The organism is Mesorhizobium sp. M00.F.Ca.ET.216.01.1.1 (assembly GCF_004010325.2).
In the GTDB taxonomy this organism is placed as follows: domain Bacteria; phylum Pseudomonadota; class Alphaproteobacteria; order Rhizobiales; family Rhizobiaceae; genus Mesorhizobium.
This window is the reverse complement of record NZ_SADR02000014.1, coordinates 57,672-115,342: the sequence shown is the minus strand read 5'-3', so window position 1 is coordinate 115,342 and position 57,671 is coordinate 57,672. Positions and strand designations below refer to the sequence as shown.

Genomic DNA, 57,671 nt, shown 5'->3' with positions numbered 1-57,671 from the left:
GAGCGTTACGACTGCTCCTTCTTGGCTGTTTGTTGCATCGACGACCGAGTGGCCGCACAACAGCCGGGCGCGATCCTGCAAGCGGACGATTTTGAACAGCGCCTCGCGGATCCGGCAATTTGGAACCAAAACCCCCAGCGGTTCTCCAGAGTTGCTGGGAGGATCGAAACGAAGAGCGAATGCGCTCGAGCCGTTGAGCACGCGCGCGCCTTGAATTGCTGATTTGTCCGAAGCCGGGATGACATCCCAGGCGCCGAGCTCGCGAAGGGTTCTGATCGAAGCGTTGGTCAGCGCGATTTCGCGACCATCGAAAGCCGGATTCGCCAGACTATCGAATGTGTTCTGTTCAACAACTGCCACCTTGAGTTCGCTTTGGGCAAGCGACGCAGCGAACGAAAGGCCGACCGGCCCGGCTCCAACGACAACGATGTCAAAATTGTCGTCAGAGCCCATCAGCGTGCCGCCATCCCGTCGGCTATCCTCGTGTAACGGTGGAACTGAGCCGACTGACATCCGCTGAGCTCCGTGCCCGCCGCCAACGCGTATGATGCTCCGCAGCACATTGACATCACGAGGATCTTCGGCGCTGGATCCGAGCCTTGGAACATTTCTACGAAGTCAGCCCAAAGAAGGCTACCTCGCCCACTGGACGAAGCGATCCCGTCTCCATTGCCGTGCCCAGCGATGTGAAGCACGTCGCACTTCGCCTTGTTCGCTTGGACTACAGCCTCACGAAAATGCTTTCGGTCCAAAGCAATGTGGAGCTCCGCGCGGATGTTGACAGTCTTTAGCATCTTCTGTGTGATCGGTCCGTCCGCCCTGTCGGCGAAGTAGTCATTCGCGTTGTGGCAGTCGATGATGTGAACGGCGCTCATGGGATTCTGCCTATTATTATCGTCGTGACGAGTGGATACCACGTGCGGAACACCGTGATCTGCGCTGAGTTTCGGTGACCGCATTGCTGCAAGGCGCAGGGCCGGAAATTGGCATGGATCGGCAATGAAGCATGCAACCCCATCAGAGGTGGACGCGTCTGGCCGCGATACATAAGTCATGCATTCTCCTTCGAAGACTGGCCTATAAAGCACCACTGATGCGAATATGACCCTGATCTGGATCAGCCAGGGCACGATCAACCGGCACTGGTAGTTCACGCTCGGGTGATCGATCGCGACGCTCTGTTACCCGTGCGCACAGTGCGAAGCTCGTCCGGCCGCGCGAGGTACTCTCGCGGCATCAGCCGCCTCATACTGGGTGCATGGGAAGGCAGTCCTTCGCACGACAGTGGATTTTCACAAATCAATGTAGTGCCCAGCTTAGGTCAAGCTGGTCATGGAGGATGGACAGCTTGTTCCCGACCGAGCCGGCTCGACTGACGAGCGGGATCCGCGCATCTTATGCACAGCGGATTGAAATCAGCGTCCCGGTTTGTCGTCCCGATCAATTAGTATCCGCTCGGCGGCTCCGTCGAGATCTTCGTATTGACCGCTTCGCAATGCCCAGACGAAGCCGGACAGGCCCAGTGCACCCAGAAAAAGGGCCACTGGTATGAGATAGAGCAAGGTCGTCACGAGGATTGTGCCGAATAGCCGACTGCGGAGCGTCTGACTTTTTGAATAACTTGCACCGTCGCATTCGCCATGAAGCCGTGCAAGCGCAATGCGTTTCCAATAACAAGCAGCGATGAGGCAGACATGGCAATCGCCGCTATCAAAGGCGTGACGTGCCCGAGGATGGCGATTGGTACTGCCACCGCATTGTAGACGATTGCGATTGCGATGTTCTGCCGGATCAGGTTTCCTGCCTTGCGCGAGACGCCCAGGGCGAGCGGCACCGCCAGGAGGCTTTCGCGCAGGAAGACGAAGTCTGCCGCGTTGCGGCCAATGTCGACGGCGGTGGCCGGTGCGATCGAGACATGCGCCGCGCTCAGGGCCGGCGTATCGTTGAGGCCGTCGCCAACCATCAGAACCTTGTGCCCAACTTTCGCGAGGGTTTCGATGCGTTCGAGCTTGCCCGATGGCAGCAGGCACGGAACGAAGTCGTCGATATCCAGCAGCTTTGCCACTTCGGCGCAGGCTGCGGCGGTATCGCCCGACAGCATTTGCATCGACACCCCGGCATCGTTCAATCGCTTGATCGCCGCCGCCGCGTCGGCGCGCAGCGCATTCTCGAAATCGAAGGTCGCGACAATGAACCCGTCTTTTGTCAGGGCCGTTCCACCATAGCCATGTTTGCCTTCACCTCCGGTCCGGGCCTTCCATCCAGCCCATCCGCGTCGACCCAGCCGCCAGGTGCTTCCGGCGACAGTGGCTTCGATCCCGAACCCCGGATGCTCTGTGACGGCATCGAATTTGTGTTGCCCGCCAGGAGCGGCAAAGCCGGTCATGGCCTTTGAAAACGGGTGACGCGAATGCGCGGCCATGTCGGCGGCGATTGCCAGCATGCCCGGATCAATCGAGTCCGCATTGACCAGCCGGGGCTGGCCGAGCGTGAGCGTGCCGGTCTTGTCGAACACGGCAGTATCGATCGCCGCGAGGCGCTCCATGGCCGAACCGTCCTTGACCATGATACCGCTCTCGAAAAGCCGCCGCGCCGCGACCACTTGGACGATCGGCACGGCGAGGCCGAGCGCGCAGGGGCATGTGATGATGAGAACAGCGATGGCGATCGTCATCGCCCGGTGCCAGTCGCCGGTCGCCGCCATCCAGCCCAGGAATGTCACGAAGGCGGTGAGATGAACCAGGGGCGCGTAGAGTGCCGACACGCGATCAGCGATGCGGCGATAGTGCGCGCGACCGCCCTCGGCGGATTCCATCAGCCGAACCATCTCCGCCAGGAACGAATCCTTTGCGGCGGCTGTCGCCTGGATCGTCAGCGGGCCGGTAAGATTGAGCACGCCGGCCTGTACTGCTTCGCCCGGCGCCACGTTTTTCGGCGTGCTTTCGCCTGAGGCCAGCGAGCAGTCGAGATCCGACGTTCCCTGGATGATCTTGCCGTCGACGGGGATCCTCTCACCGGCCGCGATCAACAACCGCATGCCTGGTTCGATCTCGCCGACCGGCAGATAGTCGCGCGCGCCGTCGCCGCGCATCACCATTGCGCCACGCGCGGCCATCTGAGACAGGCCCTTCACGGCAGTCCGGGCACGCTCCCGCATCACATGATCCAGCGTGCGCCCGATCAAAAGGAAGAACAGCAGCGATACCGACGCGTCGAAATAGGCGTGGTCGCCATGATTGATCGTCTCATAGAGGCTCATGGCATAGGCGAGCGAAACACCGACCGCGATGGGCACGTCCATATTCATGCGACCATGGCGCAAAGCATTCCAGGCCGAACGGAAGAAGATTCCGCCGGCGAAGGCGAGGGCAGGAATGGCGATCAGCGCCGAGACCCAGTGAAACAGGTCGCGGGTAGCACCTTCGGCGCCGGACCAGACAGAGACCGAAAGCAGCATGATGTTCCCCGCCGCAAAGCCGGCAACAGCGACAGCGCGGATCAGTTCGGCAAGCGTCTTGTCCTTGTCATCGACCTCGGGTGTGAACAGATGCGCCTCGTAGCCCAGCCTGCCAAGCGCGGCGACGAAGGGTGGCACCTCGTCTCCTCGCCACCGGACCGCGACCCGCTTCGTCGACAGGTTGACGCGCGCGCTTTCGACGTGATCGAGCTTTCCAAGTGCCGCCTCGATCGTCTGGATACAGGCGGCGCAATGAACCGTCGGCACTGAAAGATCGGTCTGCCGAAGATCATCGCCAAGCGATCGGCTCGCCAACCTGATCTCCTGGCTGGATGGCAGGACCGACGTGGCGCCGTTCAGATCCAGCGCCATTTCAGCGCCCGGTGCACAACAGCTCATTGCAGCGCTCCATGAGAAATCATAATCCTGCGGACGTCGCGATAGGGTCGTGTCAGGCCGGCATCGGTGTCGACTTCGACGATCCAGACGCCGTCCTTCGGCATATGCTGGGCGGCGAACTCCTGGCCGGAGGCGAGGGCGAGCGTGACGGACTTGTCCTCTTTCTCGTAGGCGGGATGACGAAACAGCACCTTGACGCCGTGCAGAGGAACCGGCTTGCCTGCAGCGTCGGAGAGGCTGTAGCGGACTTCGCCCCATGCGATGGTCAGCTTGCCGGTCCAACCGAGCGCTGCTTGAGCGCGGCCGGCCTCGGCCTCCTTGTTGAATTGCTGGCTGGCCACATAGGTGTTCTCGACGACGAGGCCGGTCCAACTCGTATTGGCGAGCGTGGCCATGGTCAGGTTGACCGCGATGACCACCCCGAAGAAGGTGAGAATGATGGCCAGCATGTGCCTGCCGGTGAATTCGCGAGGCTTTTGGGCATTGGCGGTCATTTGGCGGCCTCTGGCGCGTTGAATGTGGCGGCGTACTCGTTCGACTCGAAGCTCGCCTTATCCTCGACACGGAACTTGAAGGTCTGTGCCGGGGCGTGGATCTGGTCCGCCGGTTGGCGAACGAAGACCTTCAACGTTTTCAGGCGGTCGGGTTCGACCGGGATGGCGAAAGACCGGCCGGCCGGGATGTCGTCGCCGACGACGACCATGTCGGCACCCTCCAGACCCTGCATGGTGACGACGATTGTCCTTGGCTCAGGGATCATGTTGAGCAGCTTGACGCTATAGCCATTGCGGATGGAGCCATCGGATAGTGTGACGAATTGCGGATTGCGGTCATGCAGCACGTTCAGTTCGAGCCGATCGCGCGTCAGCAGCGAATAGAGCAGGCCCAGCCCGATCAGCGACCACAAGCCCATGTAGACGTAGGTGCGCGGCCGGAAGATCTTGCGAATGTGAAAATGCGCCACCTGATCGGAGAAGGTGCCGACAGCAGTCCTGACCAGCGACGGATTGATTGAACTGGAGCCGCCTGCGGTCGCCAGCATCATGTTGGCGTTGTAGTCGGAGAGCGTCGCGTAGGAGATCAGCCCGCGCTCCTTGCCGAGCTTGTCCATGACGCCGTCGCAGGCGTCGATACACAGCGCGCAGGTAATGCATTCGAGCTGCTGGCCGTCGCGAATGTCGATTCCCATTGGGCAGACCGCGACGCAGGCATTGCAGTCGACGCAGTCGCCGACGGACTGCCCCGAGGCTTGCACCTTCTTGGCGTGGCGCGATCGCGGCTCGCCGCGCCAGTCATTGTAGGTGACGGTGAGCGAATTCTCATCGAGCATGGCTGCCTGGATGCGCGGCCATGGGCACATATAGGTGCAGACCTGTTCGCGCATCAGGCCGCCGAAGGTGTAGGTCGTCGCCGTCAGCACGGCGATGGTGATGTAGGCGACAGGTGCGGCGGTACCGGTGAAAAGCTCGCCCACAAGTGTTGGTGCATCAGCGAAATAGAAAATCCAGGCGCCACCGGTCGCCGCCCCTATGACAAGCCAGATGGCGTGTTTCGAGACCCGCAGCATCAGCTTGCGGGCGGTCCAGGGGCCGGCATCGAGTTTCATGCGGGCGTTGCGGTCCCCCTCAATCGCACGCTCGACGACAAGGAACAGATCGACCCACACGGTCTGCGGACATGCATAGCCGCACCAGGCACGGCCGACAGCAGAGGTAATCAGGAAAAGTCCAACACCGGCCATGACCAGGAGGCCGGCCACATAGAAGAATTCCTGCGGCCAGATCTCGATGAAGAAAAAGTAGAAGCGCCGATTGGTGAGATCGAGCAGCACGGCCTGGTCCGGGGCAAATGGGCCACGATCCCAATGCAGCCACGCAGTCAGGTAATAGATGCCAAGTGTGATCGTCATCACCAGCCATTTGAAGCGGCGAAAGTTGCCCGAGGCGCGCTTCGGAAAGATCTTTTGACGCGCGGCATAAAGGGGCTTGCGGGTTTTGGCGGCATTGACAGTTTCTGTTTCGAGCCGTGTCAACTGCGTCTTGTCACGCACGTGCAACTCCACTTTCCCAGCCAATGTCAGGGGCACCTGTCGAAAAGCCTCGCGGTAGGACAGCCTTGCCGGGTTGTGCAGATCGCATTAGGAATGGTGTCGAGGCCCGGCTCGCGCCGGGCCTCGTCCGCTTGGCAGGGGTGACCGAAGAATAGGGCTTCCATTCCTATTCTCCGCCGCCAAGCGAATGGACATAAACTGCAAGTTCCTTGACCTTGATCTCGCCGAGACGGCCAACCCAGGCCGGCATGACGCCCTGCTTTGGCGCACGAACCTGGGCGGCGATGGCCGTCTCGCCGGACCCGTAAAGCCAGATCGCGTCAGTCAGGTCGGGGGCGCCGAATTCCCTGTTGCCTTTTGCATTGTCGCCGTGACAAGCGACGCAGTTCTCGGCAAAGACCTTGGCGCCGGGTTGGATCAGACTTGCATCGCGGACCTTGCCGGAAAGGCTGGCCACGTAGGCGCTGACTTGTGCGATCTGGTCGGCGGTGATGATGTCGCCGAAGGCCGGCATTTCTGACAGTCGCGTGTCCGGATCGGAAGCAAAGCGGAGGCCGTGCGTGATCGTCTGCTTGATCTGGTCGGGGCTGCCGCCCCAGAGCCAGTCATCGTCATTCAGGTTGGGAAAGCCCTTCGACCCCTGAGCGCCGGAGCCGTGGCATTGCGTACAGTTGACCTTGAACGCGGCAGCCCCGGCAGCGACCGCGAATTCGCGCAAGGCATCGTCGGTCAAGATCTCCGAGACGCTCTTTGCCTGGATGGCTGCAACATACTTGCCCTTGGCGGCCTCGGCCGCGGCAAGGTCGTTCTTGACGTCCTTACGGCTTGAATAGCCGAGCATGCCCTTGGTTGCCGAGGTCAGCATCGGCCATGCCGGGTATGCGGTCGTATAGACGAGCGCCCACGCTATGGTGACGTAGAAGGTAATCACCCACCATCGCGGCAGAGGATTGTTGAGCTCCCTGATGCCGTCCCATTCATGGCCGGTGGTTGAGACGCCGGAGACCTCATCGATGTGCTCGTCGCTCATGATCACTCGTCCTCGAGCGGAATGCGGGCAGCTTCGTCGGCCAGCCTTCGGCTGCCGGGGCGTAGGGCAAAGGCGATGCACCCGACGAAGAACAGCGCCATCGCAACCAGGCCCCAGCTGTCGGCAAACGCCCGCATCAAATTGTAGGTCATCAGCGTTCTCCTCAGCGGTAGCCGGCGGCTTCGTCGTAATTTTTGAAGTCGACCAGTGTGCCAAGCATCTGCAGGTAGGCGAGCAGGGCATCCATTTCGGTGACCTGTTGCGGGTTGCCGTCGAAGTCGCCGATCTTGACTTTGGGGTAACGCGCCTCAAGGCCTGATGTGTCGGCATTGGGATCGGCCTGCGCCGCCAGATCCGCATTGGCGTGCGCGATCATGTCATCGGTGTAAGGGACGGCTACACGCCTGTTGGCGACCAGATGCGTCGAGAAATCCTTCACGTCGATCGGCGTGTCTTTCAGGAACCCATAGCTCGGCATGATCGATTCCGGCACCACCGAGCGCGGGTCGGTAAGATGCGCGACATGCCATGCATTCGAGTAGCGGTCGCCAACTCTGGCGAGATCCGGCCCGGTGCGCTTCGATCCCCACTGGAAGGGGTGATCGTACATGGACTCGGCAGCCAGGCTGTAGTGGCCATAGCGCTCAACTTCGTCGCGGAACGGCCTGATCATCTGGCTATGGCAGAGAAAGCAGCCCTCGCGCATATAGATGTTGCGCCCGACAAGTTCGAGCGGCGAATAGGGGCGCATGCCTTCCACCTTCTCGATCGTATTGTCGAGATAGAAGAGAGGCGCTATCTCGACGATACCGCCGACCGTCACCACGAGCAGCGAGCCAACGAGAAGAAGCGTGGCGTTCTTCTCGATGATTGCGTGTTTGTCCATCAAGCCCATTACCTGGCTCCTGATCGCGCAGGTCGGATGGCGACGGGGCTCGGCATCGGCTCCTCCTCGCGCTGGTGGCCGAGGATGGTCATGGTGATGTTCCAGGCCATGATAAGGGCGCCGGAGAGGTACATGGCCCCACCGATGGCGCGCATGACGTAGTATGGGTGCATGGCAGCGACGGTTTCGGCGAAGGAATAGACCAGGAAGCCCTGCTGGTCGTATTCACGCCACATCAGGCCCTGCATGATGCCTGACACCCACATGACCGAGGCGTAGACGACGATCCCGAGTGTCGCCAGCCAGAAGTGCCAAGTGACGAGCCGCAGCGAGTAGAGCCGGTGACGGTTCCAGAGCTTCGGCACCATGTAGTAGATTGCGCCGAACGAGATCATGCCAACCCAGCCGAGCGCGCCCGAATGGACGTGGCCGATGGTCCAGTCGGTATAATGCGACAGCGAATTGACCGCCCTGATCGCCATGATCGGGCCTTCGAAGGTCGACATGCCATAGAAGGCGACGGCCATCACCATCATGCGGATGATCGGATCGGTGCGCAGCTTGTCCCAGGCGCCGGACAGCGTCATCAGGCCGTTGATCATGCCGCCCCAGGACGGCATCCACAGCATGATCGAGAACGCCATGCCGAGCGTCTGCGCCCAATCTGGCAAGGCGGTGTAGTGCAGGTGATGCGGGCCAGCCCAGATGTAGAGAAAGATGATCGCCCAGAAATGGACGATCGACAGCCGGTACGAATAGACTGGCCGGTTCGCCTGCTTGGGCACGAAATAATACATCATGCCAAGGAAGCCGGCGGTGAGAAAGAAGCCGACCGCGTTGTGGCCGTACCACCATTGGGTCAGCGCGTCCTGGACCCCGGAAAAGGCGGAGTAGCTCTTGGAGCCCAGGAACGAGACTGGCATCGACAGGTTGTTGACCACATGCAGCATCGCGATGGTCACGATGAACGACAGGTAGAACCAGTTGGCGACGTAGATATGCGGTTCCTTGCGCTTCAGGATCGTGCCAAGGAACAGAAAGAGGTAGGCGACCCAGACGATGGTCAGCCAGACATCCACATACCATTCGGGTTCGGCGTACTCGCGGCCCTCGGTGATGCCGAGCAGATAGCCGGTCGCGGCCATGACGATGAACAGCTGGTAGCCCCAGAAGACGAACCAGGCGAGATCACCGCCGAAGAGGCGGGCGCGGCAGGTGCGCTGCACGACATACAGAGACGTGCAAAGCAGCGCGTTGCCACCGAAGGCGAAGACGACACCGGATGTATGCAGCGGCCGCAAACGGCCGAAATTGAACCAGGGCTGGATGTTGAGATCGGGATAGGCGAGCTGAAGCGCGATCACCACGCCGACCAGCATCCCGACGACACCCCAGAACACGGTGGCGATCGCGCCGTAGCGGATCGGACCATCCATGTAAGCGGATGGGTCAATCGGAGCTGCTGGCTTGAACTCCGTGTTGCGCAACAGGATCGCAGTGAAACCAGCCACTGCGAAGAACAACACCCACATATGTCGGCGGAAAGGTTCATCCACGCCGAAGCCGGCGGCCACCAGGGCCGCAAAAGCGAACACGCTTAGAAGGACGATCTCTGTGCCGAATTTCATTGCAGATCCCGATCTCGAATCTGGTGGATGCCAAATCCGCAGCGCACTAATTGCGCAGCCGCCGCCCCCTCGCCCTGATCTATGTCAGGCCGCACGATTTTGTGTCGGCGGCGCAATCAGCAGGTGGCGAATGAACGAGGAACGCAGCGCGGGCTCACCCCCTCATGGAAGGCGTTCCCTGGGTTGGGCGGGCGCAGACGCGATCGATTGAGGCGAAAGCTGAGGCTCTGCGACGCGTTGGATGCTATTGCCGATGCCCTGCCAAACGTTGTTCGGATCCCATTGGAAACGAACGCGATCGTTCGGCCGAGCCGTGGCAGCTTAAGGACCGTGCTTCGCCGGTATGTGCCGAAACACACCTGGCGATTGGTCGTCGTCCCTATCAAAGCCCGAAAGCTGTCTGTCTCGACCGTGACGCCGCTTCTTCGAAGGCGCGGCGACATCGCATTAGAAGGCAAGCACGGCCCGCCCCGGAGCCATGCGACATGGGCCTCGCCGCTTAGGGCCGCTCGCGTCCGCCGCCACAGCGCTTCTCCAGACGGCTTATGCTGTCCACCGTCACATGGCGTGCGTTCTCAATCCGAATCACCCCGTCAGCCCGCAATCGCGTCAGTTGGCGGCTCACGGTTTCGTTGGTAATTCCAAGGAAATCAGAGATTTCGGCACGCGTCAGCGGCAGATCGAAGGACGCTGACCTGGAAGCCGCGTCGAGACTGGAATCGATATTCCGGGCCATCATGAGGAGAAAACTCGCCACCTTTTCCGGAGCTGTCTTGCGCCCCAGCGTCACCATCCACTCGCGCGCCTCATCGAGTTCATTCAGCGTCTGTTTGAGCAGGCGATGCTCGAATTCCCGTGACGCCTTCATCATCCGTTCGACGGCCGCTCGCGGAAACGAGCACAGCGTGACTGCTGTTGCCGCTTCCGCATTGATCGAGCTTTCCACCTTGAAAGGACGTCCCAGAAAATTCGGTGCAAACTGGAGACCGACGATCTGCTGGCGCCCATCCGACAGGCTCTTTGATAGCTTTACCACGCCTGAAAGCACGTTCGAGTAGCTGTCGACGTTCTGTGCCTCGCCGGTCAACTCCATTCCTGACTCGATCCGGCGACGCGAGCAAGTCTTGGCGAGCCCAACCAAATTGTCTGGATCGAGCGCACCGCAGACACCGCGACGCCGTGCCTCGCAAGGGAGGCAAAGAACAGGAATGCCGGAAGTATGAATGTCTTGCCGAAAGGTCATGCGTTCGCTTTACCCGATCCTAACTGCCGGCAGGATACCCATCCAGGGTAGAGAAGTCCTGCGGCGGTTTGTCCATGCGCGCGGCTGATCGAGATCAGGGTCTGCTTCAGCGATGCGTGCAGTGTTCGGCGGGCAACACGGTGAACGCGAGATGCAATCGGAAATAGCTGTCAAACTCAGCGAGAACGTCCCACGCTACACAAGCTATCCGACGGCGCCGCATTTCCATTCCGGGGTCGATGCTGCCATTTACCGTGGCTGGTTGGAGGCGCTGGAAAGTGGCGACGAAATCTCGCTGTATTTGCACATTCCTTACTGCGACAAGCTCTGCTGGTTCTGCGCCTGTCACACCAAGCAGACGCACCAATATGAGCCGGTGGCCGCTTATCTGCGCTCGCTGAATGCCGAAATCGTCACGATTGCCGGTCTGGTGAGCGGCAAGGCACATGTCCGTGCAATCCACTTCGGTGGCGGTTCGCCAACGATGCTGAGGCCCGATGACATGGTTGCTCTTGGAGCGGCCTTGCGGGACAGCTTCGACCTTCTCCCGGATGCTACGGTCAGCATCGAAATCGGAACCAACGACATGGACAAGGCGCGCCTTGATGCGCTTGCTCAAATCGGCGTAACGCGGGCGAGCCTCGGCGTGCAGGATTTCGATCCGCAAGTGCAAAAAGCAATTAATCGTGAGCAAAGTTTTTTGCAGACCAAGGCAGTCGTCGACGGGGTTCGTTCGCGGGGCGTTGAATCGGTCAATCTGGACCTGCTCTACGGGCTCCCGAATCAGACACGCGAGACGATCTGTTCCACGGTGGCGCAGGCACTGACCTTGGAACCAGACCGGATGGCTCTGTTCGGCTACGCACATGTGCCCTGGTTCAAGAAGCATCAGACGATGATCGACGAGGCATGGCTGCCGAGTCCCACCGAGCGTTTCGCCCAATCTCAACTCGCGGCGCGGGCAATTGTCGCCAAGGGATATGAGGCAATAGGACTCGATCATTTCGCGAAGCCCGACGATGCGCTGGCCATAGCGGCCCGCGCAGGGGTTTTGCATCGCAATTTTCAGGGCTACACCGAGGATCGCTGCCCGACACTGATCGGACTTGGCCCTTCGTCCATCGGTCGTTTTCGCCAAGGCTACGTGCAGAACATGGCTTCGACTGCCGGGTACGGGCGCATGGTTGCGGATGGCGGGTTGGCTGCCGTCCGGGGCGTTGCCCTTTCCGACGACGATCGCGTCCGTGGCTGGATAATCGAGCGGCTGATGTGTGATTTTGCCTTCTCGGCAGTCGATCTGGTGGAGCGGTTCGGCAAAGCCGGCGAGAAGCTCCTTCATCGCTCGAGGTCCATCGCCCTCCACGATCCTGCCCGAGCGCTTGAATTCGATGGCGACAGTTTCGTCGTACGGGCTGAAAGTCGCCCCTTCGTTCGAACCATCGCGGCCAAGTTCGATACATATTTCAAAGGGGGAACGGCGAGGCACTCGGTGGCGGTCTGAGCAAAGCACAGTGCGCTCGCCGTTTGGTCGATCGCGAACCAGCTGCGTTTCATTTTGACCGCTCATTAGGCGACTACCGCATCCAATCGAAAATGCAAACTTAGGCTGTTGCGCGGTATTTCCTTCCACATCCTCTCTTACGCATACCTGCATTCCAAGGTGTTTGATCCTATGCTTCGCGAGGAGCAGGTAGGCCGCGACAGCTAGGCAATGTTCCAGCTGCCTCTAGCGGAGGAGTCACGATTTTTCGGCAAGCTCCGTCGGCAGACCTTCTTTTCGGGCCTTGGCAAAGGCTCGGTCGCCTTCCAGAAACGCCGCCAGCATGAAAGGGATGAGTTCTGCCACGGTTTCAGACTGACGATAGGTCTGACGGTAAAGTGCAGCATACTCCTTGAGTGTTTGGCCCAGCTCCGCGCTGACGGTAATGGTGATCTTCGAAGCTGTTCGGTCTGGAAGCTTTCCAAGTTTCAGGTCAGCCATGGTAACTCCTGCTCAACTCGCGTATGGCCGCAGCACGATGTCCTTGTGCACGATGACGCGCAGTGGCCAACCTGGGCGGACGATGATGGTGGGCTGGATATTGAGGTTTTTTTCGGTGATGCGCTGGCCGGCTCGACTGGCGTTCTGCTGGGCTGATTCCCGGATCGCCTTGACCAGATCGCTCTCGTTTTCGCCGAGGCTGAATTCCGTGCCGACACCGAGCAATGTGGCAAGCGCCACCCCCTTGATCAGCTGCCAGGTGTGGAAATCGACTTTGTCTTCCAGCCCTGCGTAGCCGGCGGTGTCGCTCGCGGGCAGATTGTCGATTTCGACCGACGAGCCGTCGGGCAGCAGAATGCGCTGCCAGACCAGCAGCGCTCGCTTTTGCCCGAACGCGACGACGCTGTCGTAGACGCCGATAAGACGTGAGCCCTGCGGAATCAGCAATATGTTGCCCGTGACCGTGTCGTGCACATTCTCGGTGACTTGCGCGACGACAAGGCCCGGCAAATCGGAATTGATGCCGGTGATCAGGCTGGCGGCAATCACGCTGCCAGCCATCAGTTGATACGGCGAGATCGGCGTCTGCAGCGCATGCGGATTGTAGATCCCGCCAGTGCTCCGCTGGCTGAGGAAATCAAGCTTTCGCTGCTGATTGTTCTGGTCGCCTTCCGCCGGCGCCACCGAGGCTGACGCGCGTGCTGCTTCGGATTGGGGAAGTGCCTCAAATGGATGCTGAGCAGTTTGCACGCTCTCACCGACATCTGTCTGTTGAGCTCGATTTTCGACGCGGAAAAGCACCTGCGATTCACGCGCTTCGATCGCCTGCTGCGCTAGACGCTGCTCCTCGGCCGAGATGTCTTGACCCGGCACGATGCCGAGCTGGCGCTGCCGCTCGAGGATGGGGCGACCGAGGTCGCCCGGCAAAGGTGGCCCAAGGACGGGAGGCTTCGGCTTCATGCCGGAATAGTCATGGGGAAGCGTATCGAGTCCCTCGACGGTTGGTTTGCGCTCAGTGCTGTAGGGATCTTCCGCCTGATCCCTGATGCGAAGGGCCGGCCCCTGGAGCGCCATCATGGCAACGCCGAACACAGCGCCGGATCCGAGCGCTGCGATCGCGATGATCACACCGCGCCTGAACCGCACCACGCGGCGGGGAGAGGCCCGAAGCTGCAGTTCCTCGGGATCCAGTTTCGGCGGGATGCCAGAGCGGGAATTTTCGATCATGAGCCCTCACCTCACCGGCTGGAACGCGAAAAGAGCGAGATCCGCCGTAGCGGTTGCCTGTCGTCAATCCTGCTGATGCGGATCACCTGCTGCTGCTTGGTGCCGAGGCGAAGTTCGGCCGCGGCGAAGAGCCGATCGACGATGTAATAGTTGCCGCGCACGCGATAGTTGACGAGCTCGCTGCTCCCATCTGCGCCGACGATGAAGAGTGGTGGCGCCTCGCCCTGATCTATGCGACGAGGGAACTCAATATAGACCTTGCTGCCGTCGTCGAAGGCTCGCGTCGGTCTCCAGGGCGGTGTGTCGCCACTGATCGAGTAGCGAAAGCGAAGGTTTTCGAGCGCGATATTCGACGCGACCGGTGTAACTGCCTCGGCTTGAGCATTGCGCTGGCGAAGCGCGATGATCTGGTCTTGGCTGTAGGTCCAGGAGATTGCCGCCATTGCTGTCTTCTCGGTGCTTTGAAGCTGCAAATGATAGGTCCGCCGGTCCGTCGTAATGACGACATTGGTGGCAAGACCCGGCGCGAAGGGTTTCACCAGAACATGGGTGCGCTGATTGTCACCGGTGCCGCTTGCGGTATCGCCTATGACCCAGCGCACGGTGTCGCCAGCCGACACGGCGGTTAGTTTCTCGCCCGGCTGCAGAGCGATGTCGGTCACGCGCTCCGGCGCGGCATAGAGCTGATAAAGCGCGCCATCGGTGAAGGGGTAGACTTGCACGGCATTAACATACCCGTACTTGGTGGGTTGCTGGGTCGCGGCTTTGTTGGCATCAGCGACGCGTTCTTCAGGGGGGCGCTTGTCCTCGGCCTTGCCGGACTCGGGCTGCAATTGGCCAGGCAGCGGCAGTGGTTTTGGCACCTCGACAATTCTAATCGGCCTCTCCGGCGCCTTCTCGATCGCGGCCGGTTTGAAGTCAGCAGCGTCATAGGAAATCTCAGGCGGCGGCACCTTCTTCGATGCACAAGCGGAAACGACCGCTGCCGACACCGATAGGATCAGCACGGCACGAATCGGTGACATTTTATCTTTCATTGGTGGACTCCGTCGGAGAAAGGGGGGGTGGGACGGCGCTGTCGAGCTCGCGTGACCAGTCAATGGCGTTGATGAAGACGCCGAGCGGATTCTTGCGCAGCTGATCCGTATTGCTTGGCGAGCGGATCACGATCGTGAGGATCGCAGTCCAGCGCATCGTGCTGGCAAGGCTTCCGCGCTCAAACACCTGCTCGGTCCATTTGACCTGGAATGAACTTTCGGAGGCCCTGACCACGCTGGTGACCTGTACCGAGACACTGCGCGTTCCGATCTGACCGAAGGGGTCGTTCGCCTTGGCGTATTCGTTGAGGAAGAGCGCTGCGCGATCGCTAGCAAAGTCGTAAGCTGCGAACCAGTTCTGCCGTACCAAAACCGGATCGGTGGAAACGGAACGGACATTCTGGATGAAGCGGCCGAGATGCCAGGCGATCTGAGCATCCGAGGGCTCATAATTCCGGATTGCCGGCGCGACGGCGCGCGTCTCGCCGAAGCCATCGACCTCGACGACGTAAGGCACGACACGGCTTTGCATCGACTGCCATACGAGTCCGCCGGAAAGTCCGGTCGCCAAGGCCAGGCACCCAAGGGCCATGAGCCGCCAGTTCCTGGCCTGCAGTCGAGATGAGCCGATGCGCTCGTCCCACAGCTGGGCGGCTTTTTGATACGGCGTGACCGGTTCGGGTGTTTTGCCGTAACGGTGCACGGGTCGCTTGAAGAGCATCTAGTCATCCTTGTCGTTGAGAGAGGGGTTGGCGCTGCCTCCCGGCCGGTCTCCGTCTCGGACAGCTTGCATGGCAGCGTGGCGATGTGCACGGGCGGTCTGTTCAGAACGTAGGCGCCTTGCCCACGTCGGCGCCGAAACAGTGGCCGAACCGGCAGAGCGCTCGGTCATTGACGCGGTCGGCGTGCCGCCGGTCGCGGTCCACGCGGCATCGCGCCCGGCATCGGCGTTGCGCCCAACACTTGCAGTGGCGGATCGCGCTACGCGTATAGCGGCGCCGCCAGCGGCACTGGTTACACCATGCATTCCAGCAGCCACACCGGAGAGGCCAACGTCGGGCGAGGTTGCGCGCCCGATCTGCCAGGACGTGGAAGCAGCCGATCCCATTGTTGTGCCGGCGCGGATGGCGGCGAGACCGCCGCTGGTTGCCATACGCGCGCCAGAAAATGCCGTGCCTCCAGCAACGAGTGATACACCCGCTGCCGCCGCGGTCGTGCCGAGGGCGGCGCCCGCGCCAAGCTGCGGTGCGCCTGAGACAAGACCCGACGCGATCCCCGGCCCAAAAATGCCAAGGCCAAGCAGTGCCAGTGCGCCCAGTACCTGGGACATGGCAGCGGCCAGATCCGGCTCCTTGCCTTGCAATGCGGAAGCGAACTCCCCGAAGAGCGTGGAGCCGATGCCGACAATGACGGCGAGCACCATCACCTTGATGCCTGACGAGATAACATGGCCGAGCACGCGTTCGGCCAGGAACGCTGAACGGTTCCAAAGTGCGAATGGAACCAAAACAAAACCTGCCAGCGTGGTGAGCTTGAACTCAAGGATGGTGATGAAAAGCTGGATGGAAAGGATGAAGAAGGCGATGATGACCAGGAACCAGGCCATCAGCAGCACGAAGATGGTCAGTGCGTTGCCGAAGATTTCCGGGAAGCCCAGGAGCTGACTGGCTTGGTCAAGCATTGGCCAAGCACCTTCGAAACCGGTCGCGGCAATGCGGCCCGGGCGCAGGAGATTGTCTGCCGACAGATTGCCGGCCGACGCATTAATCCCGAGACCGGCAAAAGAACGATAAATGATATCGGCGAGGTTCTTGAAATTGTTCAGGATGAAGGCGAAGACGCCAACATAGAGCACCTTGCGGACAAGCCGGCCGAGAACGCTGGTCTCCTCGCCGAGCGCCCACGCCAGGCCGGCAAGTGTGATGTCAATGCCGATCAGAATGGTAGTGAGGAAGGCGACGTCGCCCGAGAGCAGACCGAACCCGCTGTCGATGTAGCGGATGAAGGTCTCCATGAAGCGATCGATGACGCCAAGGTCGTTCATGCCGCTGCCTTCCTCGTCGTGATGAACTCGTGATTAATTGCCGGGATAAGCCGAGCCGGTACCCAAGAATCGCTTCGTCATCTCGCGGGCGGCTTCCTCTGACTGGGCCTTGCGGGCGGCATCCTCGGCCTCAGCTCGAAACTGCGTTGCGAGCAGCGTCTGGATCTGCATCTGCTGCTTTGTCGAAAGCGCTATCAGCTGGTTGGTGGCCTGGCTTGCCTGAAGCGCACCGGCCGCCCCTTGGCTGCGGTTGACGAGATCGGCGAGCAGATCGCCGTCGGCGCGGACGTTCTCGACGATTTGCGACTGGACCCCCATGGTCTGGCGGAACGCCTGCATGGCGCTTTGCCAACGCTCGCGCGCAGCACTCGCCACATCGCTGACCTTGATCGTGGCGTCGTAGCTTTCCGGATATTGGCTGCGCCACTGGTCTTGAAGCTTGCCCAGATCAAAGCTGAGGCCACTCGCCTGGTCCATCAAGCCGTCGATGCGATGGAGCGAACCGGTGAGTTGGCCAACGGAAGAGAAATCCAGACGCTGAAGATTGCGCGCCATGTTCTGCAGCATGGTCGCCTGATTCTGCAGCGACTGGATCTGGTTGTTGATCTGCTCCAGGGCGCGCGCGGCCGTCAGCACGTTCTGCGCATAATTGGACGGATCGAACACGATAAGGGCGTAGGCGGGCTGCACATAGTCGGCCATAGGCTTGGCGATCAGGGAAACGGTGATCAGGCCGGAGAGAAGGCGTCGCCGCATCATGCTAATTGCTCCTTGTCTGGTTGAGGGAATTGCTTGAGAAGTTCGCCGGCCCAATCGAGGCCGCGCGCGATCAGGAACTGCGAGGCAAAGCTGCCTTGCCCGTCTTCGGACAGGATCCTGTCGATCAGAGTCTGCGTGGCCGGATCGGAAGCACCGCAAAGCGCAAGAGCGATGGGGCCAAGCCCGAGCTCGAACAGACGGTTGCCGCGGCGCGATTGCAGATAATACTGACGCTTCGGCGTGGCGCGGGCGATCAATTCGATCTGCCGCTCGCTTAAACCGAAGCGTTCGTAGGCTGTGCGCGCCTGGGGTTCCACGGCACGATCATTGGGAAGGAAAATGCGCTGCGGGCAGCTTTCGATGATTGCCGGCGCTATGGCAGAGCCCGCGATATCAGCCAGCGACTGCGTAGCGAAGACAACCGACACGTTCTTCTTTCGCAGCACCTTCAGCCATTCGCGGATGCGGGCGGCGAACAGCGGATTGTCGAGATAGACCCACGCCTCGTCGAGCATGATCAGCGTGGGCCGTCCGTCGAACCGTTCCTCAAGTCGCTGGAACAGATAGGTAAGCACCGGCAGCAAAGCGCCTTGGCTGTGCATCAGCTCCTCGGTCTCGAAACACTGCACATCCGACAAGGCCAGCCCATCATGATCGGCATCGAGCAGGCGGCCGAAGGGACCGTCGAGCGTGTAGGGCATCAATGCGGACTTCAGCGCATTGGATTGAAGCAGGACCGAAAGGCCGGTCAGTGTGCGTTCCTGCGCCGGCGCGGTGGCAAGGCTGGCCAGCGCTGACCAGATAGCCTCCTTCACCTCCGGCGTGACGGTGACGTTCTCGTGGGCAATAAGGCTGGCGATCCATTCGGCCGCCCAGCTTCGGCTAGCCTGGTCGTTGATGCTGCGCAGTGGCTGAAAGGCAAGGGAACCGTCCGCTCCTAGCGCGTGGTGTTCTCCACCCATGGCAAGTGTTGCAGCACGGGCCGAATTGCCTTTGTCGAAGACATAAACCTGGGCGCCGGCATAGCGCCTGAACTGCAGAGCAATCAGAGCAAGCAGAACCGACTTGCCGGCGCCGGTCGGACCAACAGCCAGCATGTGGCCGACATCTTCGACGTGGGTGGAAAGCCGAAACGGTGTCGACCCGCTGGTCTCGGCAACGAGAAGCGGTGGCGCTTCGGTTTGGGTGACTTTCGCGAGATACTCGTTTGTCGCAGGACCGGCCCAAACCGACGACAGCGGCATGAGATGGGCAAGGTTCAAAGTATGAACGAGCGGTTGGCGAACGTTAGCGTAGACATGGCCAGGCAATGAGCCGAGCCAAGCCTCGACCGCATTGACGCCTTCTCGGATCGTGGTGAAACCGATCCCATTGATGATGCGCTCGACCGCGCGAAGCTTCTCTGCAGCGGCTTGGCGATCCTCGCCCCACACCGTCACGGTCGTGGTGAGATAGCCGAAGCTCACATGATCGCCGCCCAATGCCTGAAGGGCTTCGTCGGCATCGAGCGCCTTGTTGTCGGCATCGCTGTCGACAAGCGGGACCGGCTCGTTGGTAATGACCTCGCGTAGGATTGCCACGATCGATTTGCGCTTGGCAAACCACTGCCGGCGCAACCGCGTCAGCGTCTTCGTGGCTTCCGTTTTCTCGAGCGGAATGAAGCGCGTCATCCAGCGATAGGCGAAATCCTGATGATTGAGGGCATCGAGAATCCCGGGCCGGGTGAGGTTCGGAAAGCCGAGGATGGTCAGTGTGCGAAGATGCTGCTCACCCAGCATCGGCTCCAGGCCACCGGCAAGCGGCGCATCGACCAGGATGGCATCCAGATATATCGGCGTTTCCGGGACCATGATAGGATGGCGTCGAGGCGAAATCGTGCCGTGGAGATAGGTCAACGTCTGAGCATCATCGAGGACGCGTACTTCGGGCATGAAGCCCGAGAAGAGATCGAGCACGCGGTTGGTCTCGTCACGGAACCTCGCCAGATCCTGGCGCCAGTCTCTTTCTCCTTGGGAATAATGAGAGTCGACGAGCGCGCTTTCCGCGCGCGCCTGGGCGTCGGGCGGTGGCATAAACACTAAGGTCACATGATAGCGGCTCTCGTAGTGCGCTACCTTCCCCTCGAAAGCAGCGCGGCGTTCTTCGTCGACCAGCCACGACGCGGCGTCAGGAAAATGCGAGTTCGGATAGCCCAGCGCTTCTATGCGCTCGGCCTCAAAGAACAATGCCCAGCCAGAGCCAAGGCGTCTGAGAGCATTGTTCGCCCGGCCGCAAATGCCGACGAGTTCAGCCTCCGTCGCACTTTCGAGATCCGGGCCGCGGAACCGCAACGTCCGCTGAAAGCTGCCGTCCTTGTTGAGCACGATGCCGGGCGCCACCAAGGCAGCCCAGGGTAGATGGTCGGCAAGCCGGTCGGCTTTGCTTCGATATTCCGAAAGGTTCAGCATGCAAGCCACCCCTTCAGACGAAGGTGGCGCACAAGCACGCTGGCGAAGTCCGGATCGCGTCTTGCGGCAAAGACCGCTAACGAGTGGCCCGCGATCCAAAGCACCAGACCAGCAATCCATTGCTGCAAGCCGAAGCCAAGGGCCGCGGCCACTGTACCGTTGAGGATCGCCACCGCGCGCGGAGCCCCGCCGAGCAGGATCGGCTCGGTCAGCGCCCGGTGGACCGGTACTGCGAAGCCCTCGATATGCTGCTCCCCGGCGGCCATCAGACGAGCGCCCCACCACCGAAGGAGAAGAAGGAGAGGAAGAAGCTCGATGCCGCGAAGGCGATCGACAGACCGAAGACGATCTGAATCAGGCGCCGAAAACCACCGGCGGTGTCGCCGAAGGCAAGCGTCAGGCCGGTGGTGATAATGATGATCACCGCAACGATCTTGGCGACCGGTCCCTGCACCGACTCCAGGATCTGCTGCAGCGGCTGCTCCCACGGCATGCCGGAGCCGGCCGCATAAACGGGGGCCGTGATAAGAAACGCGAGCGCTGTGGACGAAAGAAAGCGAAGCTTCTTGCGCATGAGGAAGGCCTTTCAAAGCTGCTGGAGTTGCGAAAGCGTGAGCGGGGCAACGGCGTAATCGCCGCTGCCGTCGAGACCGGTGACCTCGGCGATTGCGTCGATGTGGCGCGACGAGCCGCGGCCGGCGATGAAGACGAGCAGGTCGACGGCATCGGCGATGAGGCGGCGGGGAACGGTGACGACTGCTTCCTGTGCGAGCTGCTCGATACGGTAGAGTGCGGAGCGCGCCGAATTGGCGTGAACCGTGGCGATGCCGCCGGGGTGCCCGGTGTTCCATGCCTTCAGCATGTCGAGTGCTTCCGCACCTCTTACTTCGCCGACGATGATGCGGTCGGGCCTGAGCCGCAGCGTTGAGCGCACGAGATCGGCAAGGGTGACCGAGCCCCGCCTCGTTCTCAGGGCAACGCAGTCCCTGGCCGCGCACTGCAGTTCGCGCGTGTCCTCGATGAGGATCACCCGCTCGTCGCATTCTGCGACCTCCGCCAGCAGCGCATTGGCAAGGGTTGTCTTGCCCGAAGACGTGCCGCCGGCGACCAGGATGTTGCGCCGCTCGCGGACTGCCCTCTTGAGCACATCGACCTGCAGCGGCAGCATGATCCGGTCCGCGACATAGTCGGCCAGCGTGTAGAGCTTTGCCGCTGGTTTACGGATGGCAAAGCATGGCGCGAGCACGACCGGCGGCAGCAGACCCTCGAAGCGCTCGCCCGACGGCAGTTCGGCACTGACAATCGGATTGTCCGCGTGCGCCTCGACCCGCACATGGGAGGCGACCAGGCGGATGATGCGTTCCGCCTCGGACGGGTGCAGATGCACGCCCGTATTGACTCGGCCCTCGCCCAGCCGGTCGAGCCGCAGCGCACCGTCGGGATTGACCATCACCTCGATGACGGACGGATCGGCAAGGGCTTCGGTGATTGCCGGACCCAGGGCGGTGCGCAGCATGACACGCCGCCGGTGGTCGGCCTCGGGATGAGAGCTCATCCTTCCCCTCCCCCACCATTGTCTTTGCTAAGCGACCTTTTGCCGGAAGCGATCTGGCGGCCGACCTGCTCAACGAATTTGTCAAAACGCTCCTGGGCAATCGCCTGGGTCGCCCTGTCCGGCACAGGCGTGTGGGCATGAAGCGTGATCGAAAAGCGGATGAAGAGCGCCAGACTCTCCAGGATCACCTCGGCATCGCGCCTGACGTGGGCAAGGTCGCGGGAGAGCCGGTCAAGCCTTACGCCGTAGCGCCGATCGAACTCGTTCTCGCCACGCCGCTCGATGAACGCCTCGACCGCCTTCGCCACGATCGCTGATTTGGTCGTTGACGGATCGCGACTGAGGTTGTCCAGTTTCTCGCTGAGCTCCGGCTCAAGCAGAAACTGATGGCGAATGCGGTGGGGCTTCATGCGGCTCGTTCCGACGGCCCGGCGTTGCGCCGGCGACGGGAGAAGGATCGGCCAGACGCTCAAAATTGCTTATGGCCGTTATCTACGCTGAGATGCGCTCTGCAACTCAGCGGACTTCAGAAGCCGGGAATGACATCCTTGTCGTCGCCCCTGCCCTCGTTGATACCGTAGGCGCGGGCCGCAGTGGAAATCCGATCCATGACACGCTTGTCCGCGAGCGCTTCGCTGTCATCGTCTGCGGGCTTCAACAGATCGGCCTGATCGGGCTCTTGAGAGACAACAACGTCTTCTACGGGCAGGCTTGGATGGCGTTGCTGCTGAACGCCTCCCTCGTCTTCAACTGGCGCGTCGGCGCTTTCGTCGTCCGCAGCAAGTCGGCTATCGACGCTGCACACTTGTCCAGTCCAGCCGTCCGGGCGTGATGCAGGGCAGTCCGCATAGGGACCGTCGCGCAGCACCGGCGCAGGCAGCACCCGGTCTGTGAAATTCTGATCCTGATAATAGCGCAGCTTCTTGGCGCGGATCGGCGGCAACCCAGAAACCAGGACCAATTCGTCTGACGGCGGCAATTGCATCACCTCGCCTGGCGTCAGGAGCGGGCGCGCGGTTTCCTGGCGGCTCACCATGACATGCGAAAGCCAGGGCGCAAGCCGATGGCCCGCATAGTTGCGCATCGACCTAAGTTCGGTTGCGGTGCCGAGGGCATCCGAGATGCGCTTGGCCGTGCGTTCGTCATTGGAGGAAAAGGCAATTCGCACGTGGCAATTGTCGAGAATAGCATTGTTCTCGCCATAGGCCTTTGAAACCTGGTTCAAAGATTGTGCGATCAGATAGGAGCGAATGCCATAACCTGCCATGAAGGCGAGCGCCGTCTCGAAGAAGTCGAGGCGACCGAGCGCCGGAAACTCGTCCAGCATCATGAGCAGTTGATGCTTACGGCTCTTCTTCGGGTCCCCCTCCAGGCGCTCCGTCAACCGCCTGCCGATCTGGTTCAAGATCAGTCGCACCAAAGGCTTGGTGCGCGAGATATCCGAAGGCGGCACGACCAGATAGAGCGACAGCGGTCGCTCTCCATCCACTAGGTCAGCGATGCGCCAGTCGCAGGACGAAGTGGCCGTCGCGACCGTTGGATCACGATAAAGCCCGAGAAAGGACATGGCGGTCGAGAGGACGCCTGAGCGCTCGTTCTCCGACTTGTTCAGGAGTTCGCGAGCCGCCGAGGCCACTACGGGATGGACCTGAGGGTTATGCCCCGTCCCGAGATGGTTTGTCGTCATCATCCGCTGTAGCGTTGCGGCAAACGAGCGTTGCGGGTCCGACAGGAAGGTGGCGACGCGGGCCAGCGTCTTTTCCTCTTCAGCGTAGAGCACGTGCAAAATGGCGCCAACTAGGAGTGAATGGCTGGTCTTCTCCCAGTGGTTCCGTCGCTCCAGCGCGCCCTCGGGATCGACGAGGATGTCGGCGATGTTTTGAACGTCTCGGATCTCATCTGGGCCTTTGCGTACCTCCAGCAGCGGGTTGTAGCGTGCCGATCTCGGGTCGGTCGGATTGAACAGAAGGCAGTACGAGAATTTCGACCGCCAGCCGGAGGTCAACTGCCAATTTTCGCCTTTTATATCATGAATGATGGCAGACCCGGTCCAGGAAAGTAGCGTTGGAACAACCAGCCCCACGCCCTTGCCCGAACGCGTCGGCGCAAATGCCATGACGTGCTCCGGGCCGTCATGGCGCAGATAGCGATCGTTCAGCCTACCGAGGAAAACGCCCGCCGGCCGTAACAACCCTGCCGTCTCGACCTCATGAGTCGTGGCCCACCGTGAAGACCCATAGGTCGTAACCGACCCGCGCTGTCGCGCGCGCAAAAGCGAGCCAGCGATTGCGGCGGCACAGCCCAGGAATCCGCTGGCGCCTGCAAGCGTACCGGCTTTGTCGAAGACCTCCGGCGCATAAGCATCGAAGTGGAACCACCATTCAAACAGCTTCCACGGCTTGTAGATTGGCCAGCCGGCGAAGAGAAACCATGGTGCGCCGAGAGGCGTCTGGTAGGTCAGCATTTGAGCGCACCATTGGGTTGCCGTCCATACGCCGATAATGACAATTGCGCACACAACGGCGATCTGCCCGATCAGTAGCTTCGTAGGTGTCATCGGCTTGGCCCGCTGAACAACGCGACCTAGCATCGCGCGGCGCAGCCGGGACAGGAATGTTCCTCACATACGATTTGGGAGCAATGAACGACTTCCTACGTATCAGGTCGGTCAGCACGCGTGTTGCGCCTTCACGCGACACCATCCGCCACTCCATCCTTTCCATTCACCCTGAGGCCCGGCGCCGCCGACAGTTGCGTGACCGCTCCTCCGCAAAGTTATCTTCTGCGTTCAGGGAGCCACGGCGCCTGGGCTGGCTGATGAACACCGTCCGCTCGCGCATGTGGGGTCGAATTGATTTGTGCCCAAGTGGAGGCAGGCTCGTCTTCCAACAGTTGCCGCAGTTCCCCTGGCTCGAACGCCATCATCGGTGGGGAAGCGGGTTCATCCTCCAACAGTTGCCGCAGTTCCCCTGGCTCGAACGCCATCATCGGTGGGGAAGCGGGTTCATCCTCCAACAGCTGCCGCAGTTCCCCTGGCTGGAACGCCATCATTGGTGGGGAGGCAGGCTCGTCCTCCAACAGTTGCCGCAGTTCCCCTGGCTCGAACGCCATCATTGGTGGGGAGGCAGGTTCGTCCTCCAACAGTTGCCGCAGTTCCCCTGGCTCGAACGCCATCATTGGTGGGGAGGCAGGCTCGTCTTCCAACAGTTGCCGCAGTTCCCCTGGCTCGAATGCCATCATCGGTGGGGAGGCGGGTTCATCCTCCAGCAGCTGCCGCGGCTCTTCCTCGTGCGGCAAGCGCCTCCTTAGCCGGTCTTGCAGCGCCTGCCGATCGGCAACGAGGTTGTCGAGGGGCAGCGGCTCGTGGTCTGGCCGCTGCCCTTTCACCAATCGTTCAACCAGCGCCCACGTGCCCTCCAGGACAAATACGCCGCAATCATAATGGTTCGTCTGTCTGGCCATGGGGGCTGGCGCCAAGGTGGCATTCAGCAGTCCTGCGAGCTGTTTTGCAGGCACGTCGTTATATCCCTCTCGCTGGAGGGAGTCGTAGTGATAGGCGAACCGCCTTTCCGGGTCGCGGCGATCAACGAGCAGCAGCGACCAATGGGTGCCGGGGCTAGTAGCCGTGCCATTATTCACTGGCAAGAACAGGAAGTCGGCTGTGGCGTTGTTTTGATTATAGATGGACTGCAATATGCCTCGAGCGTCTTGCGGCGACGTGTGTCGCAGTAGATGGGATACGGAAGGATCCACCAGCCGAGTCCGGGCAGCGAGCGCCGGATTGATCCCCTGCAGTTGCCCCTCCAGCAAATTGTAATCTCTCTGGATATGGGCGTCGCTCAGCCATTCGGCGGCGCCGAGCACCCGCCCCGTTGCAACGTTGGACGGGGCTGTCGGATCGAGCGCCCCGATCTGAGCCCCAGAGGAACTGGTAGTCAGTGTGGTCACATCAACCAGTGGAAGGCCGCGGTAGGTGCCTGGCAGCCTAGCGGTTGCTGGCGAGGCGGGTTGGGGAGCTCTTGCCGGTGCCGCTGGCCCAGCTTCAGCAGCGGCCCCAACGCGCCTGGTGACTGCGTCTGCCGGATGAGCAGAAAGGACAGTTTCGCGCCCGAGCACAATGCGCGGCAGGATATCCCGGAGGTGAGCCAATGCAGAACTGATACTTAGCCTATTACCATAGGAGACAGCCTTGAAGCTCTCAACATCTTTATCCAGCGATTTGTCGTGAATCCGAGCCGCAATCCCAAGCTTGTTATTTTGACGCAGGTACTGACTAAAATGTCTAAGAAAATTTGTATAGCCGCCCACGGTATCTGGATTCCGTCCGGTCGCAGGCGCTGCCAGGTACTCCTTGGTCGAAGCGGCTCTGTAATTTCTAATGAGCTCGGCATCGTCAGGATAGGGGATCACGACAGGGCGAGCCATAATCTGGGCTCCGCCTGTCGACTTCTTGAGGTAACGCAGTGCGCCAGCCACGGTGGAGGAACCACCCGTACTCTCGTACTCCTTGAGATCCTGATCCAGCGACGAATGGTAAAGCCGAGCAGCAAACCCTGGCTTGTTGTTTTGAAGGAGCCACCGACTAAAGCCGAAAAGAGAATTTACATTGTAAGTGACCGTGTTCGCTTTGGCCTTACCCGCGTGGAATGCTGCCCTCAGCCCTTCGATAGCGGTCGCATCGTTGGAATAGACAGGACGCTTGTCGGCACCGTCGGGGACTACAATTGGACGATCCGGCTGCACTGTCGAGGCCATCGACCCACCACCTCCGGGATGCGGTGCTGGGGTGGATTCGTGCTCATCCCTCTGCCTGACGAGCTGCGCCTCACATTCCGGTGTAGCCACCTTATGAGGATCCTGCATCGGTTCGATCCCCTCCATCTCCTGCTGCAACCAAGCCAAAGCTTGGCGAGCGGCCTGCGCGGCTTCATCAACCGCGGAGGATGTCTCCACACCTCTGGCGGACGCCGGCAGAGCCTGCTCCGCCCGCCGTCGAAAGAGCTCTGGCGAGGCGGATTTCTCCGCCCACAATCTGGGCTGCGTAGCGAGTCCCCGTCCAGATTTATGTGGCACCGCCTCGCTTGGCAGCGGGCTGCTCCTGTCCCGTGCAGCTACCAGCTCCTCCGGGGCGCCCTGGTCGCCGTGGCGCCAGTTCAAGTGAGGGACGGCCTCTCCAAAGTCGGGCGCTTGGTGTTGGTGCGCGGTTGGGGCGAGAGACAATGGTAGATCGGTGCCCTCCTTATAACCTACCGGCAGGAGCTCCTCTGGCCAATCGAATCCCTGCTGTGGTGCGGTATGCTGAGCAGCGTCGCCACGGGGACGAGCCTCCATGCTGACCGCGTTTTCCAGATGATTCCCGAGTATAACGCGCGGCGGGTTCTTGCGGAGATAAACCAGCGCAGATTCGATCGGAGCTCCACCATTAGAGGAGGCGGCCTTGTAGCTCTCAACATCTTTATCCAGCGATTTATCGTAAATGCGACCCGCAATTCCGAGCTTGTCATTTTGACGTAGGTAATGACTGAAATGGTTAAGAGCAGTTGCGTAGCCGCTCGCGGATCTGAAATGTCTGGTGAGCGCGGCGTCGTCAGGATGGGGGTTCAGGACAGCGCGACCCACAATCGGGCCGGCTCCGCCCATCGACTTCATCAATTGACGCAGTGCGCCAGCCACGGTGGAGGAACCACCCCTACTCTCGTACTCCTCGAGATCCTGGCTCAGCGACGGATGGTAAAGCCGAGCAGCAAGCCCTGGCTTGTTGTTTTGAAAGAGCCAACGACTAAAGCCGAAAAGAGAATTTGTGCTGCGAGTGACCGTGTCCGGCCTGGCTTTACCCGCAAGGAGTGCTGACTTCAGCCCTTCGATGGCGGTGGCATCGTTGGAATAAACAGGACGCTTGTCGGCACCGTCGGGGACCACAATTGGACGATCCGGCTGCACTGTCGAGGGCATCGACCCGTCGAGATGCGGTGCTGGGGTGTATTCGTGCTCGTCCCCCTGCATCACAAGTTGCGCCTCCCGTTCCGATGTACCCACCTGATGGGTGGGGAGTTGCATCATCACGCGAGCGCCTGAGTTGCCAACCTCACCTGGTTGCCGCTCAGTGACAGCATGCTGCAGATTGCTTTGGATCCTCTGCCTCTTCGTTGGTCTCAACTCACCTTTACCATGCGAGCCATTGACGAGGACCTCCTCGCCTGGCGCACCCATCAACTCGTCCGCCGCCTGCAGTTCGCCCAAGTGCTGCTCAAAACCGGCTTGGCCGGCCTGTCCGCTTGCTCGTGCGGTACGGCGTGCTGCACCTGCAGCCAAGCTGCCACGATGAATGTCTAGTTTGTACGGGTGCACGCTATCCTCACTTCCACAGATCACATGAGCAACCTACTCAGGCAAGCTTTCGAGAGGCTGACGAGGTCCGCCGCCGCGGAAGGCGAAGGCTGGTTTTCTGCTCAGCGGTTGACGGCCTCGCGTGTTGCGGCCGCGCCGGGTATCACGCCAATCAATCTGAATAGTCGATGCGTCAAACGAACCAGGATGGGATTTTCGTAGCGGGGCTGCTCTACTCACTCTTGTCCTGAGGGCAGAATTCAACCATATCGCCGAGCAACTGGATGCCGATTGGATACCCGATCCGGAAAGCTTCAGCTCCTATGTGACGCGATGATGAGGCCTGGTCTCGCAGCGGCATGCGTTCCGAGAGATGCTGCACCAGGTACGAGGCGACCTTATCCAACAAGGCACCACTTGCGCTGTTTTGTGGAGACGAGCGTCGGCATGCATCCATGCGGGTGCTTGAGTGGTGAAGACTCTGAACGACGGTTCCTATGGCGCTGCCGGCGCAATCAGCTGCTTGGGGACGCGTGACGCAGATCAAAGCTCCCCTTGCCGAGCACGGAGCAGGCGAGTGAGAGAGCAGATGAATAGGCGTGTCGCCAATATTTTCGCATTGCTCTAATCGATTATAGTTGTGAGGAGCAATTTGAGACCATTTACTTGCGGCTCAAGTCACCCATAAAAGAAGGCAAGCACCGATTCGGTAGCTTATCCCCTGTCTTTCGCGTACTCGCGGCCGTGGCGCCGGGTGAACGATTGAAGACCGCCGGTCTCACTCGCAGGTGGGTGCCAGGGCGTGGGGCGGTTGGCAAGCCACAGGAGTAGGACAATGTCGAAGGATTCGGGTAAGGGCGATAATCACGGCGGCGGACCGGGCAAGATCGAGATCACGGTGGTGGTGAACGGCCAGCCCACGCAGGTCGAAGCCAATCCCAACCAGCCGCTTCACGTCATTCGTACCAAAGCCCTTGAGAACACGCAGAATGTCGCCCAACCAGCCGAGAATTGGGAATTCAAGGATGAGGCCGGCAACTTGCTCGACGTCGACAAGAAGCTTGGCGATTTCGGTTTCCCGAATACTGTGACCCTGTTCCTCAGCCTGAAGGCGGGCGTCGCAGGTGCCTAAACCCCAAAGTGTGGATCCGGAGGTCTCCCGAGCGAAGTTTGATCGGGAGATCGGCCGGTTCCGGCCATATGCTGATGTCTATCGGGCTCAGGGCTGCTTCTTGATCGAGGCGACTTTTCCGCGCGCTTTCTTCATTTTCGCCAGCCCCAAGTTAAAGCCACGGGTGGTCAGCGCAGCGAGCGAGGTCGACTTCACCGACTACGACTTAAGACCACCGTCCGTGGTCTTCGTCGATCCGTTTACGCGTGATCCGATTGCCCGGAAAGATCTATACCTGAAAATGCTTAGACGTCCGCCGCTGCCCGGAACGCCGCCGGAGATGATAGGAGCTCTCATCCAGCAGAACGCCGTGCCGCTGACGGACTTCATCCAGGCCAACAGTCCCGAGGACGAACCATTCCTGTGCATGGCGGGCGTCCGGGAATACCACGACAATCCAGCCCATTCAGGTGATCCATGGCTACTTCATCGGGGTTCTGGCGAAGGCTGTTTGGCCTTCATCCTGGACAAGATCATCAAGTACGGAATCGTTCCTATAGAGCAGTTGCAGATTCAACTCCAACCGACAATCGTAGGAATGGTGGTATCCCCTCAGGCGATACAAGAATGACTGGTTTGAGAGATGTAACGATCGTGACTCTCCCGCGCGGCTGCATCTCGACCACGCATGGGCATCTGCGCTCAGTTGGTCGCGAGGGCAATGAGGGGATGGCACTTTGGGTCGGCGTTCAGGAAGACCGGCACTTTGCCGTAACAGAGACGGTTATCCCGGCGCAGCGTCACATTCGAACAAACGATGGCGTTTGCGTGATCGTTGCGGCCGAAGAACTGCACCGGCTCAATGTCTGGCTCTACAAAAGCGGCCTGAAACTCTTGGCCCAGATTCACAGCCATCCGGGCCGCGCCTACCATTCGACGACGGACGACGCTTATGCGGTTGCTACCACGGTTGGGTGTCTGTCGCTGGTGGTGCCGAATTTCGCCCGCGAGCCTTTCGATTTTGCTCGGGTCGCCGCCTATCGGCTTGACGAAAAGGCCAAATGGAATGCGCTCCCTCCCGCGGCACTGTCGCGAATGATCATGATATCGAGTTGAACAATGGCATTCGCTAACTTCATCGATCGCGCCGCCACGGCGGCATCTCAGGTCCTGGCCGATTTTCATCTGGGAGACTTCAAAGCAGCTCTTGAAAAGCAGGTCGTGGCAGTCGCCTTCGACCATCAGGCCGCTTCCTGCGCCGAAGGCCAGGCGACATTAGATCTTGCGGTGAGATTGCTCGCTAGGCTCTACCCGGTTCTGGCGATACTCCCGCTGGACAGCGCGGCGAGCTCTCAAGCCCAAGCGCTGGAGCGCTTGGCAAAGTCGATCAATCCAAAAGTCGGCATCCGGCGTTCCGGCAAGTCTGCCACCGTCTGCGTCGTTGCAGGGGTAACGCGCCCATCACTCCGGTGCCCGATCTTTTTCGTGGGATCGGACGGTTGGGCGGCAAAGCTGTCGCGTACGGACCCGGTGGGCTCTGGCCCAAGTCTGCTGCCTTATGGAGCTGGCGCCGCCAGTTGCTTCGGCGCCGCCAACGTCTTTCGAACTATCTTCGCCGCCCAGTTGACCGGCGCCGAGTTGGACGAAACCATCGACCTCTCGCTATGCAGCTACGACAAGACCAAAGCCGGGGAGGCTGGCCCGATCGACTTTCCAGTCGACCTTGGCGAAACCCACCTCGTTGGGCTCGGTGCGATAGGCCATGGCTCGCTTTGGGCGCTAGCGAGACAACCCGATCTCAAGGGTCGTCTGCATGTAATCGATCACGAAGCGATCGAACTCTCAAACCTGCAGCGCTACGCATTGGCCGGCCAGGCGGAGATTGGTATGTCCAAGGCGGTTCTTGCAGCCACCGCCCTTAGATCGACTGCCCTTGAGGTCGAGGCGCACCCTCTGACGTGGGCAGAATATGTTGCGCGCCGGGGCAATTGGGTCTTCGACCAAGTGGGTGTGGCGCTTGACACCGCCGCCGACCGTCTGGCTGTCCAAGGTGCACTGCCGCGATGGATCGCAAACGCTTGGACGCAGGAGCACGATCTCGGTATCTCCCGGCATGGTTTCGATGACGGCCAGGCTTGCCTTTGTTGCATGTACCTGCCATCCGGAAAATCCAAGGACGAGCACCAGCTGATTGCCGAGGAACTCGGAATACCGGAAGCACACGAGCAGGTGAAAACGCTCCTGCAGACCAATGCCGGAGTTCCCAACGACTTTGTAGTTCGCGTGGCTACAGCGATGGCTGTGCCGTTTGAACCGCTAGCCCCGTTTGTCGGCCAGCCCCTGCGCTCCTTTTATCAGCAGGCTATCTGCGGCGGTCTGGTGTTCCAGCTTAGCGAAGGAAGTCGCCGCGTTCGAACTGTCGTTCCGATGGCCTTTCAGTCGGTGCTTGCCGGGATTATGCTTGCCGCGGATTTGGTCAAACATAGTGCGGGGTTTCCCATGAGCCCGACGACGAGCACTCGGGTGAATCTTCTGCGCCCCCTTGGCTCTCACTTGCACGATCCGAAGGCCAAGGACTCCAGCGGCCGCTGCATCTGTAGCGACGACGATTTCATTGCCGCTTACAGGCGCAAATACGGCGAGCCCGTTGATCAGGTAAGCGATGTCTCGGCCGCCTAAGCAGACGCGCACCTCTCCGTGGACGCAGGGGGCGCGGCTTGTGGGCGTGACCATGGGCGCCATTATGACACGCTTGGCCCGCTCCTTTGCCCGCCTATCGTCCTCCGCGCATGATCCCTGACACCTCCTTGCCGACGTGATGATCCAGCACCAGCCGCCATGGCACCAGAGGCTGGTCAAACCTCCGTTGTTGGCCGGTTTGGACAGTGCTGCATCAGGTCTCGACCGACGTCTCGACAGTCAGGGCTGCTTCGACGGGTGTGAAGATGTCAACATCGACCCCAGGCGCCCGAATCGTCACAATCAGGGCGTACCGAGCCAGAGCGTCGACGCGTTCCAGGTAAGGCTTCTCCTTCCACCAGCCCCCGACCGGGAACACGCCGATCGCGTCACGCTCGGCGAGATCGGCGGCGCTGCCCGACCAGAAATCGGCGTGCAACGAGCCGCGATCGCGGAAGGTGCCGAGCAGCCACTCTTCTCCGCCTCCAGCAGGCGCCCCTTCCTCCTCGTCCCGAGCGGCCTGATTGATGCGGGCTCGGAATTCGTCGACTGTCTCGGTCGCTGACTTTACTCTGAACCGAAGACCATGGGACGCGTAACGATGCCGGCGGGTCCATCCGCGTTCACCGGGGTTGGGTTCGATGAAATAGGACAGCGTGACGCGGAGCTCGACCTGGGCAGCGCCGAGCGCCGCGAGCTGCTCCTTCGGCCAAGGCAGGCGATGCAGCTTCATGTCACGCGTTTTGGCAGCCGCGCCGCCCTCGCGCTGGAAAGGCTGAAGCTCATCTTCAACGATAAGCGTGAGGTCGTTCACCGTTGACAGAAGCGCGCGCCCAAGATCTGGCACGCCATAACCATAGCGCCGCACGAGCGCCTGGATCTCGCCCTTCGCTCCGTTGCACGCATCGATGCGTGCGCGCATCGCCGGAGTCCATTCGGCCGAGTGGACGATCAGGGCGCGAACCGTTTCAGGCCACAGCTCGGGGCGCGCTGATAGAATTAGTCCCGCCATCCGTGCGGCATGGGCCGTTGCCGCGCTCGTATCTCCGAGGGTGGTGAAGTGGCGCAGTTCGGGTCGATAGAAAGTGGTCAATATCTGCAGATCGTCGATCGGCTCGCCAGGCAACACACCGTCATGGGCGAGATTGCCGCCTTCGAAGACGACCTCGGGCTTCACCGGCCACTGCCTGTCCCAAACGACCGAAGTGCGACTGCGCGGCGAGAGCTCGCCGACCGGCGCGATCGGAGCGTAGCCCGCAAAGTCGGTGTCAATGATATCGACCTTTTCTGTGAAAGCGCCGACCGTCAGCGCATTCCAGGCCTGAGAAGGATCATCGACTGCTTCCAGATCGTTGCGCGTCAAATGCTCGGCCGGCATGAGGTCATCGCCGATGTTGCCGGCAGAGAGAACGATCAAGCGTCGCTGTTCCTCTTCGAAACAGAGTTGGTCGATAGCGGCAGACCACGATGTGGGCCTTCCACGCGCCGGACTGGCGCTTGTCACAGCCATTGCGATCGCGCGGCGGCGCTCCGGCGCCTGCACCTCGGCGCGGGCGATCGCTTCCGCGGTGATCGCGCCATAGAGTTCTGGATCGTTTGCCTCGTCTTCTGGCGGAAGGATACGAACACTCTCCAGCCGAAAGGGCAATGGAACTGGATCGCCTCCGACCAGGAGCGGGACCAGATCACCGTACAGGCCGACACCTGCCATTCGCGTCCCGTGGCCGCTCCACGCAGGTGTGTCGTCGCTGCCCCATGCCGGTTTGACGGTGTGCCAGTCTTCAACGGCAAGTGCGGGTTCGATCAACGGGTGGGTGCGACGCACGCCGCTGTCGAGAATGCAGACCGCAATATCGGTTGAGGCGGTCTGACGCGCCCGAGAAGCTCGTCGCTCCAGTCCCTTTGCTCCGCGCCGCCAAGGCCCATGAAGAAGGACGGCGTATCCTTCGCGCGCCGCAGCTCGGCGACGACATCGCTGTGCGCAATCATGCGGTCGAGCATTGCCGTGCTGGCGAGTGCCAGCATGACCACCCGCTCCGGAAACCTGACCGCATGCGTGCGCAAAGTGATGTTCAGGGCTTCGGCAATGTGCTCGAAGTTCTCGCGGGACCGTCGCGCAGCCAGACTTCCCACCACACCTGCTCGTCAGCGGCCCGGGGGAAGAGGTCGTCGTGGTCGGTAAACAACGATCGTGCAGTCGCCAGCCTGACTGTCTCCATGCGGGAGACGAGCGGCTCGTTGCGCGGTCTGCCGCGGTCAGTGTCAACGTCTCGATACGCCTCGACTTTCCGCAAATAATAGGCTTGCGCGCTTTGCGGCAGGAACACCGACGCTGTGATGGGAGCACCGGGTTGAGTTGGCTCATGGACGGCGACCAGCTCCATGTGCTGGCGACGATCGGCCAACTGGTCGAGGGCCGCCCGTCCGGACATGGGCAGATCGATCTCGAGATAAAAGCCAGGCGTGCCGACCGACAGCTGGGGGTCACGCGCCGCAATCTGCTGGCGTGCACTTTCGACCGCTTGTTCGATGGATTGCGTCAAGGCCGCAGCATGCGACGCCCGATCACGCGCCGGCAGCGGCGGTGCATGTATAAGTTGGTTGGGCCGCCGATAGGCTTCCCGAATGCCGTTGTTGCGAAGGTGGATATGGGCGCGGTCGCGCGGAAAATCGTCTGCCATTATGATCTGTGCTGTCGCTACTCAGACAGCGAAGCCTGCCGGCGTTCCTTCAGAGCGTCGATGAGCGCTTCCGAGGTGATCCGCCCCCCCGCAATATGATGGTTTTTGCAGCGTCGTCGGCCGCGCGGGTGATCTCGGCCTGCGACAGTCTCTCTGCCTGAGAGATCGCCTCGTTCCAGGCAAGCCCTCTGGTGTCGAAGCGGTCGAGTCGAGCCCGAAGCAGCGCCTCGATAATCGGCCGATCGGGCACGGCGTATTCGATGACATCGTCGAAACGGCGGAACAAAGCTCTGTCGAGCAGCTCGGGATGATTTGTTGCAGCAATAATCAGGCTGTGGCTGTCGTCTTGCTCGAGAAACTGCAGAAACGAATTCAGCACGCGCCGAATCTCGCCAACATCCTGGCGTTCGCCTCGACGCGCGCCGATGGCATCGAATTCGTCAAAGAAGTAGACGCCCCGCGTCGCCTGCATTGCATCAAAAACAAGCCGCAGCTTTCCGGCAGTCTCTCCCATGAACTTGGTGATCAAACCATCGAGGACGATCGTGAAAAGGGGCAGATGAAGCTCCCCGGCCAATGCCGATGCGGTCATCGTCTTGCCTGATCCTGGCGGGCCGACCAGAAGCAGTTTGCGACGGGGAACAAGCCCGTGCTCGCGCAAGCTTGCTTGTTGGCGCTGCCTCTCCCAGCACGCGGTGCAGGCGCGAGCGCAGACTGTCCGGCAAAATCATGTCGGTCAGTCGCAGGTCCGGATAGCGCACATGCAGGAGCCCTGCGAGCTCGCCCTTTGGCTGAAAAAGGGGAACCGGCCGACTGCTCTTGGCAATCCGGGCGTCCCTGCTCTTGGCTGCGTCGACCAGATCCTTGAGCTCCTGAGCAAGCTTGCCATGGCCTTGACGTGCCTCATGCGCAGCAAGCTGCATCGCGATAGAGAGGAAACGATCCTCGTCGCCGGCAATGTGGCTTTTAAGCAGCGTCACGATATGGCGGGCCGTGGTCATGGCTCTCTTCTGGGGTATCCGTTTACTTGGCGAAGCGCATGCAACCTAAACGCTTTCAACGGCGATTTGTATCGCGCAATGGTGTTTTTTCTCTTGTCGATGTTCGCCCGTGGCAACTTCAGCGGTGAACTGTTGCGCCGCGGTCATAGGCCAGCCGGAATAACGCCGGCCAGCAGACAACAGTCCGCATCTTCGAGCGCTCGAAGTCTGGCCACTCACGCAGCGTGTCGGGTCCGAACGCTCCAAAGCCGCCCCGCCTGGCAGGTCCATGCGACCGATTGCGGGCGTGCGGCCATAAGGTCTACGCGGGCTCGCATGGCTGCCCGCGCCGCTGGCTAAAAAAGCTGTACACCATCTCACGAAACACCAGGTCCGCTCCTTTGCCGGCCGACGGTCCATGAAATCCCCTCCCCACTCACGACACCGGAGACCTCCTTGCCCACATGGCGCTCAAGCACCGGCCGCCATGGCACCAGCGTGAACTCGCGCGACTTCTCAACGACGGCATATTTTCCGCTGGCAAGCTCGACGGAGCGGCGGAGCGTACCCTCTACTCGTCCTCCGGATCGCGCTTCGGCATAGGGCAGGCCAAGTTCCTCCGACAGTTGGCCAGCAACACGGTTCAGTTCTCGCTGGCGCAGGATCGAAAGCATGTTGGCTCGATAGACGATCCGATCCTGTTCTTCATGCGCGTGGCCTTGCGCGATCAGCCACTCCCGCCGGCGAGCTTGCGCCTCTCTCACGTCGCAGCCGAAGCCGGATCCGTGCAAAGGCTCGGGTCTATCGGCAACCAGCTCCCGGTCGAGCCAGGTGGCGCCGTTGAAGCTGACCTGTCGCTCCAGCGCCATTGAGGAGAGCTTGTCGACAACGAAAGGCTCGGCCCTGGCCCGCTGGCCCTCATAATTCGCGACGCGATCGAGATGGTCCGGCGCGATGAGCCAGGTGCCGTTCGGCTCTCGCTCAACGCCGCCGGTCGCGCGGCGGATCGCCTCCAGCCGCCGCACATGCGTTCGCGCAAAGCTCTCGGTGGCGGATGGGTCATGCTTCAGGTGGATATCGACGTCGTAACGGCCGCCATTCGCGGCGGCGATTTCGGCGATGGTACGATCGACCCGCCTCGGCTCGGTGTTCCTTGGCGCGACACGCACGATGCAGCCATTAGGCATCGTTTCCATCGCCTCGCCTCTACCGATGTCGATCCAATGGCTCTTACCGTCGACGGCGTCGACGATCATGTAGTAGCGGTCATTGATCTCGTCGGCCAGTCCACGCGCGACAACGCGACCGACGAGAGACTGGACGGGCTCGCCGGCTCGATCGTGGATCACCCAGTCGGCGGCACTGCGTGCAAGCCCCTTGCCGGCCAGTTCGCGGTGGATGGTCTTGATGATGTCGCCGCGTTCGCCGGTGCGGCGCAGCGTGGCTTCGAGCTCATCGTCGAGGCGCCAGGAGCCAGCGCCGACCTCCGCGGCCAGACCCATCCGCTCGAGCTTGCGCAGCCGTCCCTGGTGCAGCGTCTGGCGAATGGCGTCGGGACCGCCCGGCGAGACCAGCCCGTCATCATCACGCATGCTGAGCAGCCGACGGTCGATGCTGGTGAAGCGTTCCTGCTCCATTTCCCGGCGCAGGCGAAGCTCAATCTCGCGGTCGGTTCGCGGACCGAGATCGAGGCTGACCAGCTCGGCCGCCCGCTCGCGGATGCCAGATGAGATATATTCGCGCGCGATGACCAGGTTCTCGCCACGGTCGTCCCTGCCTCGGACGATGATGTGGCTGTGCGGGTGGCCGGTGTTGAAATGATCAACCGCGACCCAGTCGAGCTTCGTGCCGAGGTCTTCCTGCATCTGCGCCATGAGCCGCCGCGTCAGCGCCTTCAGGTCTTCATACTCGATGCCGTCTTCGGCAGCGACGATGAAGCGGAATTGGTGGCGGTCGCCGTCCGCGCGATCGATGAACGCCTTGCCGTCGACGCGGTCGCTGTCGGCGCCGTAGAGCTCGCCAGGCGCACCTTCTCGGGTGACGCCGTCGCGCTGAAGATAGCGTAGATGGGCACGCGCCCCGTCCGCGCCCTTGCCGGCGAGCTTGACGATCCGCGCCTTGACGATCACCCGGCGCTGGCGGAAGGCGGCATACCGGTCGCGCGATTTCAGCAGCGCCGCAGCCGCCCCGCCGCGCCCTGTCCGGCTGCCCGTGAAGCGACCGCCGGGCTGGGGCTGGCCGCCGGCTCGGTTGACGGCTGCCCGGACTTGACCGGCATAGCGTTTGCCTGCCTTCGAGCCGCGCGACCCGATTTTGCCGAGCTTCGGCCTGAACTCGTCATCCTTCATGCGAGCCTCCCAGACATATCAAGCAAAATCAGACACTTACACGTCCAACCCTCTTGGCACCGGCGGCAGCCTCCTGGAAAAACGATGTGCAGACAAAGATTTAACCGCCTCCTGGAGGCGGTACCTTTATCTTGCCTTACGCGCCCAGCCCCGCCAGACGCGCCCCCGTCCGCCCATGGCTAACGCACCGGCTCCTTCGGCTGCGCGCCGTCCTTGCCGAGCGGCACGAAGAGATCGCCGTTTCGCACGCCTGAGTGAACACCGTCATGAATGAAGAACAGCGACCGTCCGAGAGGAGCGATTTGCGCCTTTGGAGCGACAGATTGGCTTTCGAACGCCTCGATGTCGGCCGCCGAAACTCCGGCCGCCTTGAGTTGGTCGAGGTACTCGACGGTCTCTTCTGGCAGCGGTTTGCCACGCTTCAAATGCTCGTCGTAGCGCTCGGGACCGGCATTGTAGGCGCCAAACAGGCCAGGAAATCCGAAGCGGTCATACATGGCGCTGAGATAGGCCGTGCCGGCCAGGATATTGTCGCGCGGATCGTGGGGGTTAGGCCCAAGGCCGTGTTCGACCCGCATCTCCTCATAGGTGCCGGGCATCACCTGCATGAGGCCCATGGCGCCAGCGGGGGAGGTGATGGGGCGGCCGCCGCGCATTGTCTTGCCGCCGCTTTCGGCAGCCATGACGGCATAGATCCAGGCTTGGGGAATATGGAAGCGCCGGCTTGCTTCCGATACCAACGTCTGCCACTTTCGCAGCTGCGGACTTTGGGAGATGGCGACCGGCTCAGCGCCGGTCGAGGCGGAACAGGCGCATGGCGCAATGGCGATCATGCCCAACAAGAGGAGGGTCACTCGGTCCATAGCGGTACGAGCCTCCCGATGACATTTTGAGTGGGAACAGGCCCGAAATAGCGGCTGTCGAAGGAGCGGTTTTTGTCGCTGCCGAGCAGGAAAACCTCGTTATCCCCGAGCGCTCGGCAGCCGTTCCACCATGGCAAAGGTCGGCCTTCGGCGTCGATTTTGAGCCGGCGCGCGACGATGTCGCCGCCGATGATGATGGCGTCATTGAAGGCGCAGACATTATCGTCCGGCAGCGCTGCAAGACGTTTTGCCAGCGGCACATTGCGAGGCAGATAGCTGCGCTCGGCGGCGAGATACGCCGCGTATTCAGGCGGGCGCACGAGCACGAGATCGCCACGCGCCAGCGCTCCCGCAGCGATGCGGTAAAGGCCGATCGGCGCGCTGGCCGAGGCGTTCCAGACCAGCCAAGGGGTGGGCTTTCCCAGCGCCGTGAAGCCCAAAAGACCGAGACCGGCCGCGGCCAAGGCGACCGTCTTACGGGCTCGAACACGCCTCAGGCGGCTGCCGATCAGATGGATGGAAGGGCGCCGCCTCATGAACGGCCTCCCGTGCCGCCCTGGCCGGAACCGGCCTTGCCATCGCCGGCGGTGGAGTGCTGCGGGTGTCCTTTCGACCAATGGTCGAGTTCGTCGATGTGATAGCGGACATAGCGGCCGTGCTTGCGGAATTTCGGGCCGCCGCCCTTGAGCCGCATCTTTTCGAGCGTGCGCTGGGAGAGCCCGATATAGAAGGCGGCTTGGGCTGTGCTGAGAAACGGGCTGCCCTTTTTCGCGCGGGCCGCGCGTTCGTTTTCGTCGTCCATGATGATCCTCGTTTCGCTTCGGACAAGCGAGGGCGAGGATGGGCGAGGGAGATCGTCTCGGGGACGGGCGAAGAGTCGGGGGAGAGTTTTCGCCGCCCTTTAGGGCGGACGGGGTTTGGGTGGAACTCCTGGGAATGAGCCCCGCGCCGGGGCTGCGGCGCGAGGCTCTATCTCGGCCGGTCAGTCGGCCGGGTTCCAGATGATGGCGTAGGTGTCGTGATCGTCCTGGCCGGCGGCGCGGCCGAGATTGGCGTAGAGCTTGCGCGGTCCGAACTCCGGCGCTGCAATCGACAGGCTCACATAATCCTTGCCGGAAGTCTCGCCGGTGCGGATCCAGCCGGCGCCAACTTCGACTCCTTGCGTAAGCACCCGGAAGTCGGGATGGTTGTCGGCGCTCTTGGCCTGGTTGGGGACGATATCGATGTCGGCGCGGACGCTGAGCGTCTTGAGCTGGCCCTTGTAGGCGCCGTTTTCCTGCTTGTTGACGTAACCGATCGCGGTCATTTCGAAGTCTCCTTTTGTGGTTTCGCCGGGGACCATCCCCTGCGATGGCGCACCGTAATGGGCGCGTCAGGACCGCCTGAATCCGACAGGGCCGCAGCGACAGCGAAGGATCCGAGCGGGCAGCTTTTTTGTGAGCGAAGCGGCGCGAGGAAGCCGCCGCAGGCGGCGGGGAAAAAAGCTGATGGCGAGGGTTTCGGGCGGCCGGACCCGCCCATAGGTCGACAAGCCAGCCGCAGGGATGGTCCTTGGAGAGAGCATGGAGACCGCTCGCCAAGTGCGGTCTTTCAGCCAAGCAGGACGCCGGGATGAAACGGCCTGCAAAGATGCTGCGCCCTTATGCCGGATCGAGATCGTGCCAGCGGGTCGGGCGCCAGAGCAGACATCCGGCATGGTGCGATCTATGAAAGCAGGGCTCGCCAGCGGGAATTTGATACGCGAAGGGGCCAAAGCAAGGCTGGATGAGAAGCCGGTGCTACCTGCAGGTCCAGTGTCATGTGGCGGCGCTCGGGAAACCGCTACGCAACGTGACGCGCTCTTATGAGGCGAACAGACCGGCCCCAAAACCGATCGACCGGTGGTCGGCGCGAAACGCGTCATGCCTGTCCGAAAGCTGACAGTGGCAGAAGACGCATGTCGGGTTCCGCACAATTGACCATGCTGGATTTGTGAGGTTTTCAGGGAGAGCCATGCGTTCACTACCCAGTGAGCTTTGGCACGGCATTTGCACTTGAGATGTGGCAACACGGATCGAAGGTTGACTGCATGCACAAGCGCGAGATGAGCAATGCTCTCCTTTCCTGGAGGCTTGGCAGCAGATTCGATTGTGACGTTGCGAGGAGCTTCAGCCGCTCGCGGCGGAAGTGATCTCAAATCTGAAGGCACCGTTGGGGCCGCAGCCATCAAACACATCTTTCTCTTTTTCGCAGCTCGTCATCAACGCGATGCGGACTTCTTCGCGTCGACGGCGGCCGAAGGTGGAGAAGGGCTCGACTTGCAAAAAGGAGTTGTCAATGACGTCTTACGTTCGCACCAACAGCCCGGCGCAGGTGCGCTCACTGTCCACCTTTGGCAAGCATCTGCAAAGGAGCGTGCTGACGGCGACGCTGCTTGCCGCGGCTTCGACGGGAAGTGAAGCGCAGCCCTATGTTCGTGCTGACGGCAGCACGACTGACGACTTGGAAGCGGCGCGCGCAAGTTGGCGTCATGACGCCGAATTCAATGGAAATGTGGGGCTCGCAGCCATCAACGCGGATGCGCGTATGCGTTGGGTTCCACCGGGGAGGGGGCCAGAGCTCCTCGCCTGCCCTCGTCCGTCTTGACGAGTGCCCGCTTACAGCCTACCTCACTATCGCGTTAGCACTCGTCCATCGCGAGTGCTAACAAAAACCCCTCAACATCCGCACCAGGGAAAAATCCGAAAATGGCAAAGTCGAAGTTCCGCCCGCTGCATGACCGCGTGGTCGTTCGCCGGGTCGAATCCGAATCCAAGACCGCTGGCGGGATCATCATCCCGGATACGGCAAAGGAAAAGCCGCAGGAAGGCGAGATCATCGCCGTTGGTTCCGGCGCCCGTGACGAAGCCGGCAAGCTCGTCCCACTGGACGTCAAGGCCGGCGATCGCATCCTGTTCGGCAAGTGGTCGGGCACCGAAGTCAAGCTCAATGGCGAAGACCTTCTGATCATGAAGGAATCCGACATCATGGGCATCATCGGCTCATATCAGGCCCTTTCGTCAACTGAATTCCCGGGCTCGATTGAAGCCCCTGCCAGGAGCTAAAAATGGCTGCCAAAGACGTAAAATTCTCCCGTGATGCCCGCGAGCGCATGCTGCGCGGCGTCAACATCCTCGCCGACGCGGTGAAGGTCACGCTCGGCCCCAAGGGCCGCAACGTCGTCATCGACAAGTCGTTCGGCGCCCCGCGCATCAGCAAGGACGGCGTCACCGTCGCCAAGGAAATCGAGCTTGAGGACAAGTTCGAGAACATGGGCGCGCAGATGGTCCGCGAAGTTGCTTCGAAGACCAACGACATCGCCGGCGACGGCACCACGACCGCGACCGTTCTGGCGCAGTCGATCGTCCAGGAAGGCCACAAGGCGGTTGCCGCCGGCATGAACCCGATGGACCTGAAGCGCGGCATCGACCTCGCGGTAACCGACGTCGTTGCGACGCTGATCAAGAACGCCAAGAAGATCAAGACCTCCGAAGAGGTTGCCCAGGTCGGCACCATCGCCGGCAACGGCGATGCTTCGGTCGGCAAGATGATCGCCGAAGCAATGCAGAAGGTCGGCAACGAAGGCGTCATCACGGTTGAGGAAGCCAAGACCGCCGAGACCGAACTCGAAGTCGTCGAAGGCATGCAGTTCGACCGCGGCTACCTCTCGCCCTACTTCGTCACCAACGCCGACAAGATGGTTGCCGAGCTCGAGGACGTCTACATCCTCCTGCACGAGAAGAAGCTGTCCAACCTCCAGGCCATGCTGCCGGTTCTCGAAGCCGTCGTGCAGACCTCGAAGCCGCTGCTCATCATCTCGGAAGACGTCGAAGGCGAGGCTCTGGCCACGCTGGTCGTCAACAAGCTGCGTGGCGGCCTGAAGATCGCCGCCGTCAAGGCGCCGGGCTTCGGTGATCGCCGCAAGGCCATGCTGGAAGACATCGCCATCCTCACCGGTGGCCAGGTCATCTCGGAAGACCTCGGCATCAAGCTCGAGAATGTCGGCCTCAACATGCTCGGCCGCGCCAAGAAGGTGTCGATCTCCAAGGAGAACACCACCATCGTCGACGGCGCCGGCAAGAAGGCCGAGATCCAGGGCCGCGTTGCCCAGATCAAGCAGCAGATCGAAGAGACCACTTCGGACTACGACAAGGAGAAGCTGCAGGAACGTCTGGCCAAGCTCGCCGGCGGCGTTGCGGTGATCCGCGTCGGCGGTGCGACGGAAGTCGAAGTCAAGGAAAAGAAGGACCGCGTCGATGACGCCCTCAACGCGACCCGCGCGGCCGTCGAAGAAGGCATCGTTGCTGGTGGTGGCGTCGCGCTGCTGCGCGCTTCGGCCAACATCAAGGCCACCGGCGTCAATGCCGACCAGGCCGCCGGCATCAACATCGTTCGTCGTGCGCTGCAGGCTCCGGCCCGCCAGATCGCGGCCAACGCCGGTGCGGAAGCATCGATCGTTGCCGGCAAGATCCTTGAGAACAAGGGCGCGACCTTCGGCTACAACGCCCAGACCGGCGAATATGGCGACATGATCGCCATGGGCATCGTCGATCCGGTCAAGGTTGTCCGCACCGCTCTCCAGGACGCGGCCTCGGTGGCCGGCCTGCTGGTCACCACCGAAGCCATGATCGCGGAGGCTCCGAAGAAGGAGTCGGCTGGCGGCGGCGGCATGCCTGGCGGCATGGGTGGCGGCGGCATGGGCGGCATGGGCGGCATGGGCGGTATGGATTTCTAATCCAGCTCTGGCAGCTTTCGCAACGAGGGGCGGCAGCAATGCCGCCCTTTTTTTGCGAACCTCGATCCGATAAACGATCGGCGCCAACGCCGGCCATGTTAGCGCAACCTCAAAAGAACTGTCGAGTTGGTTGCGCGGCTTTTGCGTCATCAGAGGCGCAAGGCGGCCGCGTGTGATGATTGCGCGCTTCCATAGGCGGTTTCGGCATGTGCCTCGCCTTCGACATCGGCATTGCGGCCAAGCAGGAAATCGGCGGCTTTCGAGGCATGGCTTGCGGCGCGGAAGATGGCGCGGTTGTCCTCGCGCAAAACCGTCAGCCATGAGCCGATGTAGTCGGCATGGCGCACGGTCGGCTCGATGCCGAGACTGCTGCAGATGAAGGCTGATGCGATTTCGGCGACCAGTTCCTCGCGCGCATAGGTGTTGGACCCGAAGGAGCCGGACAGGTCGCGCGCGAGTCGCGTCGGGTGGCCGGTCCAGTGGCCAAGCTCGTGAAAGCAGGTCCGGTAATAGTCGATCTGGTGGAAGAAAGCCGGCTGCGGCGGCACCTGTATGGTGTCGCTGCCGGGCATGTAGAAGGCGCGCTCGCCGCCGATGCGAAAATCAGCGCCGGTTGCATGAATGAGCGCCTCGGCCTGCGGGACCATCTCGCGCTCAGGCAGAGGCTCGCCGGCGGCATAAAGATGTTCGGGCAGATTATCGCACTGCGCGACATTGAAGACGGTAAAGCGCTTCAGGAAGGGCACCGCCTGCGGTTCGTCGCCATCGGTGTCGGCGCGTTGCTTTTCGTTCTTGGGAACAAAGCGGTCAGCGTGAACGATGGTGGTGCCGTGCTCACCCTTCCTGACATTGCCACCTAGGGAAAGCGCCTGCCGGAAGGTGAGCCAGTTCTGGCTGGGGAAACCGCGATCGATGACCCCGCCCCACAGGATCAGGATATTGATGCCGGAATATCGGCGCTGGGTGGCCGCATTCCGCGGCAGGCCGAGGCCTGTCCTTGCCCTGCCCCACGGCTTGACCCATGGCACGGTGCCGCGCTCCAGTTCGGCAATGATGCGGTCGGTGATTTCCTGATAAAGGCTGGCGCCGGTGCGCCCGCCACTCTCTGCGCCAGCCTGTCGGCTGCCGCAACGTTTGTTGTTTGCACGCATCGTGATGTCCTCCGCTCTTCAATCGCGCCCTCCCCGGAAGCGGGGTGGGCGGCGAAAGCGACCGGAAAGGCCCGACGTCGGAGGCGGACTGCATCCGCAGGACCGGAACGGAGTGGAGGACCCGAAGCGAAAGCGAAGGGTTGCGGGACGCCGCGGCGGGCCTAGAAGGGAGTGCTGCCCGCCCTGCGCCACCGGGGAAGGCCACGATAAAAACGACGCCGGCCGACAGGCCGGCGACCGTCAGCAGCCGAAGGCTGCCCCGCGCCAGGGGGCGAAGCCGCAGGGCCAAGACCGCCTGAGCCTGGCGAAGATAAGCGGGCTCGGTTCACGAGCACCCGGCCAGCGCCTTCAGGCGCGGGCGCTCAGGATTGTTGTTGGCGCCCACGGCAGCTGGATGACCGCAACAAGATGCCGAGGAGCAACAGCAAAGCCAGCTGCCACAAACGGCACGCTCCGGCAACAACAGCGTGGCCGATCTACAGATGCTGCCCCGCACGAGAGCCTGCACGCTTTGAGCGCGCATCGGCGAGCAAGCGTTGCAAGCTGGCCATGTCGACCAGGTGGGCGATCACTATATCGCCGACCACCAACGCGGGCGTACGGTCGATGTGCAGACCTTTCGCGAGTGCGCGGACGCGCGCAAGTTCATCTGCGATGGCCGGATCTTGCATTCCCGCTTGAGCTGCTCCACGTCAAGGCCCACACGCGCTGCGATCTTGAGAGTGATCCTTTCAATGATCCAACTGGGGGAAGTCATAAGGGCGCGGTGGAATTCGTCGAACTTTCCCTGTTTTCTCGAGGCGAGTGCGATTGGGAATCCGGTCCCAGGACCGGGAACCGTCTGATCACAAGCTTCAGATTGGGATCATTCTTGAAGGCTTTTTGGTAGTTGAGATCTGCCAGTCTGCAATGCGGACAGTTGTGGTAGTCATTGAATATGACCAGAACGGCATCGCCTTGCGGGTTGCCGGCGATTGGCGAAGGGGGTCGTTGTCGAATGCGCCGCTCCACTTTTGCCTGTCGATCGACCACGCCTGCCGGTGCAGGTTCGCGCTATATTGGCTCGCCAGCACGGCGAGGAGTAAAAGAAGAGCTGCGACAGTGATGGCAGTCGGCTTAGACATGAGTCTCCAATCCATGGACGGCGTGGCAGCAACGGCCCGCCTTTTGGTGTAAAATGCTTTTGATCGAGCCCCGCACTTGCCACAGGGCGCAGTCGCGAGGGCGCACAGCTATAGATGCCGGTGCGCTCTGGCGGTTTCTGGAAAGATGGCCTTGCGCCATCGGGCCCACCCCACCCAGCTGAGCGTCGTTCGCGCGGGCCGGGCAACCGCGACCGCCATTCACCACGCCGGGCGACTGACCGTCCGCCCGGCAGAGCGCTGAAGGGTCCCCGGACCTTCCGGGTTGCCGGCGATTTGGCGAAGCGGGGTCGTTGACGAGTGCGCCGCTCCACTTTTGACTGTCCATTGGCACGACTGCATGGGCGGGGGCGGCCTTTCCCGCGGCGGGTGCGCGCTATTATGGCTCGCCAGCACGGAAAGCAGCACGGCGAGGAGAAAAAGGAGAACCGCGAGAGTGGTGGCCGTTGTCTTAGACATGAGGCTCCAATCCATGGACGGCGTGGCAGCAACGGCCCGCCTTTTCGGTGTAAAATGGGTCGCTTTTGATCGTGCCCCGCAGTTGCTACAGGCGCACAGGTGCGGGTGCGATCTGGCGGTTTCTCAAATACGGCTTTGCGCCATCGGGCCCACCCCAATAGCTGAGCGTCGTTCGCGCGGGGAACTGCGTTCACCACGCCGGGCGACTTGACCGTCCACCGCCAGAGCGCTGAACGGTCCGCTAGTGAGGCGCTCCCCGAATCGTCGTTTATCCCGCTCGCCCCAGACCGGGCGACAGCCAGCGTTGCCGCTACGCTGCGGAGAAATATCGTCAGCGCGTGGCATTCGGACATAAGCTGATCGACGCCAAGAATAAGACCCACGGAGGTGACCGGTGCGGCCGGAACAAGAAAGAGCGTTGCAGCCATTGTGACGAGGCCTGCACCGGTAATGCGGGTTGTTCCGTTCGAAGGGAACAATGCGACGAACAGCATGAGGATCCGGCAGCCGATCGGCAGATCAGTTTTCGTCGTCTGGGCGATGAAGAGGGCGGCGAGCATCATATTCGTGCCGTCCAGATTGAATGGAATGAGACCCACGACCGAATGCGTGGCGCCGGCCTTTTCCATCTTCTCCATGAGCGAGGGCAGCGCGGCCTCCGAGGAGGACGTTGCGAGCAGCAGCTCGTCCTTGATGTATCGGACGAGAGAGAAGATCGAGCGGCCGTTGTAGCGGCAGACCGCGCCGAACAGGACCGAGAAGAACAAGACTTGCAGGATGTCGCCTTCCGCGAAGGCACTGGCAATGGTTGATGGGATGATGTTCATCAGGAAGCTGGTCACGGACTGCTCGTGAGCCGTGGCCACATAGCCCTTAACGGCTTGGACATCGAGCGAGGCCGGATCGATGTTGAGGCCGGCGCCAGGCTGAACGATATTCGCGACAATCAGTCCGACAACGAGTGCAAGTGTCGAGAAGGTGAGGAAATAAACCATCGCCTTGGCGGCAACTCGGCCGACCTTCTGCAGATCGCTCATGCCGGCAATGCCGGTCGCTATTGTCAGGAAGATGACAGGTACGGTGATTATCTTGACGACATCGACGAAGGCATCGCCGAGCGGCTTCAGGCTCTGGCCGGTCTCCAAATGGAAATAGCCGATTGCAGCACCCAGGATTATGGCGGCAAGCATCTGCACGTAGGCCCGGGCAAAATGGCGCTTGCGGGCCGCTGCGTTCGCTATGGGGACTTGTGGAACCAACACCGTTTCTCTCCTTGACCGGATCGGGGTGGGGCTCCTCCTTCTCCCATGCAGTGCTCCGGTCGAACGCTGCGCCCACTTCGGCGCAAGCGATGTGCCAAATAGCAAAGAGGGGAAAACGCGCAGGACCTCTCACGCAGTGCTTGTTCGCTCTCCCGCACTCGCGCTGCGGTTGCCAGTCAACTATGGAAGGGTCCGTTCTTGGGAATTCCAAAGGTCGCTCTTTGCTTCGGCGCAGCTTGGCTGGCTGGAAGGTTCCCTGTTTGCCTTGGGGTCTGGGACCTGCGTCCAGATGGTCAACATTTTCCTGCGCGCCGCACGGGGCTCCAAAGATTCAATCGAGGACGGGCCCTCTTCGAAAACGGCGGCAGCGTTGGTCAAGCCCTTCCACCCTGCTGTCCCACCAAGGGTGTTCAGAAGCTCAGTTCACGATTAAGCGATGGATCAGCGTCATCTGGCGTTTGCGCCATCGCGGCGGCGTTGCAAGGGGTCTGCCAAGGATGAGCAAGCCGCGAGGCAGGGCCCGAGACCTAGACTCCATCCTCATCAACAGCGCTCGGCTCGCGTTAGGAATGTTCGAACCGCAGCACGATCAGGTGGCCACACCGTTGGTCGGAACCGGAACCCGACGAATGATCGTTCGTGACCGACATCTGTGAACAAGCAGTGTGTGTCATTGCAATCACCACCCATTGCGCGCAATTGCCCATATGGCCGTGAATGAACTGGATTTGGTGATTTTCCAGATGGCGGTGGAAAGCGTCCGCTTGCTCTCTTCAAGCTTTGATGAGAAGGCGGCTGAGATAGCCACGAGGAGCCGTGGTAGCCTTCTTTTCGACGTGCGGGTTGACGGTGACCTGGAGGTCCAGCGAGTCGCAGCCATTGGATATCCAGGCGACAAGATCGGTGTGGTGGCATTGGACCGAGAGGGCCTTGTTAGCTGCTGTTGCCTTGTCAATGGCACCTTCTCACCTTTCATTGCACCATTGGAGAACTGGACCAGCATGCCCCTGTCCATGCAGGCCCAGATCGATGTCACAGGCTATGCGAGGCTCCTTCTGGCCGCCCTGCGAAATGCTGGACATATGCTGGGCAGGTAGCATCACCGATGATGTCTGTGATGAGATGGTGCAGACGGCTGGATGAGGCGATCGCTTGCCGGCAGCTTTGGCCGCCAAGCGATCGGTGAGTTCGCAATGCTGGACACGTCCTGTAGACTCTGCCAGTTAAGTTAGCGGACAACCATCTGACGAATGCCCGATCTGACAGTCTGGACGGCGCGGCATGCCCTCCTAGGAATGCAGCCGTGGTTCTACTCCCTCGGCTGTTTTTGCGTCGAAGGCGACGGGCACACCGTGAACGATGGACGTCGCCGCCACCAATTCCTCAACTCGCGATCGGTCGCTTTGCACGCCGGCATAAGCGTTCGAATGGCGCGGATCGCCTGGGCGGTGGAGAGGAACCGGGCCTTGCCTCTGGACAGAACATAGGCTTCGGCGGCTTTTTCACCCGCCTCCCTGAAACTCTGACTGACACGATCTAGGACGGGAGTTCGGCAGCCTTCAAGCCTATGTCCGATACCGGACAATCAGGCAGCGGTGGCCAGGCCGAAATAACGTTGCTCCTCCTCGCCGTAAGCGCCATGCGTGAGTTCCATCAATCCGACGCGGTCGATAATCGTGACCTCGCCGCGCTTGGCACGGACAAGTCCTCGATATTCAAGCATTTGCAGGGCCGTGGTGACCCCGGGACGGCGGGCGCCGAGCATGGTCGCCAGAAATTCATGCGTCAGGTAGATCTTGTCTCCGTCAGAGCGGTCATGGATCATCAGCAACCAGCGGGCCAGCCGTTCCTCGATTTTGGAGTGGCCATTGACCAGTGCCGTCCGGGACGACTGGACAAGGAACGCGTGGGCATAGTCCAGCACTGACGTGCGCAGCGACGGGCTTTCCGCAACCGCAGGACGAATGATTTCAACCGGCAGGCGCCAGCCATTGCCTGCGACCTGGATATAGGTCTCGTTGGAAGAGCTGTCCTGTCCGAGAATGAGAGCAATTCCTGTCATCCCGTCATATCCGATAATGCCGACTTCACATTGCCGTCCGCCGGTCATGGTGGCGACCACCGAGGCGATGCCCCTCTCGGGAAAATATCCATTCCTGATCGGCTGATGCGCGATCTCCAACTGAGCCTTGATGTCCAGTTCGACGCGATGCAGCGATGGTCGCAACAGCGCGAAGTCCTCCGGCGAAAGGGATTTCAGCACCCGGTTGCGAAAAAGGGATTCGGGCAAGGCTCTCTCTCATGCGGGCAAGAGCGCGTACCTCTTACTGTCGGCTGCATCCGAAGTAACTGACGGCCGATGCCAAGCATAGGCTTCGAAACGCGCGATTGCAAAGCCCTGTCGGGGCAGTGCAGCCATGCTAGAAGTCGCGCGGCCTTACGATAGGCGCGGATGACATGATTCCCTTCTGCGGCCACCAAGAACGGCTCGGGCACGCTTTAATCATTCATACACAAGCTCGCAGGAATGTAAGCGGCGGAACAGTCGGGTGATTCGTGCCGCCCTGCCCTTTCAGAAATCAAGTCATTGGACGTCAATTCGGGCTGGAACGCCTCGTCGCGGAACGGCACAGGAAACGCAGCCGGATCAGCAATGGTGGTTCACCTTATGTGCGGTCCGGATGTGCGGTCCGGCGGCTCATCGCCCAATGGCTTGTCGAGGGGAAGTGGAACTCGTCATGTCGCCGCGAACCGTCACCGCGCTAGCGCGGCGCTTTTGAAGACGCCGGTGTTTTCTTTGTGGAACTGAAACTGTGAGGTGATTGATGCATGACTCAAACATTTGCGTATTTCCGCTGCATCGGCGACGCACATTGGTCGAAAGTATCGCCCAGGCCCTCGAGACCAAGAACGGCGAGGCGGCGAGTGCGTTCTGGCGCTGTGCTGCCAAGAAAATGCTCATTCAATTGTCCGATGTAGGAATTGCGCCAGAGTTCGCTGCGCAGGAGGTTGGAAGGCTTCTTCATGCGGTCTTGGACGATATGGCCAACCGAACGGTAATGCACATAGCATAGGCTTGGGCGCTGTTGGATCGCGCGTCAGCTCGGGTCCTTATCGGGGGACTGCTCCGACTGGCCGACGGTCCGGCCAAACCGGCATACCGGCAAAGGTTTGAGGTTGGGATCGCTCACGGCGGCCGGTCCAATATTCCAAGGCGATCTCAGAAGCCACATTGGCTTCTTTCCAAGCGGACGGGCGCCACTTTGGCGTGCTCACGCTGGACTGCGGGTTGCGCCTACGGAAATCCGAAGTCCGGCCGCGCGAGTCGATCGACCGGAACAGTCGAATGCTCGTGGGGCCGGGTCCGCTCAGCTTGACGGCGGGCGGTGGCGGCCGTGAGCAGACTTAACCCAGGTCACGGCTGACCATCCGCAGGCGCTATGCCGATTGGACGAGAACTGGTTGCCACAACACCGGCCCGTTCAGGCGTCCCCTCCAGCGGATGCGCAAGAGACTGGCGTAGGAAATCTCGAGGAAGCCGGCGACTGCCTCGGTGTTGCCGACCTGCTGGGGCTGTCCGATACGTGACAACGGCCAGGTCGCGAGACGAAGGATCCTTTCGATGCGCGTATCTGTCACCGTTACGATCCCGGAGAGATTGTTGGCCAAGCCGAATTCGATGATGCCCGCGAAGAGCTCGTAGGTTGCTTGTGCCAGGCCGCCAGCAGCCTTCGGCGCTGTCGCAGGGAGATCGAGCGCGAAACGACTACTCTCCCAGATATCGGCACTCGCAGGGACCACCATCTCATCCAGCAGCGCCGGAAACGTATCGCGCAACATAGTCGGTCCGGTGGTCGGCAAAAGGCGGACGCAGCCGCAAGTTCGCCAATCGGACCCCTTGAGAAGTAGGTAGACGGGGTTCAGGCTGTCAAACGGGTCCGTTTCCATTTCGCCTTCGGTCTGCACTTCCCAATCGAGCCGCTTCTTGAAAACCCGATACCTAAGCCCGTGCATTTCCCTGAGTTCGCTCGCGAACTCGGCGTAGCAGTCGGGTGTTATCAGCTGCATCATTGTCGTCTCCGTGCGGGATGTGTCCACGCAATCGAAGGGCAAAGCCGTCATGAATGCAGCCTGTAGACCTTTACAGCTAGCCTTGGAGAGGATCAGGATCTCGCCCGAGCAGCCATCCGCACTATGGCCTGGTTGATGGTTCGCACGCCAAGCTTCGCCTTGGCGTTTTCCTGATGGAAGGTCACGGTGCGTTTCGAGACACCGAGAATCTGGCTGATATCCCAGGCCGACTTGCCGCACGCCGCCCATTTCAGGCACTCGAACTCCCGCGGGGTGAGCGTTATGCCATCTACCACGCAATCTTCGGCGAGCCTGCGCCGGGCATGGATATGAACGTTGATCGCAACCAACTGCATTGCTTTTTCGTAGCGCGTCAGCGACCTCAAAAGTGGCGGATGCGCCTCGTTGGAGGCGAAGGTCAGTGCGGCGAACCGGCCGCGATGATCATGCATCGACATGGTCAGTCCGCCGCGAATGCCGAACTCAGCTGCTTTTTCCAGGACTTCCTGCTGCGAGGTCGGCAAATAACGGTGATCGCGGTCCACACCCCAGTCGAAGGTATCCCAGCCTCGCAGTCCCCGCAGGATCACGGGATCCACGCTGTGGTAGCGCAGTTGCAGGTAATGTGATGTCCATGATGATGGATAATTCGAGATCAATCGCGGCGTGTCGCCGGAAGCGGATGGGTAGGTGAAATAAGCGAAGAACGGAAAGTCGAACCCGGCTGCGGCGGACGCCATTGCCTCATGGAGATCGACGGCATCGACGCTTGCAGAGAGTTGCTCGACCAAGGTTTCAAATACGCGATGCATCTGCGCTTTGCGTACCTCGCGGAGGTTGCTGGAAGCCGGGCGGAGACGTGGTTCTAAATAATGGCCTGTCCCTGCAGGGCGCGACGCGCCGCCGTCATCACCGCAATTGCTGTGCTGCTTCCGATTGGAGAGAGCTCCGCGCACCTGACCAACTACCGATGGGTGATATTGCGACGTTATTGATGAGCCGCGTGTCGCCAAGCCAAGCCGCAGCAAGCAAGCGTGCCGATCGGTCAAGGCTTGCTAACGATTGCAGGTCTGTTTCTCCGCGAAGCTCCAGGTATTCGAGCTCGCGATAGCCGGCAGCCAGAATTGTTGCACGCGCTTCATCGAGCGTAGGCAGGATGGGAGAGCCGCGTGCAAGCCGCTCGGCCGTATCGAGCAGGACCGATGCTAGTTTTGGGGCAATGGCGCGTTGGGCTGGGGAGAGCCGCACGTTACGCGACGATAGCGCAAGACCATCGGCTTCGCGGACTGTCGGACAGGGCACAATAGTGATCGGAATGTCGAGGTCCCGGACCAAGCGCCTGACAAGCTGAAGTTGCTGAAAATCCTTTTCGCCAAAAAAGGCGAAGTCAGCGCCGGCCTGCAGGAAGAGCTTGGCCACGACCGTCGCCACGCCATTGAAATGGCCGGGCCGGAATGCGCCGCACAGGCATTCGCTGATGCCGGACACTGAAACGACCGTGGCGAAGCCCGCCGGGTACATTTCCTCTGCGTCCGGCACATAGAGCAGATGCGTGCCCAGCGGCGCGAGCTTGGCAGCATCTTCGCTTTCCGTCCGAGGATAGGCAATCAGGTCGGCGGGGCTGTTGAACTGCTTGGGGTTTACGAACAGCGTCACGATCACCCGCTCGGCCCTTTCAAGCGCCTTCCGCACAAGGCTCAGATGCCCGTCGTGCAAGGCTCCCATGGTCGGCACAATACCGATCGTGGCACCCGAGCGACGCCATTGCGCAACGACGGCGCGCAGCTCGCTCACGGTTCGAGCGATCGGCACGCTCATGTGAAGTCTCCGGCCTTCAAGGCGTTGACATAGAGATGTTCGACCGCCGGAAAGTGCCGGTTCCGCACATCGGTGGCGTAAGCGGCGATTGCCGCCTCAGCCTGCTCACCGAGCTCGGCATAGCGTTTGACGAACTTCGGCCGAAATGAGGTGAAGAGCCCGAGCATATCGTCGCTCACCAGAATCTGGCCGTCGCAAGCTGGCGAGGCACCGATGCCGATGGTGGGTATGTCGATATCGGCGGTTATCTGCCGTGCAAGCTGCTCCGGTATCTTTTCGAGCACCAAGGAGAAGGCGCCCGCCTCGGTTACCGCCCTGGCGTCGCGCCTGATCCGCTCTGCATCGGCTCCCCGGCCCTGCACACGATAGCCTCCGAACGTGTTTACCGCCTGCGGCGTCAGCCCCACATGGGCCATGACAGGTACGCCGCGCGCGGTAAGGAAGCGGATGGTTTCCGCGATGGTCTCGCCGCCCTCGAGCTTCACCGCTGAACAACCGGTCTCACCCATCACGCGCGCAGCGTTGCCGAAAGCGTGCTCTGGGCTTTCCTCGTAGGAACCGAAGGGCAGGTCGACGACCATCAGCGCGTGTTCAAGGCCGCGGCGAACGGCCTGTCCGTGCATGATCATCATGTCGAGCGTGACGCCCAGCGTCGACGACAGGCCGTGCAGCACCATGCCGACGCTGTCGCCGACAAGAACGATGTCGCAGTGGCGATCGAGTAGCCTCGCGACCGGCGTGGTGTAGGCCGTCAAGCATACAAGTGGCGTTTGGCCTTTTCGCAATCGAATATCTGGAGGGTTAATCCCTTTTATCTCACCAGCCGCGCTCAACCGACGCCCCCTTCCCTTACGTTACCAACAGCGGGGTCGCGTTTGGCATATTTTTGTGCGACTGCGAAGAGCTAAAAACAGTGCTTGAGTAGTACGGTGTTGACGTGCTGGCTGCCAAGGGTACATTCAATCGATTAAGGCGCTCCGTTGGGCCAACCCACTTTCGCAAACATGGATCCTCAGACAAGAAGAACCAAGAAAGGCAAAGCCGCCGTCAAAGCTGACGAAGCCAAAGTGGACCTGACTGCCGTCGTGGTCGCCGTTAACGACAGTGAGCCCTGTGTCCTCACCGTCGGTCATGCGGACACCCTCCCTTCTGGACCTTTTGCGCTTGAGCATCGATCGCTGCAGTCGGGTTTGAGGGGGTGGGTGGAGCAGCAGACTGGCCATGCACTGGGATACATCGAGCAACTCTACACCTTCGCCGATCGCGATCGCATCGGCACTGAGCGCCACCAGCGCGTCATCTCAATCAGCTATCTCGCATTGACCAGGAAGGAACAGGCAACGAACTTGACCGCGTGCGGCTGGCAAAGTTGGTACGAATATTTTCCCTGGGAGGACCACCGCTTCGGCACGCCGCCTGTGCTGCTCGATAGATTGCGGCCCCGCCTGATTGAGTGGGCCGGCAGCGCCAGCGAGCCGACCACTCAACGCGAGCGCCGGCAGCGCGCTGCGATAGCCTTCGGCTTCGACGACCGCCATTGGAACGAGGAACTCACGCTCCAACGCTACGAGTTGCTCTATGAAGCTGCTCTGATTGAAGAGGCCGGTGGCGGCAGGGACGCGATTGCGGCCGCGGCTGGCAAACCAATGGTCGCTGACCACCGTCGCATTCTGGCAACCGGGATTGCGCGGCTGCGTTCGAAGATCAAATACCGGCCGGTCGTGTTCGAGCTTATGCGGCCTTCCTTCACGCTGCTGCAACTGCAGCGAACCGTGGAAGCTCTGGCTGGCAGGCTCATCAACAAGCCCAACTTCCGGAGACTGGTCGAGCAGCAGGATCTTGTTGAGGAGACTGGGGAGACCTCCCTCGACACGGGCGGCCGACCGGCGAAGCTTTATCGCTTCCGCCATGCCGTTCTCGACGACAGGGCTATCGCCGGGACAAAATTACCGCTGGCGCGGGCTTGACATACTTATAGTCAAGGTAGACATATTCCCTTATTGTCAAACCGAATATAATCGAGGCGTCAATGGCTGGGGCGTTACCTATGGCTGCGTCCCTGTATGAGCGTGTCCGGCGGGTGATCCCTCCCGTTGAATGGCTCGCGTTCGCCGGCGATATTGAAGCCATCTTAGCGCTGAAGCGTGAGCGCAATGCGGTGGTGCTGGCGCACAATTACCAGACGCCCGAAATTTTTCATTGCGTGGCAGACATCGTCGGCGACAGCCTGGCGTTGGCCCACAAGGCGGTGACGGTCGACGCCGACATCATCGTGGTTGCCGGCGTTCATTTCATGGCCGAGACGGCAAAACTGCTCAATCCGAACAAGACCGTGCTCATCCCGGATCTCAGCGCCGGCTGCTCGCTGGCCGAATCGATCACGGCAGACGACGTGCGGTTAATGCGGCTGCGGTATCCGGGGGTCCCCGTTGTTACTTACGTCAACACATCGGCCGCCGTAAAAGCGGAGTCCGACATCTGCTGCACGTCCGGCAACGCGAAGGCGGTGGTGGAATCGCTTGGCGTGGCGCGTGTGCTGATGCTGCCGGACGAATATCTGGCGAGGAACGTGGCAGCCGATACAGACGTCGAGATCATCGCCTGGAAAGGCCATTGCGAGGTGCATGAGCGCTTCACCGCAGCAGACATTCGGGAACTGCGCGATGCCCATCCAGGCGTCATCGTGCTGGCCCATCCAGAATGCCCACCAGACGTTGTCGCGGAGGCGGAGTTCTCCGGCTCGACCGCAGCGATGTCGGATTATGTCGAGCGGGAGAAACCGACGCGTGTCGTCCTTCTGACCGAATGTTCGATGAGCGACAACGTCGCGGTCGCGCATCCCGACGTCGAGTTCGTTCGCCCATGCAACCTGTGCCCGCACATGAAGCGCATCAACCTGGCCAACATTCGCGCCGCGCTCGAGCAGAACCGGCATGAGGTCCGGATTGATCCGGAAATTGCCGGCCCCGCCCGCCGCGCGGTCGAGCGCATGCTTTCCCTATGAGCCTGGAGGTTCGCGACATCGCCGGGGCGCCGGTCGTCATCGGCGGCGGCATTGCCGGCCTGATGACGGCGCTTCATCTGGCGCCGGAACCGGTCGTGCTTTTGACCAACGCGCCGCTTGGAACCGGAGCCTGCAGTGAGCTTGCCCAGGGCGGTCTTGCGGCAAGTCTCGGCGGCGACGACGGCCCGGATTTTCACCTTTGCGACACGATAGCTGCCGGCGACGGACTCTGCGACGAGGCCACGGTGCGGCGAGTGGTCCGAGCTGCACCCGAAGCGATTAGGACGATCCAAAGGTTCGGCGTCGCCTTCGACCAGCACCCTGACCGCGCGTTGCGACTTGGGCTCGAGGCGGCACACTCGCGACGGCGGATTGTGCATGCAGCCGGCGACGCCACCGGTCGCGAGTTGGTGCGCGTGCTCATCGCCGCGGTTCGGCGTACAGCCTCGATCACCACTATCGAAAATGTGGAGGTCCGCCGGCTGGTCGTGCAGGACGGGTCGGTCATCGCCGTGGTCGCCGCAGGACGAGCCGGCGCGCTCGCTCTGCCCACGCGTCGCGCGGTGCTGGCGACCGGCGGCGTCGGCGGGCTGTTTTGCGATACGACAAACCCCGCTGGCTCATGGGGTCACGGGCTGGCGCTCGCCGCATGGGCGGGGGCGGAACTCGCCGACTTGGAATTCATACAGTTCCATCCAACTGCGCTCGACGGTCCGCGCCGGCCGATGCCGCTGGTGAGCGAAGCCGTGCGTGGCGAAGGCGCGGTGCTCATCGATGAGCGAGGAGAGCGCTTCCTCGCTGACACACCTGGCGGTGAACTTGCGCCTCGCGACGTCGTCGCGCGCGCCATTTGGCACCAGCTTGCCGTTGGACGCCGCGTATTCCTGGATGCACGGCAAAGTCTCGGCCCGAGATTTGGCAAGCGTTTTCCAGGCATCGCCGAATTGTGCCGGAGCGCAGGGGTCGACCCCGCGACCGACCCGATCCCGGTGCGCCCGGCGGCACATTATCACATGGGCGGCGTCGCCGTAGACAGCGCCGGCCGCAGCTCCATCGAGGGATTGTGGGCCTGCGGTGAGGTCGCCTGTACCGGCCTGCACGGCGCCAACCGCCTGGCCAGCAACTCGCTCACCGAAGCGGCGGTCACCGCGAGCTGGGTTGCCGAAAGCGTTGCCGGCACGTCGTATACCCGGCGACCGCGCAGATGCTCCACATTCGTCCCTCCACGACCAGACGCTTCCGCGGTCCGCCCAATTGTCTCCGCCGCCCTGGGTATCAT

Annotated in this window: 49 protein-coding genes and 4 pseudogenes (2 of these 53 cut by a window edge); 13 read left to right on the top strand and 40 right to left on the bottom strand. The window is 61.4% G+C overall.

Annotated elements, in window-relative coordinates:
- The 11 genes from ubiM to EN859_RS19155 form a co-directional block, all read right to left on the bottom strand.
- Positions 1–456, bottom strand: partial view of a 5-demethoxyubiquinol-8 5-hydroxylase UbiM gene (gene ubiM, locus EN859_RS19200; RefSeq protein WP_189350574.1) — the start only. It extends 726 nt beyond the left edge of the window; the window shows 456 of its 1,182 coding nt (coding positions 1–456); its start codon is at positions 454–456; the stop codon falls past the left edge of the window.
- Positions 453–1,055, bottom strand: coding sequence for a hypothetical protein (locus EN859_RS38155; protein WP_189502093.1), 603 nt, complete (start codon positions 1,053–1,055; stop codon positions 453–455). The genes ubiM and EN859_RS38155 overlap by 4 nt, the downstream gene beginning before the upstream one ends.
- 360 nt (positions 1,056–1,415) lie before the next feature.
- On the bottom strand, positions 1,416–1,571 hold the full coding sequence (gene ccoS / locus EN859_RS19195) for a cbb3-type cytochrome oxidase assembly protein CcoS (protein WP_084831491.1): 156 nt from the start codon (positions 1,569–1,571) through the stop codon (positions 1,416–1,418).
- Positions 1,568–3,856, bottom strand: coding sequence for a cation-translocating P-type ATPase (locus EN859_RS19190; RefSeq protein WP_091595777.1), 2,289 nt, complete (start codon positions 3,854–3,856; stop codon positions 1,568–1,570). The genes ccoS and EN859_RS19190 overlap by 4 nt, the downstream gene beginning before the upstream one ends.
- Positions 3,853–4,350 (bottom strand): FixH family protein, encoded by a 498-nt coding sequence (locus EN859_RS19185; RefSeq protein WP_091595779.1) that lies wholly within the window; start codon positions 4,348–4,350, stop codon positions 3,853–3,855. Before EN859_RS19185 ends, EN859_RS19190 begins: the two co-directional genes overlap by 4 nt.
- Positions 4,347–5,906: a cytochrome c oxidase accessory protein CcoG gene (ccoG, locus tag EN859_RS19180; protein WP_029354962.1), complete on the bottom strand. Its 1,560-nt coding sequence runs from the start codon at positions 5,904–5,906 to the stop codon at positions 4,347–4,349. The genes EN859_RS19185 and ccoG overlap by 4 nt, the downstream gene beginning before the upstream one ends.
- 166 nt (positions 5,907–6,072) lie before the next feature.
- Positions 6,073–6,936: a cytochrome-c oxidase, cbb3-type subunit III gene (ccoP, locus tag EN859_RS19175; RefSeq protein ID WP_029354960.1), complete on the bottom strand. Its 864-nt coding sequence runs from the start codon at positions 6,934–6,936 to the stop codon at positions 6,073–6,075.
- Between the two features lie 2 nt (positions 6,937–6,938).
- A complete protein-coding gene (locus EN859_RS19170) occupies positions 6,939–7,088 on the bottom strand; it encodes a cbb3-type cytochrome c oxidase subunit 3 (RefSeq protein WP_024502864.1) in 150 nt (49 codons plus the stop codon).
- Between the two features lie 11 nt (positions 7,089–7,099).
- Positions 7,100–7,831 carry a cytochrome-c oxidase, cbb3-type subunit II gene (gene ccoO / locus EN859_RS19165; RefSeq protein ID WP_091595781.1) on the bottom strand — a complete coding sequence of 244 codons (732 nt, stop codon included), beginning with the start codon at positions 7,829–7,831 and terminating at the stop codon, positions 7,100–7,102.
- Entirely contained in the window at positions 7,831–9,450 is a 1,620-nt protein-coding gene (gene ccoN / locus EN859_RS19160; protein ID WP_126089899.1) for a cytochrome-c oxidase, cbb3-type subunit I, read from the bottom strand. The genes ccoO and ccoN overlap by 1 nt, the downstream gene beginning before the upstream one ends.
- A gap of 499 nt (positions 9,451–9,949) precedes the next feature.
- Positions 9,950–10,693 (bottom strand): Crp/Fnr family transcriptional regulator, encoded by a 744-nt coding sequence (locus EN859_RS19155; RefSeq protein WP_091595785.1) that lies wholly within the window; start codon positions 10,691–10,693, stop codon positions 9,950–9,952.
- Positions 10,694–10,844: 151 nt separating this feature from the next.
- Between EN859_RS19155 and hemN the strand changes: the two genes are divergently transcribed.
- Positions 10,845–12,194 (top strand): oxygen-independent coproporphyrinogen III oxidase, encoded by a 1,350-nt coding sequence (hemN, locus tag EN859_RS19150; RefSeq protein WP_091595897.1) that lies wholly within the window; start codon positions 10,845–10,847, stop codon positions 12,192–12,194.
- A gap of 237 nt (positions 12,195–12,431) precedes the next feature.
- Here the strand turns inward: hemN and EN859_RS19145 are convergent, their stop codons facing one another.
- The 13 genes from EN859_RS19145 to EN859_RS19085 form a co-directional block, all read right to left on the bottom strand.
- Positions 12,432–12,674 (bottom strand): DUF2274 domain-containing protein, encoded by a 243-nt coding sequence (locus EN859_RS19145; protein ID WP_029354949.1) that lies wholly within the window; start codon positions 12,672–12,674, stop codon positions 12,432–12,434.
- 12 nt (positions 12,675–12,686) lie between these two features.
- Positions 12,687–13,901, bottom strand: coding sequence for a TrbI/VirB10 family protein (locus EN859_RS19140; RefSeq protein ID WP_091595787.1), 1,215 nt, complete (start codon positions 13,899–13,901; stop codon positions 12,687–12,689).
- Between the two features lie 11 nt (positions 13,902–13,912).
- On the bottom strand, positions 13,913–14,926 hold the full coding sequence (trbG, locus tag EN859_RS19135) for a P-type conjugative transfer protein TrbG (RefSeq protein ID WP_164746653.1): 1,014 nt from the start codon (positions 14,924–14,926) through the stop codon (positions 13,913–13,915).
- 1 nt (position 14,927) lies between these two features.
- Positions 14,928–15,659 carry a conjugal transfer protein TrbF gene (gene trbF / locus EN859_RS19130; protein WP_095520370.1) on the bottom strand — a complete coding sequence of 244 codons (732 nt, stop codon included), beginning with the start codon at positions 15,657–15,659 and terminating at the stop codon, positions 14,928–14,930.
- On the bottom strand, positions 15,660–16,982 hold the full coding sequence (gene trbL, locus EN859_RS19125) for a P-type conjugative transfer protein TrbL (protein WP_091595791.1): 1,323 nt from the start codon (positions 16,980–16,982) through the stop codon (positions 15,660–15,662).
- 33 nt (positions 16,983–17,015) lie between these two features.
- Positions 17,016–17,741, bottom strand: a complete 726-nt coding sequence (gene trbJ, locus EN859_RS19120; protein ID WP_091595793.1) for a P-type conjugative transfer protein TrbJ — start codon at positions 17,739–17,741, stop codon at positions 17,016–17,018.
- Positions 17,738–20,188, bottom strand: coding sequence for a conjugal transfer protein TrbE (gene trbE, locus EN859_RS19115; RefSeq protein WP_029354937.1), 2,451 nt, complete (start codon positions 20,186–20,188; stop codon positions 17,738–17,740). Before trbE ends, trbJ begins: the two co-directional genes overlap by 4 nt.
- Positions 20,182–20,454: a VirB3 family type IV secretion system protein gene (locus EN859_RS19110; RefSeq protein WP_126089901.1), complete on the bottom strand. Its 273-nt coding sequence runs from the start codon at positions 20,452–20,454 to the stop codon at positions 20,182–20,184. Before EN859_RS19110 ends, trbE begins: the two co-directional genes overlap by 7 nt.
- Complete coding sequence (locus EN859_RS19105; protein ID WP_024502851.1) at positions 20,454–20,762, bottom strand: TrbC/VirB2 family protein; 309 nt, start codon at positions 20,760–20,762, stop codon at positions 20,454–20,456. The genes EN859_RS19110 and EN859_RS19105 overlap by 1 nt, the downstream gene beginning before the upstream one ends.
- 12 nt (positions 20,763–20,774) lie before the next feature.
- Entirely contained in the window at positions 20,775–21,743 is a 969-nt protein-coding gene (gene trbB, locus EN859_RS19100) for a P-type conjugative transfer ATPase TrbB (protein WP_091595797.1), read from the bottom strand.
- Positions 21,740–22,153 (bottom strand): CopG family transcriptional regulator, encoded by a 414-nt coding sequence (locus EN859_RS19095; RefSeq protein ID WP_029354930.1) that lies wholly within the window; start codon positions 22,151–22,153, stop codon positions 21,740–21,742. Before EN859_RS19095 ends, trbB begins: the two co-directional genes overlap by 4 nt.
- A 116-nt stretch (positions 22,154–22,269) precedes the next feature.
- A complete protein-coding gene (locus EN859_RS19090; protein WP_091595898.1) occupies positions 22,270–24,300 on the bottom strand; it encodes a conjugal transfer protein TraG in 2,031 nt (676 codons plus the stop codon).
- Between the two features lie 218 nt (positions 24,301–24,518).
- Positions 24,519–27,983, bottom strand: a complete 3,465-nt coding sequence (locus EN859_RS19085) for a Ulp1 family isopeptidase (RefSeq protein WP_245464776.1) — start codon at positions 27,981–27,983, stop codon at positions 24,519–24,521.
- A gap of 922 nt (positions 27,984–28,905) precedes the next feature.
- On the opposite strand from EN859_RS19085, the gene EN859_RS19080 reads away from it, so the two are divergent.
- The 4 genes from EN859_RS19080 to EN859_RS19065 are packed head-to-tail and all read left to right on the top strand — an operon-like array spanning position 28,906 to position 31,860.
- Positions 28,906–29,202 carry a DUF2604 domain-containing protein gene (locus tag EN859_RS19080; protein WP_024505654.1) on the top strand — a complete coding sequence of 99 codons (297 nt, stop codon included), beginning with the start codon at positions 28,906–28,908 and terminating at the stop codon, positions 29,200–29,202.
- Positions 29,195–29,812, top strand: coding sequence for a putative metal-binding protein (locus EN859_RS19075; protein ID WP_091595799.1), 618 nt, complete (start codon positions 29,195–29,197; stop codon positions 29,810–29,812). Before EN859_RS19080 ends, EN859_RS19075 begins: the two co-directional genes overlap by 8 nt.
- The gene (locus EN859_RS19070; RefSeq protein ID WP_091595801.1) at positions 29,809–30,297 is read left to right on the top strand and encodes a Mov34/MPN/PAD-1 family protein; all 489 of its coding nucleotides are present in this window, start codon (positions 29,809–29,811) and stop codon (positions 30,295–30,297) included. The genes EN859_RS19075 and EN859_RS19070 overlap by 4 nt, the downstream gene beginning before the upstream one ends.
- A gap of 3 nt (positions 30,298–30,300) precedes the next feature.
- Entirely contained in the window at positions 30,301–31,860 is a 1,560-nt protein-coding gene (locus EN859_RS19065) for an E2 ligase fold family C protein (RefSeq protein WP_091595803.1), read from the top strand.
- 214 nt (positions 31,861–32,074) lie between these two features.
- On the opposite strand, the pseudogene EN859_RS19060 reads toward EN859_RS19065, so the two are convergent.
- The 7 genes and pseudogenes from EN859_RS19060 to EN859_RS19030 form a co-directional block, all read right to left on the bottom strand.
- Positions 32,075–34,541 (bottom strand): annotated as a pseudogene (locus EN859_RS19060) (S8 family peptidase).
- 17 nt (positions 34,542–34,558) lie between these two features.
- Positions 34,559–35,542 (bottom strand): annotated as a pseudogene (locus EN859_RS19055) (ATP-binding protein).
- Positions 35,543–35,898: 356 nt separating this feature from the next.
- Positions 35,899–37,869 (bottom strand): relaxase/mobilization nuclease RlxS, encoded by a 1,971-nt coding sequence (gene rlxS, locus EN859_RS19050; RefSeq protein WP_126089902.1) that lies wholly within the window; start codon positions 37,867–37,869, stop codon positions 35,899–35,901.
- Positions 37,870–38,048: 179 nt separating this feature from the next.
- Entirely contained in the window at positions 38,049–38,732 is a 684-nt protein-coding gene (locus EN859_RS19045; protein WP_024505647.1) for a lytic transglycosylase domain-containing protein, read from the bottom strand.
- Complete coding sequence (locus EN859_RS19040; RefSeq protein ID WP_029354919.1) at positions 38,720–39,268, bottom strand: S26 family signal peptidase; 549 nt, start codon at positions 39,266–39,268, stop codon at positions 38,720–38,722. The genes EN859_RS19045 and EN859_RS19040 overlap by 13 nt, the downstream gene beginning before the upstream one ends.
- Positions 39,265–39,534, bottom strand: coding sequence for a helix-turn-helix domain-containing protein (locus EN859_RS19035; RefSeq protein ID WP_029354917.1), 270 nt, complete (start codon positions 39,532–39,534; stop codon positions 39,265–39,267). Before EN859_RS19035 ends, EN859_RS19040 begins: the two co-directional genes overlap by 4 nt.
- 180 nt (positions 39,535–39,714) lie before the next feature.
- Positions 39,715–40,038 (bottom strand): DUF736 domain-containing protein, encoded by a 324-nt coding sequence (locus EN859_RS19030; protein ID WP_029354915.1) that lies wholly within the window; start codon positions 40,036–40,038, stop codon positions 39,715–39,717.
- A gap of 784 nt (positions 40,039–40,822) precedes the next feature.
- On the opposite strand from EN859_RS19030, the gene EN859_RS19025 reads away from it, so the two are divergent.
- The 3 genes and pseudogenes from EN859_RS19025 (at position 40,823) to groL (ending at position 43,485) form a co-directional block, all read left to right on the top strand.
- Positions 40,823–41,170, top strand: a complete 348-nt coding sequence (locus EN859_RS19025) for a hypothetical protein (RefSeq protein WP_126038541.1) — start codon at positions 40,823–40,825, stop codon at positions 41,168–41,170.
- Positions 41,171–41,458: 288 nt separating this feature from the next.
- A pseudogene (gene groES / locus EN859_RS19020) lies at positions 41,459–41,752 on the top strand (co-chaperone GroES); the annotation flags it as partial.
- Positions 41,753–41,817: 65 nt separating this feature from the next.
- Entirely contained in the window at positions 41,818–43,485 is a 1,668-nt protein-coding gene (groL, locus tag EN859_RS19015; RefSeq protein ID WP_126089904.1) for a chaperonin GroEL, read from the top strand.
- Between the two features lie 149 nt (positions 43,486–43,634).
- On the opposite strand, the gene EN859_RS19010 is transcribed toward groL, so the two are convergent.
- The 4 genes and pseudogenes from EN859_RS19010 to EN859_RS39320 all read right to left on the bottom strand — a co-directional run.
- Complete coding sequence (locus tag EN859_RS19010; protein ID WP_051695374.1) at positions 43,635–44,636, bottom strand: zincin-like metallopeptidase domain-containing protein; 1,002 nt, start codon at positions 44,634–44,636, stop codon at positions 43,635–43,637.
- A 476-nt stretch (positions 44,637–45,112) separates the two neighbouring features.
- Entirely contained in the window at positions 45,113–45,307 is a 195-nt protein-coding gene (locus EN859_RS39330) for a hypothetical protein (RefSeq protein WP_051695369.1), read from the bottom strand.
- Between the two features lie 82 nt (positions 45,308–45,389).
- Positions 45,390–45,647, bottom strand: coding sequence for a thioredoxin domain-containing protein (locus EN859_RS39325; RefSeq protein ID WP_236370634.1), 258 nt, complete (start codon positions 45,645–45,647; stop codon positions 45,390–45,392).
- Between the two features lie 877 nt (positions 45,648–46,524).
- Positions 46,525–47,496: pseudogene (locus tag EN859_RS39320) on the bottom strand (cation:dicarboxylase symporter family transporter); the annotation flags it as partial.
- A 710-nt stretch (positions 47,497–48,206) separates the two neighbouring features.
- Here EN859_RS39320 and EN859_RS18995 point away from each other — a divergent pair.
- Positions 48,207–48,596 carry a hypothetical protein gene (locus EN859_RS18995; RefSeq protein WP_029354905.1) on the top strand — a complete coding sequence of 130 codons (390 nt, stop codon included), beginning with the start codon at positions 48,207–48,209 and terminating at the stop codon, positions 48,594–48,596.
- Between the two features lie 488 nt (positions 48,597–49,084).
- Here EN859_RS18995 and EN859_RS18985 read toward each other — a convergent pair whose 3' ends face one another.
- Positions 49,085–49,681: a Crp/Fnr family transcriptional regulator gene (locus EN859_RS18985; protein ID WP_348632930.1), complete on the bottom strand. Its 597-nt coding sequence runs from the start codon at positions 49,679–49,681 to the stop codon at positions 49,085–49,087.
- A 643-nt stretch (positions 49,682–50,324) separates the two neighbouring features.
- On the opposite strand from EN859_RS18985, the gene EN859_RS39315 reads away from it, so the two are divergent.
- On the top strand, positions 50,325–50,573 hold the full coding sequence (locus tag EN859_RS39315; RefSeq protein WP_029354901.1) for a DUF6074 family protein: 249 nt from the start codon (positions 50,325–50,327) through the stop codon (positions 50,571–50,573).
- Positions 50,574–50,937: 364 nt separating this feature from the next.
- Here the strand turns inward: EN859_RS39315 and EN859_RS18975 are convergent, their stop codons facing one another.
- From EN859_RS18975 to panB, 4 genes are all read right to left on the bottom strand, one after another.
- A complete protein-coding gene (locus tag EN859_RS18975) occupies positions 50,938–51,570 on the bottom strand; it encodes an acyl-homoserine-lactone synthase (RefSeq protein WP_029354900.1) in 633 nt (210 codons plus the stop codon).
- A gap of 92 nt (positions 51,571–51,662) precedes the next feature.
- Positions 51,663–52,361: a LuxR family transcriptional regulator gene (locus EN859_RS18970; RefSeq protein WP_348628457.1), complete on the bottom strand. Its 699-nt coding sequence runs from the start codon at positions 52,359–52,361 to the stop codon at positions 51,663–51,665.
- Positions 52,362–52,479: 118 nt separating this feature from the next.
- The gene (gene panC / locus EN859_RS18965) at positions 52,480–53,388 is read right to left on the bottom strand and encodes a pantoate--beta-alanine ligase (RefSeq protein ID WP_126089905.1); all 909 of its coding nucleotides are present in this window, start codon (positions 53,386–53,388) and stop codon (positions 52,480–52,482) included.
- Positions 53,385–54,221 (bottom strand): 3-methyl-2-oxobutanoate hydroxymethyltransferase, encoded by an 837-nt coding sequence (gene panB, locus EN859_RS18960; RefSeq protein ID WP_126089906.1) that lies wholly within the window; start codon positions 54,219–54,221, stop codon positions 53,385–53,387. The genes panC and panB overlap by 4 nt, the downstream gene beginning before the upstream one ends.
- A gap of 171 nt (positions 54,222–54,392) precedes the next feature.
- Here panB and EN859_RS18955 point away from each other — a divergent pair, with 171 nt between their 5' ends.
- From EN859_RS18955 to EN859_RS18945, 3 genes are all read left to right on the top strand, one after another.
- Positions 54,393–55,355, top strand: coding sequence for a hypothetical protein (locus EN859_RS18955; RefSeq protein ID WP_095521262.1), 963 nt, complete (start codon positions 54,393–54,395; stop codon positions 55,353–55,355).
- Positions 55,356–55,417: 62 nt separating this feature from the next.
- On the top strand, positions 55,418–56,392 hold the full coding sequence (gene nadA / locus EN859_RS18950) for a quinolinate synthase NadA (RefSeq protein WP_029354894.1): 975 nt from the start codon (positions 55,418–55,420) through the stop codon (positions 56,390–56,392).
- Positions 56,389–57,671: the 5' portion of an L-aspartate oxidase gene (locus EN859_RS18945; RefSeq protein WP_029354892.1), read on the top strand. Its footprint extends 259 nt past the window's final position; only the first 1,283 of its 1,542 coding nucleotides appear in the window; the start codon lies at positions 56,389–56,391; its stop codon lies off the right edge, out of view. Before nadA ends, EN859_RS18945 begins: the two co-directional genes overlap by 4 nt.

What these genes read in the sequence shown, in the direction of transcription:
- EN859_RS19070 (WP_091595801.1), top strand. Translation starts at nt 29,809, where the DNA reads ATGACTGGTTTGAGAGATGTAACGATCGTGACTCTCCCGCGCGGCTGC.
- trbJ (WP_091595793.1), bottom strand. Translation starts at nt 17,741, where the DNA reads ATGATGCGGCGACGCCTTCTCTCCGGCCTGATCACCGTTTCCCTGATC.
- EN859_RS19065 (WP_091595803.1), top strand. Translation starts at nt 30,301, where the DNA reads ATGGCATTCGCTAACTTCATCGATCGCGCCGCCACGGCGGCATCTCAG.
- EN859_RS19170 (WP_024502864.1), bottom strand. Translation starts at nt 7,088, where the DNA reads ATGACCTACAATTTGATGCGGGCGTTTGCCGACAGCTGGGGCCTGGTT.
- EN859_RS19035 (WP_029354917.1), bottom strand. Translation starts at nt 39,534, where the DNA reads ATGGACGACGAAAACGAACGCGCGGCCCGCGCGAAAAAGGGCAGCCCG.
- trbE (WP_029354937.1), bottom strand. Translation starts at nt 20,188, where the DNA reads ATGCTGAACCTTTCGGAATATCGAAGCAAAGCCGACCGGCTTGCCGAC.
- EN859_RS39330 (WP_051695369.1), bottom strand. Translation starts at nt 45,307, where the DNA reads ATGCAAGATCCGGCCATCGCAGATGAACTTGCGCGCGTCCGCGCACTC.
- EN859_RS19025 (WP_126038541.1), top strand. Translation starts at nt 40,823, where the DNA reads ATGCTCTCCTTTCCTGGAGGCTTGGCAGCAGATTCGATTGTGACGTTG.
- EN859_RS38155 (WP_189502093.1), bottom strand. Translation starts at nt 1,055, where the DNA reads ATGACTTATGTATCGCGGCCAGACGCGTCCACCTCTGATGGGGTTGCA.
- trbF (WP_095520370.1), bottom strand. Translation starts at nt 15,659, where the DNA reads ATGCTCTTCAAGCGACCCGTGCACCGTTACGGCAAAACACCCGAACCG.
- EN859_RS19185 (WP_091595779.1), bottom strand. Translation starts at nt 4,350, where the DNA reads ATGACCGCCAATGCCCAAAAGCCTCGCGAATTCACCGGCAGGCACATG.
- ccoN (WP_126089899.1), bottom strand. Translation starts at nt 9,450, where the DNA reads ATGAAATTCGGCACAGAGATCGTCCTTCTAAGCGTGTTCGCTTTTGCG.
- EN859_RS19090 (WP_091595898.1), bottom strand. Translation starts at nt 24,300, where the DNA reads ATGACACCTACGAAGCTACTGATCGGGCAGATCGCCGTTGTGTGCGCA.
- EN859_RS18955 (WP_095521262.1), top strand. Translation starts at nt 54,393, where the DNA reads ATGGATCCTCAGACAAGAAGAACCAAGAAAGGCAAAGCCGCCGTCAAA.
- EN859_RS19190 (WP_091595777.1), bottom strand. Translation starts at nt 3,856, where the DNA reads ATGAGCTGTTGTGCACCGGGCGCTGAAATGGCGCTGGATCTGAACGGC.
- ccoO (WP_091595781.1), bottom strand. Translation starts at nt 7,831, where the DNA reads ATGGGCTTGATGGACAAACACGCAATCATCGAGAAGAACGCCACGCTT.
- EN859_RS19105 (WP_024502851.1), bottom strand. Translation starts at nt 20,762, where the DNA reads ATGCGCAAGAAGCTTCGCTTTCTTTCGTCCACAGCGCTCGCGTTTCTT.
- trbL (WP_091595791.1), bottom strand. Translation starts at nt 16,982, where the DNA reads ATGAACGACCTTGGCGTCATCGATCGCTTCATGGAGACCTTCATCCGC.
- ccoP (WP_029354960.1), bottom strand. Translation starts at nt 6,936, where the DNA reads ATGAGCGACGAGCACATCGATGAGGTCTCCGGCGTCTCAACCACCGGC.
- hemN (WP_091595897.1), top strand. Translation starts at nt 10,845, where the DNA reads ATGCAATCGGAAATAGCTGTCAAACTCAGCGAGAACGTCCCACGCTAC.
- EN859_RS19110 (WP_126089901.1), bottom strand. Translation starts at nt 20,454, where the DNA reads ATGGCCGCCGGGGAGCAGCATATCGAGGGCTTCGCAGTACCGGTCCAC.
- EN859_RS19030 (WP_029354915.1), bottom strand. Translation starts at nt 40,038, where the DNA reads ATGACCGCGATCGGTTACGTCAACAAGCAGGAAAACGGCGCCTACAAG.
- groL (WP_126089904.1), top strand. Translation starts at nt 41,818, where the DNA reads ATGGCTGCCAAAGACGTAAAATTCTCCCGTGATGCCCGCGAGCGCATG.
- EN859_RS19155 (WP_091595785.1), bottom strand. Translation starts at nt 10,693, where the DNA reads ATGACCTTTCGGCAAGACATTCATACTTCCGGCATTCCTGTTCTTTGC.
- nadA (WP_029354894.1), top strand. Translation starts at nt 55,418, where the DNA reads ATGGCTGGGGCGTTACCTATGGCTGCGTCCCTGTATGAGCGTGTCCGG.
- trbG (WP_164746653.1), bottom strand. Translation starts at nt 14,926, where the DNA reads ATGTCACCGATTCGTGCCGTGCTGATCCTATCGGTGTCGGCAGCGGTC.
- EN859_RS19140 (WP_091595787.1), bottom strand. Translation starts at nt 13,901, where the DNA reads ATGATCGAAAATTCCCGCTCTGGCATCCCGCCGAAACTGGATCCCGAG.
- panC (WP_126089905.1), bottom strand. Translation starts at nt 53,388, where the DNA reads ATGAGCGTGCCGATCGCTCGAACCGTGAGCGAGCTGCGCGCCGTCGTT.
- EN859_RS39315 (WP_029354901.1), top strand. Translation starts at nt 50,325, where the DNA reads ATGCATGACTCAAACATTTGCGTATTTCCGCTGCATCGGCGACGCACA.
- trbB (WP_091595797.1), bottom strand. Translation starts at nt 21,743, where the DNA reads ATGAGCTCTCATCCCGAGGCCGACCACCGGCGGCGTGTCATGCTGCGC.
- EN859_RS19040 (WP_029354919.1), bottom strand. Translation starts at nt 39,268, where the DNA reads ATGAGGCGGCGCCCTTCCATCCATCTGATCGGCAGCCGCCTGAGGCGT.
- EN859_RS18995 (WP_029354905.1), top strand. Translation starts at nt 48,207, where the DNA reads ATGGCCGTGAATGAACTGGATTTGGTGATTTTCCAGATGGCGGTGGAA.
- EN859_RS19145 (WP_029354949.1), bottom strand. Translation starts at nt 12,674, where the DNA reads ATGGCTGACCTGAAACTTGGAAAGCTTCCAGACCGAACAGCTTCGAAG.
- EN859_RS18975 (WP_029354900.1), bottom strand. Translation starts at nt 51,570, where the DNA reads ATGATGCAGCTGATAACACCCGACTGCTACGCCGAGTTCGCGAGCGAA.
- EN859_RS19095 (WP_029354930.1), bottom strand. Translation starts at nt 22,153, where the DNA reads ATGAAGCCCCACCGCATTCGCCATCAGTTTCTGCTTGAGCCGGAGCTC.
- EN859_RS19010 (WP_051695374.1), bottom strand. Translation starts at nt 44,636, where the DNA reads ATGCGTGCAAACAACAAACGTTGCGGCAGCCGACAGGCTGGCGCAGAG.
- rlxS (WP_126089902.1), bottom strand. Translation starts at nt 37,869, where the DNA reads ATGAAGGATGACGAGTTCAGGCCGAAGCTCGGCAAAATCGGGTCGCGC.
- EN859_RS19080 (WP_024505654.1), top strand. Translation starts at nt 28,906, where the DNA reads ATGTCGAAGGATTCGGGTAAGGGCGATAATCACGGCGGCGGACCGGGC.
- EN859_RS19045 (WP_024505647.1), bottom strand. Translation starts at nt 38,732, where the DNA reads ATGGACCGAGTGACCCTCCTCTTGTTGGGCATGATCGCCATTGCGCCA.